The sequence below is a fragment of the Holdemania massiliensis AP2 genome (assembly GCF_000327285.1).
In the GTDB taxonomy this organism is placed as follows: Bacteria; Bacillota_I; Bacilli_A; order Erysipelotrichales; family Erysipelotrichaceae; genus Holdemania; species Holdemania massiliensis.
Genome location: NZ_HE998568.1, coordinates 57,672 through 115,342, shown reverse-complemented (window position 1 = coordinate 115,342; position 57,671 = coordinate 57,672). Strand labels below are relative to the sequence as shown.

General features: G+C 47.4%; 46 protein-coding genes (2 of these 46 cut by a window edge). 40 read left to right on the top strand and 6 right to left on the bottom strand.

Translation table 11 applies throughout. The features are described from left to right. The 18 genes from typA to BN162_RS08315 all read left to right on the top strand — a co-directional run. Positions 1 to 1,236, top strand: partial view of a translational GTPase TypA gene (gene typA / locus BN162_RS08400; protein ID WP_020224642.1) — the 3' portion only. 606 nt of this gene lie to the left of the window's left edge; the window shows 1,236 of its 1,842 coding nt (coding positions 607-1,842); the start codon falls outside the window, past its left edge; the stop codon is at positions 1,234 to 1,236. 171 nt (positions 1,237 to 1,407) lie between these two features. After that, a complete protein-coding gene (locus BN162_RS08395; protein WP_020224641.1) occupies positions 1,408 to 1,989 on the top strand; it encodes a YcxB family protein in 582 nt (193 codons plus the stop codon). 157 nt (positions 1,990 to 2,146) lie between these two features. Next, positions 2,147 to 4,084, top strand: a complete 1,938-nt coding sequence (locus tag BN162_RS08390) for a putative bifunctional diguanylate cyclase/phosphodiesterase (protein WP_020224640.1) — start codon at positions 2,147 to 2,149, stop codon at positions 4,082 to 4,084. A 39-nt stretch (positions 4,085 to 4,123) separates the two neighbouring features. Further along, on the top strand, positions 4,124 to 4,645 hold the full coding sequence (locus BN162_RS08385; protein WP_020224639.1) for a nitroreductase family protein: 522 nt from the start codon (positions 4,124 to 4,126) through the stop codon (positions 4,643 to 4,645). A 147-nt stretch (positions 4,646 to 4,792) separates the two neighbouring features. Further along, entirely contained in the window at positions 4,793 to 5,353 is a 561-nt protein-coding gene (locus BN162_RS08380; protein WP_020224638.1) for a TetR/AcrR family transcriptional regulator, read from the top strand. Between the two features lie 100 nt (positions 5,354 to 5,453). Then, a complete protein-coding gene (locus BN162_RS08375; protein ID WP_020224637.1) occupies positions 5,454 to 6,989 on the top strand; it encodes an FAD-dependent oxidoreductase in 1,536 nt (511 codons plus the stop codon). A 291-nt stretch (positions 6,990 to 7,280) separates the two neighbouring features. Continuing rightward, positions 7,281 to 10,202, top strand: a complete 2,922-nt coding sequence (locus tag BN162_RS08370; protein WP_020224636.1) for an EAL domain-containing protein — start codon at positions 7,281 to 7,283, stop codon at positions 10,200 to 10,202. 113 nt (positions 10,203 to 10,315) lie between these two features. Beyond that, positions 10,316 to 11,113 (top strand): Cof-type HAD-IIB family hydrolase, encoded by a 798-nt coding sequence (locus BN162_RS08365; RefSeq protein WP_020224635.1) that lies wholly within the window; start codon positions 10,316 to 10,318, stop codon positions 11,111 to 11,113. Between the two features lie 236 nt (positions 11,114 to 11,349). Further along, positions 11,350 to 12,342 (top strand): hypothetical protein, encoded by a 993-nt coding sequence (locus tag BN162_RS08360; protein WP_020224634.1) that lies wholly within the window; start codon positions 11,350 to 11,352, stop codon positions 12,340 to 12,342. Between the two features lie 965 nt (positions 12,343 to 13,307). After that, entirely contained in the window at positions 13,308 to 14,762 is a 1,455-nt protein-coding gene (locus BN162_RS08355; RefSeq protein ID WP_020224633.1) for a 4Fe-4S dicluster domain-containing protein, read from the top strand. 18 nt (positions 14,763 to 14,780) lie between these two features. Next, positions 14,781 to 15,029 carry a (2Fe-2S) ferredoxin domain-containing protein gene (locus BN162_RS08350; protein ID WP_020224632.1) on the top strand — a complete coding sequence of 83 codons (249 nt, stop codon included), beginning with the start codon at positions 14,781 to 14,783 and terminating at the stop codon, positions 15,027 to 15,029. After that, positions 15,026 to 16,708 (top strand): [Fe-Fe] hydrogenase large subunit C-terminal domain-containing protein, encoded by a 1,683-nt coding sequence (locus tag BN162_RS08345; protein WP_020224631.1) that lies wholly within the window; start codon positions 15,026 to 15,028, stop codon positions 16,706 to 16,708. The genes BN162_RS08350 and BN162_RS08345 overlap by 4 nt, the downstream gene beginning before the upstream one ends. Then, positions 16,701 to 17,888 (top strand): SpoIIE family protein phosphatase, encoded by a 1,188-nt coding sequence (locus BN162_RS08340; protein WP_040451866.1) that lies wholly within the window; start codon positions 16,701 to 16,703, stop codon positions 17,886 to 17,888. Before BN162_RS08345 ends, BN162_RS08340 begins: the two co-directional genes overlap by 8 nt. Positions 17,889 to 17,904: 16 nt before the next feature. After that, a complete protein-coding gene (locus BN162_RS08335; protein ID WP_020224629.1) occupies positions 17,905 to 18,447 on the top strand; it encodes an NUDIX hydrolase in 543 nt (180 codons plus the stop codon). A 529-nt stretch (positions 18,448 to 18,976) separates the two neighbouring features. After that, the gene (locus BN162_RS08330; RefSeq protein WP_020224627.1) at positions 18,977 to 19,804 is read left to right on the top strand and encodes a papain-like cysteine protease family protein; all 828 of its coding nucleotides are present in this window, start codon (positions 18,977 to 18,979) and stop codon (positions 19,802 to 19,804) included. A gap of 307 nt (positions 19,805 to 20,111) precedes the next feature. Further along, entirely contained in the window at positions 20,112 to 21,278 is a 1,167-nt protein-coding gene (locus BN162_RS17870; RefSeq protein WP_020224626.1) for a GGDEF domain-containing protein, read from the top strand. Positions 21,279 to 21,738: 460 nt separating this feature from the next. After that, positions 21,739 to 23,331 (top strand): ABC transporter substrate-binding protein, encoded by a 1,593-nt coding sequence (locus BN162_RS08320; protein WP_020224625.1) that lies wholly within the window; start codon positions 21,739 to 21,741, stop codon positions 23,329 to 23,331. 242 nt (positions 23,332 to 23,573) lie between these two features. After that, entirely contained in the window at positions 23,574 to 24,152 is a 579-nt protein-coding gene (locus BN162_RS08315) for an ECF transporter S component (protein ID WP_020224624.1), read from the top strand. Between the two features lie 482 nt (positions 24,153 to 24,634). Here BN162_RS08315 and BN162_RS08310 read toward each other — a convergent pair whose 3' ends face one another. Next, a complete protein-coding gene (locus tag BN162_RS08310) occupies positions 24,635 to 25,879 on the bottom strand; it encodes an MFS transporter (RefSeq protein ID WP_020224623.1) in 1,245 nt (414 codons plus the stop codon). Positions 25,880 to 26,209: 330 nt separating this feature from the next. After that, positions 26,210 to 27,445 carry a pyridoxal phosphate-dependent aminotransferase gene (locus tag BN162_RS08305; RefSeq protein WP_040451860.1) on the bottom strand — a complete coding sequence of 412 codons (1,236 nt, stop codon included), beginning with the start codon at positions 27,443 to 27,445 and terminating at the stop codon, positions 26,210 to 26,212. 96 nt (positions 27,446 to 27,541) lie between these two features. On the opposite strand from BN162_RS08305, the gene BN162_RS08300 reads away from it, so the two are divergent. After that, positions 27,542 to 28,672 carry a pyridoxal phosphate-dependent aminotransferase gene (locus BN162_RS08300; protein WP_020224621.1) on the top strand — a complete coding sequence of 377 codons (1,131 nt, stop codon included), beginning with the start codon at positions 27,542 to 27,544 and terminating at the stop codon, positions 28,670 to 28,672. On the opposite strand, the gene BN162_RS08295 is transcribed toward BN162_RS08300, so the two are convergent. Then, the gene (locus tag BN162_RS08295; RefSeq protein WP_020224620.1) at positions 28,656 to 29,237 is read right to left on the bottom strand and encodes a manganese efflux pump; all 582 of its coding nucleotides are present in this window, start codon (positions 29,235 to 29,237) and stop codon (positions 28,656 to 28,658) included. The two genes, BN162_RS08300 and BN162_RS08295, sit on opposite strands and share 17 nt — an antisense overlap. Positions 29,238 to 29,368: 131 nt before the next feature. Between BN162_RS08295 and BN162_RS08290 the strand changes: the two genes are divergently transcribed. Beyond that, positions 29,369 to 29,719, top strand: a complete 351-nt coding sequence (locus tag BN162_RS08290) for a hypothetical protein (RefSeq protein ID WP_020224619.1) — start codon at positions 29,369 to 29,371, stop codon at positions 29,717 to 29,719. Here BN162_RS08290 and BN162_RS08285 read toward each other — a convergent pair. Further along, positions 29,716 to 30,369 (bottom strand): YggS family pyridoxal phosphate-dependent enzyme, encoded by a 654-nt coding sequence (locus BN162_RS08285; RefSeq protein ID WP_020224618.1) that lies wholly within the window; start codon positions 30,367 to 30,369, stop codon positions 29,716 to 29,718. The two genes, BN162_RS08290 and BN162_RS08285, sit on opposite strands and share 4 nt — an antisense overlap. A gap of 52 nt (positions 30,370 to 30,421) precedes the next feature. On the opposite strand from BN162_RS08285, the gene BN162_RS08280 reads away from it, so the two are divergent. From BN162_RS08280 to BN162_RS08210, 15 genes are all read left to right on the top strand, one after another. Next, positions 30,422 to 31,303, top strand: a complete 882-nt coding sequence (locus tag BN162_RS08280) for a PHP domain-containing protein (protein ID WP_020224617.1) — start codon at positions 30,422 to 30,424, stop codon at positions 31,301 to 31,303. 308 nt (positions 31,304 to 31,611) lie between these two features. Continuing rightward, complete coding sequence (locus BN162_RS08275; RefSeq protein ID WP_020224615.1) at positions 31,612 to 32,577, top strand: ABC transporter permease; 966 nt, start codon at positions 31,612 to 31,614, stop codon at positions 32,575 to 32,577. 13 nt (positions 32,578 to 32,590) lie between these two features. Further along, complete coding sequence (locus tag BN162_RS08270; protein ID WP_020224614.1) at positions 32,591 to 33,442, top strand: ABC transporter permease; 852 nt, start codon at positions 32,591 to 32,593, stop codon at positions 33,440 to 33,442. Between the two features lie 14 nt (positions 33,443 to 33,456). After that, complete coding sequence (locus BN162_RS08265; RefSeq protein ID WP_020224613.1) at positions 33,457 to 34,425, top strand: ABC transporter ATP-binding protein; 969 nt, start codon at positions 33,457 to 33,459, stop codon at positions 34,423 to 34,425. Between the two features lie 3 nt (positions 34,426 to 34,428). Beyond that, a complete protein-coding gene (locus BN162_RS08260; protein ID WP_020224612.1) occupies positions 34,429 to 35,433 on the top strand; it encodes an oligopeptide/dipeptide ABC transporter ATP-binding protein in 1,005 nt (334 codons plus the stop codon). 154 nt (positions 35,434 to 35,587) lie between these two features. Beyond that, a complete protein-coding gene (locus tag BN162_RS08255; RefSeq protein ID WP_020224611.1) occupies positions 35,588 to 37,180 on the top strand; it encodes an ABC transporter substrate-binding protein in 1,593 nt (530 codons plus the stop codon). A 168-nt stretch (positions 37,181 to 37,348) separates the two neighbouring features. Then, on the top strand, positions 37,349 to 38,953 hold the full coding sequence (locus BN162_RS08250; protein WP_020224610.1) for an ABC transporter substrate-binding protein: 1,605 nt from the start codon (positions 37,349 to 37,351) through the stop codon (positions 38,951 to 38,953). 92 nt (positions 38,954 to 39,045) lie between these two features. Then, positions 39,046 to 40,428: a M14 family zinc carboxypeptidase gene (locus BN162_RS08245; RefSeq protein WP_020224609.1), complete on the top strand. Its 1,383-nt coding sequence runs from the start codon at positions 39,046 to 39,048 to the stop codon at positions 40,426 to 40,428. Positions 40,429 to 40,736: 308 nt separating this feature from the next. Continuing rightward, positions 40,737 to 41,015: a PqqD family protein gene (locus tag BN162_RS08240; protein ID WP_020224608.1), complete on the top strand. Its 279-nt coding sequence runs from the start codon at positions 40,737 to 40,739 to the stop codon at positions 41,013 to 41,015. Positions 41,016 to 41,106: 91 nt separating this feature from the next. Further along, on the top strand, positions 41,107 to 42,012 hold the full coding sequence (locus BN162_RS17865; protein ID WP_020224607.1) for a radical SAM protein: 906 nt from the start codon (positions 41,107 to 41,109) through the stop codon (positions 42,010 to 42,012). A 158-nt stretch (positions 42,013 to 42,170) separates the two neighbouring features. Further along, positions 42,171 to 43,766 carry an ABC transporter substrate-binding protein gene (locus BN162_RS08230; RefSeq protein ID WP_020224606.1) on the top strand — a complete coding sequence of 532 codons (1,596 nt, stop codon included), beginning with the start codon at positions 42,171 to 42,173 and terminating at the stop codon, positions 43,764 to 43,766. Between the two features lie 241 nt (positions 43,767 to 44,007). After that, positions 44,008 to 45,600 carry an ABC transporter substrate-binding protein gene (locus BN162_RS08225; RefSeq protein WP_020224605.1) on the top strand — a complete coding sequence of 531 codons (1,593 nt, stop codon included), beginning with the start codon at positions 44,008 to 44,010 and terminating at the stop codon, positions 45,598 to 45,600. A gap of 102 nt (positions 45,601 to 45,702) precedes the next feature. After that, positions 45,703 to 47,271 (top strand): ABC transporter substrate-binding protein, encoded by a 1,569-nt coding sequence (locus BN162_RS17860; protein WP_020224604.1) that lies wholly within the window; start codon positions 45,703 to 45,705, stop codon positions 47,269 to 47,271. 215 nt (positions 47,272 to 47,486) lie between these two features. Continuing rightward, a complete protein-coding gene (locus BN162_RS08215) occupies positions 47,487 to 49,079 on the top strand; it encodes an ABC transporter substrate-binding protein (RefSeq protein WP_020224603.1) in 1,593 nt (530 codons plus the stop codon). 56 nt (positions 49,080 to 49,135) lie between these two features. Continuing rightward, positions 49,136 to 49,687 (top strand): GNAT family N-acetyltransferase, encoded by a 552-nt coding sequence (locus BN162_RS08210; RefSeq protein ID WP_040451731.1) that lies wholly within the window; start codon positions 49,136 to 49,138, stop codon positions 49,685 to 49,687. A gap of 13 nt (positions 49,688 to 49,700) precedes the next feature. On the opposite strand, the gene BN162_RS08205 is transcribed toward BN162_RS08210, so the two are convergent. Together BN162_RS08205 and BN162_RS08200 are read right to left on the bottom strand one after the other, a co-directional pair. Then, entirely contained in the window at positions 49,701 to 49,883 is a 183-nt protein-coding gene (locus BN162_RS08205; protein WP_020224601.1) for a hypothetical protein, read from the bottom strand. 108 nt (positions 49,884 to 49,991) lie between these two features. Then, positions 49,992 to 51,977 carry an alpha/beta hydrolase family protein gene (locus BN162_RS08200; RefSeq protein ID WP_020224600.1) on the bottom strand — a complete coding sequence of 662 codons (1,986 nt, stop codon included), beginning with the start codon at positions 51,975 to 51,977 and terminating at the stop codon, positions 49,992 to 49,994. A 195-nt stretch (positions 51,978 to 52,172) separates the two neighbouring features. Between BN162_RS08200 and BN162_RS08195 the strand changes: the two genes are divergently transcribed. The 5 genes from BN162_RS08195 to BN162_RS08175 all read left to right on the top strand — a co-directional run. Continuing rightward, complete coding sequence (locus tag BN162_RS08195) at positions 52,173 to 52,931, top strand: MurR/RpiR family transcriptional regulator (protein WP_020224599.1); 759 nt, start codon at positions 52,173 to 52,175, stop codon at positions 52,929 to 52,931. Positions 52,932 to 53,137: 206 nt separating this feature from the next. Then, positions 53,138 to 54,697 carry a PTS transporter subunit EIIC gene (locus tag BN162_RS08190; protein ID WP_020224598.1) on the top strand — a complete coding sequence of 520 codons (1,560 nt, stop codon included), beginning with the start codon at positions 53,138 to 53,140 and terminating at the stop codon, positions 54,695 to 54,697. Continuing rightward, positions 54,694 to 56,040: a family 4 glycosyl hydrolase gene (locus BN162_RS08185; protein ID WP_040451729.1), complete on the top strand. Its 1,347-nt coding sequence runs from the start codon at positions 54,694 to 54,696 to the stop codon at positions 56,038 to 56,040. Before BN162_RS08190 ends, BN162_RS08185 begins: the two co-directional genes overlap by 4 nt. Next, positions 56,031 to 57,233 carry an N-acetylglucosamine-6-phosphate deacetylase gene (gene nagA / locus BN162_RS08180; protein ID WP_020224596.1) on the top strand — a complete coding sequence of 401 codons (1,203 nt, stop codon included), beginning with the start codon at positions 56,031 to 56,033 and terminating at the stop codon, positions 57,231 to 57,233. The genes BN162_RS08185 and nagA overlap by 10 nt, the downstream gene beginning before the upstream one ends. A gap of 5 nt (positions 57,234 to 57,238) precedes the next feature. Beyond that, positions 57,239 to 57,671, top strand: partial view of a PTS sugar transporter subunit IIA gene (locus tag BN162_RS08175; RefSeq protein WP_020224595.1) — the 5' portion only. It continues 47 nt past the right edge of the window; 433 of the gene's 480 nt are visible here — the first part of the coding sequence; the start codon lies at positions 57,239 to 57,241; its stop codon lies beyond the right edge, outside the window.

The window sequence follows — 57,671 nt, the reverse complement described above, 5'->3', positions numbered from 1 at the left end:
GAGGAACCGGTACAGATGCAGGTTTCCGCACTGGCCTATGACGACTATATCGGCCGTTTAGGAATTGGCCGGGTTTACGAAGGCACTTTAAAAGAAGGCAGCACCGTTATTCTGTGTAACGATGAAGGCCGGCAGGAACGCCGCAAAATCAATCAGGTATTCGTCTATAAGGGCCTGAGCCGGATTGCGGTATCGGAAGCGCAGTGCGGAGAAATCGTCATGATTTCCGGTGTTGCGGATATTTCCATCGGGGATACGCTGTGTGATCCCGAAAATATCCGTCCTCTGCCGATGATCCGGATTGAAGAGCCGACATTGTCGATGAACTTCATGGTCAACACCTCGCCTTTTGCAGGACAGTCCGGCAAATATGTCACTTCCCGCAACATCCGTGAGCGGCTGGAAAAAGAACTGGAAGTCAATGTTGGGCTGAAGGTGGAAGAAACGGATACGACTGACTGCTTCAAAGTTTCCGGACGTGGCGAGCTGCATCTGTCAGTTCTGTTAGAAAATATGCGTCGGGAAGGGTATGAGGTTGCGGTCTCCAAGCCGGAAGTCATCATGCACAAAGTGGACGGTGCTCTGTATGAGCCGGTTGAAGAAGTGGTCTGCAGTGTTCCGAATGAATATTCAGGAACAGTCATTTCCAAGCTGAATCTGCGCAAAGGCATCATGGTCGATATTCAGGATGAGGGCAGCTACACCCGGATTCTGTATACTGTTCCAACGCGGGGCTTATTAGGCTATCGCTCTGAGTTCATCAACGATACCCGCGGTGAAGGCACGATGGTTCGCCGTCTGGCTGGGTATGAAGCTTACAAAGGCGATATCCCGCAGCGGGCAAACGGCGCGCTGATCTCTACGGAAACAGGCAAGGCAATGACCTATGCCTTATGGAATATCCAGGAACGCGGCCAGCTGTTTGTTTCTCCGCAGACCGAGGTCTACGAAGGGATGATCATCGGCATGGCTGCGCGGAACATGGATATGGACGTCAATCCGTTAAAAAACAAGAAGATGACGGCCGTGCGTTCCACTGGCAACGATGAAGCGATGAAGCTGGTTCCGCCGAAGATCATGTCACTGGAAGAAGCGTTGGAATTCATCAATGATGATGAACTGGTCGAATTGACGCCGACGGATATTCGAATCCGTAAAAAATATCTTACGGCATTGGAACGTCGTCAGCATATGCGTGAGCTGAACAAGGCCGCGGCTGAGCTGGAAGAAGAATAAAACCTTAAACATCCGTGAAACCGCGGATGTTTTTCTTTTTTGGATATCGAGGTTTGTTTTAGGGTCGATTGCTTTCCAGCGTCAAGCTCGGTATAATGAAATTACTTTGATGAGGGATCGCAGGATGGGCATAAGCGGAAGGCGATCCGGATGGAATAGGGGAAAATGAGAATGAGATCAACAGAAGTTCAGACGCATGTCGGGCCCTATGCTTACACAGTCTTTTACGACTTGGGAAACGCCGAGATGCTTGCTCAAATGAAACATACTAACATAACACTTTACACATGGACGGGTGTCTTTTGGATTGTTGGGGGATGTTTATTTTTGTTTGATTGGAATGGAATTTTAAAAACTTATATGAGCTGTTCCTATGTGATTATGGGTCTGCTTTATATACTGTGGGCTTTATCCATGCCAAGAGTATTTAAAAAGGGCAGACGCCTGCAGCTGAATACTGATATCGAAAGCAATCGGCGGTTAAAAGCCGGATATACGTTATCTTATACCTTTCATGATGAGGATTTTGAGGTTCGCTCAGAACAAGGGTGGGAACGCATAAATTATGAGGATTGTTATGGCTATCTTGAAAATGAGGAGTATCTGTTTATCTCGCCGAATAGATATATGGGGTATGCTTTAGAAAAAAAGAACTGCGATGAGGAAACGCTGACCTTTCTGAAAAACAAATTAAAACCTGTGCCGACAAAGAAAAAAACGAAATCAGGCTGGTTGAAGAAGCCGCAAAACTAGGACTTCATTTTGACAAAGGTATTTTGAGCATTGAACGGTTGGAGAATTTCCCGGAGACTTTGTGATTCAGGTGTTTTCTTGAATTGTAATTGGTTTTAAAAATGGTTATAATGAAAACGGTTTACTAACGAACAAAATCAGGGGAAAGAGGGAATGTATGGCCTGGAATATCGCTGCTGAGTGCATCTCGATTGTTTTTTTATCGATCATTCTGGTGTACTCGCATAAGGGCGCGCTGCTGCCGTCCTGGAAGAACCGGATGTTTCAGTGCTGTTTGGGGGCAACCTTTGCGGCGATGGTGTCCAATGTCCTTTCAACGCTGCTTTTAGCCAATCCCGATTGGGCGGATTCCTGGCTGTGCTGGGGCATAACGGAAATCTACTTTCTGGCGACGCCGTTAATGGGGCTGGCTTATTATTGTTATACGGCAGCGACGGTTTTTGAGGAACATGCCGGCGGCAGGCGGGCCTGTATCCTGGGCATTCTGCCGGGGATACTCTATGCCGTTTTGGTGCTGATCAATCCGCTCACCGGTGTGTTGTTTTCAATTCAGGCCGGGGTGTATCTGCGTGGTCCGCTGATCATCACAACGTATCTGATTTTTTATTTTTACTGTCTGATCTCGGTGGTGCTGGTGCGGGTGTACCGCAGCTGGCTGGAACCGCAGATCTATAAAATTTTGTTTGTTTTTCCTTTAATTGCAGCCAGCGTTATCGTTGTCCAGCAGCTGTTTCCCGCGGTTATTTTAAGCGGTTCCGCGGCAACGACGGCAATTTTATTGATCTATCTGTACCTGCAGAACAAGCAGAGCTTGCTGGATCCGCTGACCGGTCTAGACAATCGTGTTGAATTTCAGAAAATGATCAGCTTGTCCATCCAGCGTGGGCAGCCGCTGTTTTTAGTGATGGTGATTTCGCTGCGGGATTTCAAACAGATCAACGATCACTTTGGCCAACGCACCGGCGATCATTTTTTGAAGCTTATTGCTTCCACCTTAAAGACCTTGACAGCTCCTTATCCGGTATACCGTTTTTCCGGGGATGAATTTGCGCTGTTAATCCGCGGCCGCAGCCCAGAGCAGATGGAAGAGCTGCAAAAAAATATTCATAGCCGTTTCAATGAACCTTTTGAAATTGACAGCTACAGCTGCCGGCTGCACGCGGTGATCGGGATCGCGGCCTATCCTCACAGTGCTAGAAGTCTGGAGGGCTTGATCAACGGTCTGGAATATGCGGTAAATCAGGCAAAGCTGCATCATTGGAAACAATGCTATTGTGATCAGAAAATGCTGGAAGGCATGCGCCGGCGCAACGAAATAATCGAAATTCTGAAACAAAAGCTGCAGGATCAGGAATTCGTCATGGTGTATCAGCCGATCTACGAAGTGAAAACGGGAAGGATCAGTGCTGTGGAGTCCTTGATGCGGATCCCGGAAAGTCCTTTGGGTCCCCTGTCTCCAGCAGAATTTATACCGATTGCCGAGGAAACCGGCTTGATTGTGGCGATGACCTGGCAGATTCTGCGGCAGATCTGCGCTGTTATGGTTCGCTTGCAGGAAAACGGCGTGACACTGCCGGCGGTTCATATCAATTTTTCGGCAGTTCAGCTGGTTCAGCCCCAGCTGGCGGAAAAGGTCCTGCAAACGCTGCGGGAATGTCAGGTTGCCCCCGAACAGATCATCATTGAAATTACCGAAACAGCGCTGGCAGAAAATCCGGAGGAAACAACTCGTTTTGCCAGGACGATGATGGAACAGGGCGTACGCATCGAAATGGATGATTTCGGTACGGGCTATTCGAACATTGATTCGGTAATGCATATGCCGCTCAGTACCGTTAAATTGGACCGCAGCCTAGTTGTTTCAGCTGTGGAAAATCCGCGCAGCGCGACCATGATCCGTTATTTGATCCGTGTCTTTCACGAGTTGGGCTGCGAAGTGCTGGCAGAAGGGGTGGAAACGGAAAAACAGGATCAGTTTGTCCGGGCAGAGGGCGTCGATTTAATTCAAGGTTTCTATTACTCCAGACCGCTTCCAGAACCGGAACTGATTGAATTTCTAGCAGATTTTCATGCTTGGCCTCAGGCAAAAGCTTGACGGCTGCGGTATAATTGAAGAAAAAGGAGGGTCATTGAAATGTCAGAATCAACGATCAAAGATCTTCAAACACGCCGGGCAATCCGCCGTTTCCAAGCCAAAGCCCCAGCCGCTGCACTGCTGGATACCGTGCTGGAAACCGGGACTTATGCGCCAACTGGCCAAGGCAAGCAGGCGCCGGTCATCATTGCGGTGCAGGATCCGCAGCTGCGCGCTCAGCTGACGCGGATGAATGCAGAATATGCAACACCGGGTACCGATCCTTATTACGGCGCGCCGGTCATTGTACTGGTCTTAGCCGACAGTACAGTCAGTACCTGGGTGGAAGACGGCAGCTGCGTCTTATGTACGATGATGCAGGCCGCTCATGCCGTTGGTTTGGGCAGCGTCTGGATTCATCGGGAACGGCAGATGTTTGACAGCGAAGAAGGCAAAGCGTTGTTAAAGACCTGGGGTTTAAGCGAGAATCTGCGCGGCGTCGGCGCGCTGGCCTTAGGCATTCCGGAAGGCGAAGCTCCGCAGCCGAAGCCGCGCAAAGCAGGTTATATCCTGAAGCTGTAATCGTAAGAAACACCGGTGAAGCAAGCTGGTGTTTTCTTTTTGGGTAAATCCGCTGATGAAATCAGGAAAGGGATTGTCAAGCTTGATATCCTTGGTTATCATAAAAAGAGACTGCGGTGTAACTAAGTGATGAAGGAGAGGATCAGGATGACGATTGCGATCAATCAAAACGAAGAGGAACTGGAACAATGTCTGTTTGATGCCTTAATGGAGCTGATGCGGACGATGCCGCTGGATAAGCTGACCGTCAATGATATTCTGAAGCAGGCCCATGTCAGCCGTTCAAGTTTTTACCGGCGCTATCAAGATAAATATGATCTGGTCAATAAGAGTTATCAGAAGATTCTCGATAAGACACTGTTTACTTTTTTAGACGGATGCGGCTGGCATGATTCGGTGAAGGCTTTATATCAGATTTTTGAAGAAAACTTGTTTTTCTTTCAGAATGCCCTGCGTTCACATGATCCCAATTCCTTGCGTCATTATATCTTTGAGATCAGTCTGAATTTGTATACCGAAACGCTGAAGCGAAATGGAGAAGACGTTGCGGACTGGCATACGATGGCGATGCTGCGGGTACATATTTACGGCAATTTGGAATTGATGTGCGAATGGGTGGAAAAGGGGATGGATCGGTCGATCGACGAAATGATCCAGCTGTCCTGCGACACCCTGCCGCAGCGGTTTAAGGCTTATTTCAACGATTGATCGTGAAATGACGGACAAAGAGAAACAAAATGCGCGACCTGTTTCTTGATTCCTGACAAAGAGAATTGGATAATGAAATCACAAACAGGAGGAAAGAAATATGGCAAAGAAATCAATCAGCCGCCGCGATTTCCTGAAGGGAGCGGCCGCATCCACTTTAGGTTTAGCGGCTGTCGGGATGTTAGGCGGATGCAGCAGTGAAGAAACACCGAAGTCTTCGGCATCTTCAATCCAGTGGACAAAAGAAACCGATGTTCTGATCGTCGGCGCTGGCGGAACCGGGGTCTGTGCGGCGGCCGCCGCGGCTGAGGCCGGGGCAAAGGTTCTGGTTTTGGAAAAGGCCGGGATTGCCGGAGGAACCACCAATCTGTCCGGCGGCGTCATGCAGGCTGCCGGAACCACCTACCAGAAACAATTTACACAATATCAAGATGACACACCGGAAAAGCATTTTGAATGCTGGATGGCAGAAGGCGAAGGACAGCTGGATGAAGCGCTGGTCAAAGATCTGGCCTTGGGCGCTCCGGAAGACATTGAATGGCTGGCCAGCACCTGCGGCTTGAAGTGGACGAGTGTCTACGGTCATTGTCATGTGCCGTATTTAAAGGATGAAGTGCTGGCAGACCGAATTCACGTCTATGAGGGCGGCGGCGCTTCCGGCAGCGGCGGAATTTATGTTCAGGCCGTTTTAAAAGTTGCCGAAGGCTTAGGCGCCGTGGTTGAATATGAAACGGAAGTGACACGGCTGATCACAGAAAACGGCAAAGTCATCGGCGCGGAAGCGACACAGAACGGACAGACAATCACGATCAAGGCCAATCGCGGTGTTATTCTGGCTGCCGCAAGTGTCGATCAGAATGCCGATATGGCGAAGGAACTGAATCCGCAGCAATATTGGGATGATACGACACAGATCTGTCTGTGCGTGGCTACCGATACCGGCGATGGCATCCGCATGGGCATGGAATTGGGCGCAGCCTATGTGAGCGGCGGAACGATTGACTTCTGCGGCAAGACCGGAGCGGCGACGGACAACCGCAATCCGTTATTCCCATCGTTCATCGTCAACCAGGCTGGACGGCGGTTTGTCTGCGAAGATGCGACCTATGCTTATCATTACCGCGCGATCTATCAGCAGGAAATGCAGCTGCAGGGCCCGACTTATATGATTTTCGGCACCAGCAGCCTGGATGCGCCAACTTCACCTTGGACGGCGGAAACCGCGGCTAAGGATGTTGAGGATGGCGTGCTGATCATGGCAGAAACTTTGGAAGATCTGGCTGGAAAGCTGGGTATTGACGCGGCCGGCTTGGTCAGAACGATGCGGGACTGGAACGAAGACGTCGCGGCAGGAACGGATCCTTTCGGACGCAAAGACGGTCTGGAACCACTCAGCGGGCCATTCTATGCCTATAAGAACACTTCCTATAATCTGGGCGCCTTAGGCGGATTGAAGATCACGACAGACTGCGAAGTGGTCGATGTCAATGGCAAGGTCATTGAAGGCTTATATGCCGCAGGCTTAAATGCCGGCGGCTGGGTCGGTCCATATTATCCAGGCAGCGGTACAGCGGTCATCGGTACATGCCACTTTGGCCGCAAAGCCGGAGCGGCTGCCGCTAAACGTTCAGCATAACAGAAGTTTATCGGATAACGGTTCTCATTGACCGTTATCCTTTTTTCTTAAGCTTTTAGAGTGAGGGAAAAGGTATACTGAATTAAAGCAGCGATTTCCATGGCGTCTGGGAAGAAAAAGAAGCGGTTTCGGTGCAAACGGTTTGGCGCAAGAATCATTCACCTTTTGGATGGATCAATGTTATAATTAATATACGGAACTTATTGGAAAATCACTTATGGATGACTGCCTGAAAATCGGCAGCGGCCTGAATCTGATCGTTCATCGGAAAGGAAAGATTGAGAAAGCTGAATGAAAAAACGCAGTTTTATTCTTATGCTTATCCTCTGCCTGGGATGGAGTCTTATCAGTCCTTTCTTTCAGCCTGCCTCGGTTTGTGCGCAGTCACCGGTGATTCGGGTAGGCTATATTGATTATGCCGGGTTTATTGAACCGAGCGAAGAAGACGAATATACCGGCTACGGTGTGGAGCTGTTGGAGCGGATCGCGGCGATTACAGGCTGGCAGATTGAATATGTCTATGGCGACTGGCAGCAGATCCTTGAGCAAGTTCGCGAGGGGCAGCTGGATTTGACACTCTGTGCGCAATGGACTCCGGAGCGGGAAGCCCAGTTTTTGTTTTCCAAACAGCCGATTGGCAATGAATTGACGGTCGTTTATACCCGGGAGGAAATGCCGATTTATTATGATGACCCGGCGGCGATGGACGGGCTGCGCGTGGGACTGCTTGAGGGCAGTTACCAGAACCGCTGTTGGCAGGAATACGCTGAGAAACATCATCTGGAATGTCCTTTAGAGGAATTCAAAACTGAAAGTCAAATGATGGAGGCCTTGCTGAGTGAAAAGGTGGATCTGATTGTCAGCGGCGCACTGGCTTTGCATAAGGAAGCTAAGGTTGTACTTAAACTAAAGCCTTCGCCATTTTACATCATCACCAGCAAAACCAATACCCAACTGATGGAACAGGTCGACGAGGCGTTGGAGGAAATCTTGTTAGACGATCCGTATTTTGAAGCCCATTTGTATGATACCTATTACGGCGATAGTCAGTATTCAATTCAGTCGCTGTTCACCCGAGAAGAAGCGGCCTATATCCAAAACAGCGGTGAAATTCCTGTCGGTCTGGATGGCGGGCAGATTCCCTTTGCTTACGTCGAATCAGGAACACTGAAAGGGATCTGGCCGCAGCTGCTTGAACTGATTGAGAAGAAATCAGGTCTGCGGTTTTCATTGCAGCCGCAGTTCAGTCAGCCAGATTACACAGTGTTTTTAAACCAGAATCCGCAGCAGGGCTTATATGTTGGGATAACCCGGCAGAACTTGCGGCTGCGGGAAAATGAATCATTTCAGCTCAGCGATCCGCTGCTGGATCTGGACTTGATGGCAGTGGTCAGCCCGGATGAATCTTGGTCAGCAGGGGAACAATTCAGCTTGATCGTCACCGAAAACACGGCTCTGGGCAGCGAGTTTCTAAATCAAATCCCAGATGGAATCCTTTTGTATGCGGATACGCTGGAACAATGTCTGCAGGCGGTGGCGGATCATCAGGCAGCGGCCACGGTCTGCGATTCGTATACACTCAATTATTATAACTGGAAACCGGGAATTTCAGATTTGCGGGATGATTATCCGCTGGAATTTCCATCCCTGCAGCCCTGTTTTGCGGCCAGCTCCAAGCTGGATCCGATGTTGATGTCGATTCTGAATAAAACGATCGCTAGTTTGTCCCAAAAGGAAATCAATCAGATTATCTACGAAGCCACGGTGGGCCTGCATTATAAACAATCCTGGACGGACTGGCTGAAAGCCAATGCGGATTTGGCCGCCTCCTTGGCTCTGGCTCTGATCTTGGGGGTTACGCTGCTCATCTACCGCCGCCGCAAGCAAACGGAGGAACAAATTCAGAAGCGCAGAACAGAAATGTTCCAGCATAAGGCCGAAGTGGACCGCATCAGCGGTTTGTATAATGAGGAGGCATTTACCGAAAGAGCGAGAACCTTTCTGCTTCAGAATCCGCAACCTTATTATCTGATCTACATGAACATTCAGCGCTTTAAAATCGTCAATGAATTAATGGGAGTGGAAAAGGCCGACCAGCTGTTGGCTCATATCGGTACCCAGCTGAAAGCCTATTGCCAACGCTATCCTGGCTCTTTAGCCTGTCGGATTACCGCCGATCATTTTATGCTTTTGACTCCGCAGGCGGCTTATCAGAACAACGGTCCTGTGGATATTCTGAAAGACTATCATACCGAACTGAATCTATCCTTGGAGTTTGGAGTATATCCGATTACGGAGCGGACCCTGCCGATGAAGCTCATGCAGGATCGGGCAGCTTTGGCAGCAAAGAATCGAACCGATCCGCTGTTTTCTCAGGTCGGCTTCTATACGGATGAGCAGCGCCAGCGCTTCATTCGCGAACAACAGGTGCTCGATGAAATTGAAGGTGCGATGACCCGTGGGGAAATCATCATTTATATTCAGGCAAAATACGACATCGAAGCGCGTCAGGTCATCGGCGGTGAAGCCCTGGTCCGGTGGCAGCATCCGGCGCGGGGCTTGCTGGGGCCCGGTCAATTTGTCGGCATTCTTGAAGAAAAAGGTCTGATCATGCACCTGGATTTGTATGTTTGGGAAAAGACCTGTCAGTTTCTGCATCGACAGCGTGAACAGTACGGGCAGGTTCTGCCCATTTCTGTCAATGTTTCCAAATATAACTTCTATCGTCAGAACCTAGTCAACTTATTTACGGATCTGATCGCAAAGTATCAGCTGGAAACGAAGGATCTGCAGCTGGAAATCACAGAAACCGCCTGTGCGGAGGATACCGAACAGATCTATGCCGCCGTCAGGCAGCTGCAGAAGGCCGATTTCACAGTGCTGATGGATGATTTCGGGGCAGGCTATTCCTCGCTGAATATGTTCAAAGATGCACCGGTCGATATCATCAAGCTGGATATGGGCTTTATCAGCTCAGATGAAATCAATGCCCAGCGCAGCTTCGCGATTATTGAGGCGATCGTAAAACTGTCGCATTCGTTAAATGTTCCGGTCATTGTCGAAGGGGTTGAAACTCAAGCGCAGGTGGATTTTCTTAAATCGATCAATACCCGTTATATTCAAGGCTATTATTTCTCCCGTCCGGTCCCGGAGGAGGACTATGCGGCTTTGTGTCAAACAGCGGCTCTGCCGCAGAAAAAAGTCTCAGAATAAAAATATTCTTGACTTAGACCGCAGTGTCGGAGTCCAAGAATATTTTTTAATCCATGATTTGCGTCTTTGTAGCTTTGAATTTCTGGTACAATAAAACTTGGGAGTGAGTGAATATGTTAAAACTACTGGTCTTTGATGTGGATGGTACGTTATATGATCTAAAAAACCATGAAATTCCTTCTTCATGCCAAAAAGCGATCGCCCAGGCCAAGCAGAACGGATTGATTTTCGTCATTGCGACCGGGCGGACGCATTATGGCTTGGGCGCGGCGCTGAACGCCTTGAATCCGGATTACATTTTGGCGGTGAACGGCGCTGTGGTCGCCGATGGCCAGGGACGAGTTTTGGTTCATCATGACCTGACGCCAACGCAAGTCGAACGGATCAATGATTTCTGTCATCAAACGCAGGCCGGACTGGCTTGGAAGTTTCTGGATCATTGCTATATTTATCAATATCCGGAAAAAATCGACTGGCTGCAGCCCCAAAAGGAATCTGACATTGGTTCTGAACCTTTCATCGACTGTCCGGCCCAGGATCGGCATCAGCTCGATCTGCCGCAAAGCGCTAGTGTGCATGCTGATCCTAAAGCGGTGGAAGCGGTCTTTAACAAAGATCCCGAACTGGTTTTTCTGCGCTACAGCGAGGATGGCTATGATGTTGTGCAGCGGGGGATGAACAAAGCCGTGGGTTTACAGGAGCTGCTGGATCAGTTAGGCTTCACTTGCAACGAAGTCGCGGCTTTTGGGGATAATTATAATGATATCGAGATGCTGAAGCTGGCCGGAACGGCAGTGGCCATGGGCAACGCTGTGGATGAAGTGAAACAGCTGGCTGACTATGTTACTTCCTCTACAGATCAGGATGGGATTGCCCGAGCTTTGATCCATCTGGGCTGTGTGAAGGCCTGAAATCAATCTTTCTTTGCAAAGCCTGAGAAGGTGCAGATGGACTGTGAGGCGGAGCATCGGTATGTTTAAACACACATGAAGACAAATCCGCACGGATCTTGAGTTTTGAACTATCCAGGTCAATCTGTCTGCAGCTTGGCGCTGAGGATGTCGGGATAAAATTCGGATTTTTATTCAGGAAAAGGGGTTAAGCCTACCGAAACTTGGAAATACTGCAAGGGAAAGCAGGTGATTCCGTGCGGGCTGCACAAATACGCAAAGAAGAAATGGGACTGCATTCCCTGGGTGAAAAAAAGAATTATTTTGAAGGCTGGTACTTCCGCTTATGGGATGAGCGGTGTTCATTGGCAGTCATTGTCGGTTTCAGTCCCCAACGCCAGGAAGCTCCGTTTTTTATTCAGACAACGGATACTTTGATCGGCCGTTCCATCTGGGCGGAGTTTGCCTGGAATGAAGTGGTTCTGCGCCAGAAGCCTTTTCATTTGACCTTAGGCGAAAATGAATTTTCTTTAACGCAGGTCAGGCTGAACCTGCCGGATCTGCAGGTTCGGCTGCGGATGACCGATCTGACTCCACTGCCCTTTTCCCGTTATATGCCAACGATTATGGGTCCGTTTGCTTATCTGAACAACATGGAATGCATCCACGGCGTGATCAGTTTGCATCACCGTATGGAGGGGGTTGTCAGCAGTGCGGGCAAAACCGTCCCCATCGCAGGGACAGGTTATTTGGAAAAAGATCGCGGAACTTCTTTTCCACAGCGGTATATATGGTTTCAGTCAAATCAATGCGGCGTTCAGGATTCCTGTTTTTTCTTCTCCCTGGCCAGCATCCCCATCGGACCGCTGACGTTCAACGGCTGTCTGATCGTCGTGAAGCTGCAGGATCAGCTGCACCGTTTTGCGACCTATACCGGCTGCCGTCTGCAGTCGCTACAGTGCGATCAGCACCAGGATGGTTCCGGTTGGGCACAGCTGCGCTTTCATCAGGGAGCCTGGCAAATCTGGATTGATCTGGAATGCGGCCCGGCTTGCACCTTGGCATCGCCAAAGCAAGGTAAAATGCAGGGACGGATTCAGGAAAGTCTGAGCGGCAAGGCTCATGTAACCCTATTTCATCATGGAATGAAAAGGCATGAAAGCTTATGGGAGCAAGGCGGCATGGAGCTGCAATGGGAACTGGCAGCTGCTGAACAAGGACCGAAGAATAGAAAAAGAGGGTTGTCGTAAAAGACAGCCCTCAATAAATCTATTATAACATGAAAAAAAATTAAATGAAAGGGCTTACTTTTATGAGAAGTCTGACTATAATATAGGTGAAGATAAGGAAAGAGATCTTCAAATAGAGGAAGCAGGATCCTCATCCAGCCGATCAGAACGGTAGAGTCCGTTAAGGAAAGAACCTAGATTCTTAGATATTCAATAAGGCTGAAAAGAAATGAGGAATGAGGCTTTCAGAATAAACGTGATGTTTATTCTAAGGAGGTTAAAGTGAATGGAACCTGGACAGAGAGGAAACCGCCGCTAGTAAGCTGGCGTTGTGCGATGAATCGCAGATCCGTGTGATGCTTCTTACAACTTCCCATTTTGCTGAAAATTTGCAAAACAGCCATCGAATAGATAAACAGCCATTTTGTGAGTGTGAAGGGTAAACGCGAGGAAGAAATGAGAAAAGGTTTGGTTTCAGCAGTGGAATCGAATTGATGTCATAGTGATAGTTGCGGAAATGTTGGAAAACAGCCGCTGCGGTTCATCGGTATAAATTAGATTAACGATATAGATGAAGAACCTGCAAAAAATGCGGGTTCTTTTTTCGTTGGGGATCGTGGTCTCTGCCACTGAGATATGCAGGTAACGCATGGCTCAGCAGTCCCTGACTGCCTCATATTTTAAGGAGGATTGAAAAAAGCTTATTTTATCTTTTTGCTGCTGAAAATAAATCAGAAGAGGAAGATGGTAGCGCCAGCTAGGTTTAACATACCATAGTAAAGATTTCATATCAGCAATGGAAGGATTCGCAAACAGGATAAGCGTGTACGATTTCCCAGGAAATAGTAAACTTAACTGTGTTTTGATCACGCTGATAATTATTTTGAAAGCCTATACAGAATATGCGATAATAAAATAGAGTTAGAGAATTGAAAATGTTCGCTATCTATGGTAATGTGAATTTGTTAGCAACGGAGGAGAAAACGATGTCCATGTTCAATCACGAAGCACGGCAGTTTAAGTTTGACGTGCTCAAAGAAATTTCACAGCTGGCTTATGAGGGAAACTTAACGGAGGACAGCGCGGCGGCGATCAGCCGCAAACTGATTCCCGGGCGCAAAGCGGAATTCCGCTGCTGCGTGTATAAGGAAAGAGAAATTCTGCGGCAGCGTACACGGCTGGCCTGCGGGAAGATGGCGGATGAGGGAGCCGCGTACAATCCACGTCAGATTGTTCAGGTTATTGATGCGGCGTGCGACGGCTGTACCATCCGCAAAATTCAAATTACGGATAACTGTCGGAAGTGCATGGCGAAAGCCTGTCTGGCTTCCTGTAAATTTGATGCCATCAGCATGGGTCTGCACCGTGCCCAGATTGATTATACGAAATGTAAAGAATGCGGGGCCTGTGCCCGCGGCTGTCCTTACAATGCGATTGTGGTCACAGAACGTCCTTGTTCGCAGCATTGTCCGGTGGATGCGATTCGCTGGGATGAAAATGGGATTGCTCAGATCGACGAATCCAAATGCATTAACTGCGGAGCCTGCCAAGCGGCTTGCCCGTTCGGCGCAATCGAGGATATGTCGTGGATCGTTCCGGTAGTCAGTTTGTTAAAAATGGGAACGCCGATGTATGCGATCATCGCTCCGGCCATTCAGGGGCAGTTTGACAGTGCCACTCTGCCGCAGATCAAAAAAAGCATTGAGCTGTTAGGCTTTGAAAAAGTCTACGAAGTCGCTTTGGGCGCGGATGCCGTAGCCTGGGAGGAACAAGCCGAGCTGGCAGAAAAAATGGAAGTCGGCGTACCGCTGACGACCTCGTGCTGTCCAGCGTTTGTCAATCTAGCTAAGATGCACTTCCCGCAAATCTATGAAAACAACATGTCCACGGTGGTTTCACCGATGATGGCGCTGGCCCGCAAGCTGAAAAAAGATCATCCCGATCACGGCGTGATCTTCATCGGCCCATGCCTAGCGAAAAAACAGGAAGCCATGGAATCCTTTACCGCGGTGGATTATGTTCTGACCTTTGAAGAAGTAGCTGCGATGATGATCGCCAAACATATTGATCCTTCTGAAGTTCAGGCCAATGAAGAAGACTATCCGTCTGTCTTTGGACGCAACTTTGCCCAGGGCGGCGGTGTCAGCAAAGCGGTCGTGCAGGCAGCAAAAGAAAAAGCCATGAAGGCGCCGGTCAGCGTGTACGCCGATGGCTGTCAGGAATGCAAGAAGCAGCTGACGCTGATGAAGTTCGGCAAGTTTACCGGCGATATTTTGGAAGGCATGGCCTGTCCGGGCGGCTGCATCGCCGGGCCGGCGGTCATCGAACCGCCGATGATTACCAAGGGACGGATGGCAAAAGAGAATATCGGCAATCAGAAGACGATTGAGGAATCCGTGGAAAGCTTTGATTTTACCGATGTGCCGATGCATCGCAAATAAACGAAAAGGAGAGTCGACATGGTCACTGTTGAAGTTTGTATTGGAAGTGCCTGCTACGTCAAGGGCAGCAATGAAGTCGTAACGATTCTGCAGGAATTAATCAAAGAAAAGGGCTGGGAAGACCAGGTGAATGTCAAAGGAGCCTTCTGCATGCAGGTCTGCACACAGGGCCTGGGACTACGCGTGAACGGCAAGCAGCTGCTGGGCGTCGGTCTGCATAATGTCAAAGAGGTGCTCCTGCAGGAAATTACGGCGGCTTTGGCATGAGCTATATTCAGCTTTCTGAAGCGAACTGCCGCAACTGCCTGCGATGTGTGCGCGTCTGTCCGACCAAGGCGATGACCTATCAGAATCATCAGCCTACCATTATTGAAGAGGAATGTATCCTGTGCGGCAAATGCTATGCGATTTGTCCACACAGCGCGAAAAAGGTTCACAGTGATATTGAGGCTGTTCGGCAGTGGATTTGTGAAGGACAGCCGCTGGCACTCAGCATTGCTCCTTCGTTTGCTTCGGTCTGGCCGGATTATCCGCAGCTGAAGCGGCAGCTGCAGGCCCTAGGATTTGCGGTAGTGGAGGAAACGGCGGTCGGCGCACGATTGGTTTCGGAAGCCTATATGCAGCTGATTGAACAACGGCAGATGAAAAACATTCTGTCGACGTGCTGTCCGGCGGTCGTCACCTATGTGGAAAAGAATTTTCCGGAGCTGATCGATCAGCTGGCACCGGTCGTTTCTCCGATGATTGCTCATGGCTTTGATTTAAAAGTCCGTTATCCGGGGTATAAGACTGTTTTCCTCTCTCCGTGCATCGCCAAGCAGAAGGAAGCGGCGGATCCGCGGTTTGCCGGAGCGATTGATGCGGTCTTAACGATGCCGGATCTCTCCGCCTGGCTCAAGGATATTCCGGTTCAGGAAATGGTTGAAGCGGTACCGTGGGAAAATCTTCAAGCCAGTACAGTTCGGATGTATCCGACTCCGGGTGGGGTCATCCGTACCTTAAGCAGCTCGGATGAAGTTTACGAACGGGTCAGCGCCGAAGGCATGGAACGCGTAAAGGATGCGTTGAATTCGATTGCCCAGGGACACATGGAAGGCTATTTCTTTGAGCTTTCCGCCTGTGAACAATCCTGTTTGGGCGGCCCGTTGTTATGTCATGTCGACCACAGTGAATGGAAAGCCCGCAGCGCGATCCGGCGCAACATGGATCCGCAGGATCAGGTGCGTCAGGCTCAGCTTCCGCCAAGACTGCGCGCCGACTGGCAGGCCGATCCAATTCAGCGGTCGGTCCATACGGAAGAAGAAATTAAAGACATGTTGTTTCTGATGGGCAAAACGACCAAGGAAAAAGAACTGGACTGCGGCGCCTGCGGTTATGAAAGCTGCCGTGCCAAAGCGATCGCTGTATTGGAAGGCAAGGCGGATCCGAAGCTATGTCTGCCATATGCGCTGGAACATGCCCAGTCGATATCCAACCTGATCATTGAAAATACGCCCAACGGCATTCTTGTCTTAGATGAGAATAACTGCGTGCGTGAGATCAATCCCGCTGCGCTGAACATGATGAACCTGCAGGAATTTGATCCGGTCGGCATGCCGGTGGAATCGATTCTGCCGGATCAGGGGCTGCATGAACTGCTTCAGGATTTTGTCGGCGTGCAGTATTACCGCTGCGAATATCCGCAGTATCATAAAATCTTAAACCATGCGATGATCTCGATTGAGGATCACCGGTATGTCATTCTAATCTTAATGGATTTAACAGTGGAAGAAACCAAGGAAAAGGTCATTCGTCAGATGCAGATGAAAACGGTGGAAGTCGCTCAGACCGTCATTGATGATCAGATGCGGGTCGTTCAGGAAATTGCCAGTCTGTTAGGCGAAACTACAGCCAAGTCGAAGGTGGCATTGACGCGGTTAATGAAAGCGATGGATGAAGATGACTGAGGAAAAAATCCATGTGGAAACCTCGTTTTCCTCATTAATCAAAAAGAATGAGGAACTGTGCGGCGACAAGGTGGCGATCCGCTACTGCGATCAGTTCTGCATTCTTGTTTTGGCGGACGGACTGGGCAGCGGGGTAAAAGCGAATATTCTTTCGACGCTGACCAGCACGATTATCTGTGAGATGATGGCGGAAGGGTCAACGCTGCAGGAGGCTGTCGATACGATTACGGCGACGCTGCCGCAATGCCAGGAGCGGGGAATCGCTTACTCCACCTTTACGATCGTTCAGATCTATTACGATGGAACTGCGTATTTGATCGAATTCGACAATCCTGCCGCAATCATCATGCGCAGGGGGCAGTGTCTGGAACTGCCGCGGACCACGCGGATGATCGGAGGACGGAAGATTCGTGAAAGCAGCTTTCAGGTAGAACCGAATGATTTCATCGTTGTCTTTTCCGACGGGATTATTCATGCCGGAGTCGGAACCTTTCTAAACTTTGGCTGGGACCATGCCGACGTCGAAAAACATCTGACGGAATATTGCCGGTCGACAGATCCCGCCCGCGAAGTGACGCGGATTTTACTGGCCTGCGTCAACGATTTGTATCAGGGCAAGCCCGGCGACGATTCGACAGTCGCTACCGCCAAAATAGTTCCGGCTGCCGAAGCCCGCGTAATGGTTGGACCTCCGGAACATCCGGAGGATGACCGCAAGGTGGTGGGCCGGCTGCTAAGCGCAACCGGAAAGAAAATCTGCTGCGGAGGAACGACGTCCAACATTGTTGCACGGATTACCGGAAAAGAAATTCAGATCGAAAATCTCTTGTCACTGACCTCGGATGTCCCGCCGATGGCGTATATCGAAGGACTGGATTTGGTGACGGAGGGCGTCCTGACGCTGCAGAAGGCCAATGAATATCTGCATGAATGCGCACAGTCTCCGCAGTTTTATGAACAGTTTCTGTTGACGAAGCAGGAAGACGGGGCAATTTTGTTAACCAAGATGTTTCTGCAGGATTGTACGAAGATCGTGTTTATGGTTGGCCGTTCGGATAATCCGGCGCACCGCCAGCTGGCGTATTCGACGATCTCCCTGCGGGCCAAAATCCGCATGATCGAGCGGATGGCAGAGAATTTAAAGAAGCTGGGCAAGATTGTTCAGATAGAATTGTATTGATGAAAGGGCGTCGCTGATGAAGCTTACTTGCCGAAAACGTCAGGTCAAAGTTAAAAATCCGTGGATTGAGGTTTATGAGGATGAAGCGGAATATGCGGACGGCCGGATTCTGCATGCCTATACCGTGCTGCATTATCCTCAGGCTTCCGCCGCGCTTGTTGCAGAAAATGCGCAGGGACAGGTGCTGCTGATCCGCAGCTGGCGTTATCCGATTCAGCAGGAAGGCTGGGAAATACCATCAGGTTTGGTGGAAACGGGTGAAGATCCTGCCGCAGCGGCTGTTCGTGAGGTAAAGGAAGAAACCGGGATTGATGTTAATTATGCGGTTCTGCTTTGTCAGTTTTATCCCTCTAACGGCATGGCGGATCAAAAGGTCTATGTCTATGAGGGAAAGGCTCTAGAATCGGAGTTGATCATCGATGAACGGGAAGTCGAAGAAGCGCGCTGGTTTACTCCGGAAAGCCTTTATCCAATGCTCAACAGCGGTCAGATTCAGTGCGGGATATCGCAGCTGGGTTTGAGAACCTGGCTTATGAAACGCACGGAAGCAGCAGAATAGAACAACACGAAGGGTTGATTTCAGCAAGAAGGATCAATCCTTTTTGTTTGCTTTTCAGGGGAAAATCAGCGCTGAAGAGGAAAAGGGAATAAAAATAATTTAAAAGTTTAGCTGCACTAAACAAATGATTTCACTTTATTAAATTTATGCTTGCGTTCATAAAAATTTTTGGTATAATTTTTCCGTGATTGAGTTTGAAGGAGGGATGGGGAAAAGACGATCACACCCGTTCATTTTGAATGATTAGAAGCACGTCATTGCCGGTGATAATCAACCGGCCGCATGACCTGATGTTCCACGAAGAACAGGCCTCGGACAGCCGGGTCAAATGCCGAAATTGAAACAGGGTCACCCTTGTTGATGCCAAAGCTAAGCTTTGAAAAAGTTCTGTGACACGCAATCACCAAGCGGCCAAAAGCCATCGTCTTGTCTTTCTGTCCCGGCGCATGGAGCGTACCGGAAGAAAATTGAAGAAACGAAAAGAACTGTTGTTTTTGTTTTTCTATTTTGAAAGGGGAATCATCATATTATGAAAAAATTAATTTCTGTGCTTTGCGCACTGCTTTTCATTGCGGGCTGTTCCGCTGCGCCTGCCGCTGCGCCTACGCCTTCAGCCACTCCGCAGCCCGCGGTTTCCAATGCCGCGCATGGCAACTTTACCGACCAGATGAAGCTGGCCTACCGCGATGATTTAGATCCGGAAGCCGGGGCGGATGCGGTTGAACGGGAAGGCGACCATGCAGATTCACCTTATTTCGCTCAGGTTGATTTCTACAACGCGAAGAATACGGATACCCTGACGATTCTGCCGCAGTTTCAGACGATGCAGCAGACCTCGGAATGGTCCTGCGGCGTCGTTTCCGCTTTACTGGTCCTGAACTATTATCATCAGCTGGGGGATCAGACGGAACGCACGCTGGCGGAGTATCGAAGCAATGGTTTGACGCCGGCCGCTACGGATATGGAATCCATGATCACAATCTTTGACCAGATCGGCGGCTTTGAGCTGGAAAGCAGTCTGGATTATTCCGCGGATGAGCTTTGGGATGTCTTTCCGTTAGAACGTTTTGAAGCCTTGTTGAAAGAAGGAACGCCGGTGATGGTGGCCTGGAACGATTGGGGCGGACATTGGCAGGTCGTGATCGGCTATGATAATATGGGAACGGAAACGACGCAGGACGATGTGCTGATCGTTGCCGATCCTTACGATACGACCGATCACAATCAGGACGGATATACTGTGTATGGCGCGGAGCGGTTTTATTACAACTGGACGATGTATGATTTCTTTGAAGGTCAGGGCATCGAGAATCAACGCGATCTGATGTTTTTGATCGCCCAGCCGATCACTGAATAAATCCAACAGCAATTCAACGAAATAAGCGAAAATTCCCCCGCCTCTTGTCGGCGGCGGGCAACTATCCCCCGCTGGCATGAAGGCAAGCCGATCTGGAAACGAGATCCAAGGCCAGCAACGCTGCCGCGTCATGTTGAAGGTATAGGACTCATCATGGGGATCGAAATAACATTCAGATATCTAAAAGGATGCAGTGTCTTTCTTTTCTTTCAACGGAAGAGGCACTGCTTTTGTATTTGTTGGCGAAAGCCTGAGTTTCTTATGTTATACTAAATAAGAAATAAAAACAGAAAGCGAGGTCAGCGGAATGATTGCCATGATAGAAGACGTCATGATCCTGTTTTTTAATCTTTTGATCTTTGCCCAAATGATTACGCTGAAGGATCAAACACGGCAGAAAATGTTCAAATTGGCAGCCGGCTGCACTGTCTTTTTCACGGCTTACGGCATTGCAGTCTACGTTTTCCAGTTTCCGATGGTTCTGTCTTCGCTTTTAACGATGAGTCTGCCGAGCCTGGTGCTGTTCTGGCTGTTTTCGGCTTTCCGCGACGCCCGGTTTTTCCTGTCGTTTGCCCTGGCGGATACCCTGTCGCTAATCACGGCGTCCTTCAGTAAATATCTCAGCTTGTTCTTTCCTCAGGGTGAGATTTTCTTTCTGGGTCTGACGCTGTTGTTGTTTATTGCGCTGCTCGTATTTGCCAATCCTTATTTTCAGCTGTTAAAAACTTTGATGCGGCAAGTCGAGGGGGGCTGGACATCGATGGCGGTGACCGCGATGCTGATCTATTTCGTCTTGGGCTTTATCGCCGCGTATCCGACGCCGATTGCTCAGCGGCGTGAATATGTCCCGGTCTTTATGGCCGTCTGCTTGCTGACGTTTGCTTTTTATCTGGTCGTGCTGCATTCGCTGCAGAAAACGCAGAAAATTGTAGAACAGAACATTCAGCTGCAGCAGGAACAGAAAATATATCACATTGCCTATACCGATGCGCTGACAGGACTGGGCAACCGCGCCGCGTATTTGGAACGGATCAATCAGCTGGAACGGCTGCGGAAAAACGGAATTTCGATTTGCTGCATCGAGCTGGACATGAACGGTTTGAAACAGGTCAATGATACATTAGGACATGCGGCGGGAGATAGAGCGTTGCGAGAAATCGCCTTGGCTTTGAAGACGGTGTTTCTTTGCCGGCAGCCGGACAGCGTATTTCGGGTCGGCGGCGATGAATTCTGCGTCTTGCTCAGCGATGTGGATAAAGCCGAAGCTACGGCGTGTCTGAATCAACTGAAAAATCAGCTGAAGCAAAGCAGCCAGACGCTTGGGTTTTCCTTAGCGGCCGCGGCTGGCGTGGCCTGGGTGCAAGCGGAAGAGTCGATTGAAGCCACGATGATCCGCGCGGATGATCAGATGTATAAGAATAAGCGCGGAGAACAGCATGTTTCTGAAACCGAGATTGAAACAATCACTTCCTGATGATTAATTTTCAGAAAAAATGAAAAAAGAATTGACAAGTTTTCCGACCTGCGGTAAACTGAATTCATCAACACAAATGCATAGATCAGGAAATGAGAAACTGGAACGTCTGATTCAAGAGAGCTGCCGTCAGGTGCAAGGCAGCACAGACACCGGGGACAACTGCCCTGTTAGCAGCGAACTGAAAGGTTATCCGAGTAGGGGAAGCCGGGAATTCCCGTTATAGAAGAAGGCATTCTTGCAGCTGCAACGATGCCCGCAGAGTGATCCTGTTTTTATGGCAGGATAATAGGAGTGGTACCACGGATTGATCAATCCGTCTTCTAAACAGAAGGCGGATTTTTTGTGTTTGATTAAAGGGGGCATGAGAGTGTGAAACAGGTGAAATGTACCGGTGTTTCCGGAGCACTGCTTTTCTAAAACGGATGAACTAAGGTTTTAGAAAAAGGAGAAAACGAAAATGAAAAACTGGATAAAGAAAATGATCATCGGCGTTTGTGCCGTCATGATGACAGCCTGCGCAGTTCAGGGAGAAAATACTGCCGCACCGACCGCATCTGCTTCCAACGAACCGATTCAAGGCGGAACGTATATCGTCCGCGGCGCGGGGGACCCTTACAGCTTTAATCCCGATCTGAAAGTCGATGACTGGGGTGTCGTTGCTTATCAGAATATTTTTAACCGGCTGGTCAAACAGACGGTTTCCAATGAAGTCGTCGGCGATCTGGCGGAGAGCTGGGAGTTTTCCGAGGATGGGCTGACGCTGACCTTCCATTTGCATGAAGGCGTGAAATGGCATGACGGCGAGCCGTTCAGCTCGGAAGACGTCAAATGGACGTTTGACAAGATCCGGACGGAAGGTTATCAATCCAACAGCTTCAAACAGCTGAGCGAGATTACCTGTCCGGATGAGAATACCGCGGTATTCCATCTTTCCGAGCCGAATTCCGGGATCGTTGCGACGATCGGCTGGCTGGGGACGTTTATCATGCCGAAGCATATTTACGATACGCCGGATTATGACTGGTCCACCAATCCTGCCAACTTCCAGCCTGTCGGCACCGGACCGTTCAAATTTGTTTCTTATGAAAAGAGCGTCGCCATCCGGATGGAACGCAACGCAGATTATTTCAAAGGCGCGCCTTATATTGACGAGCTGATCATCTCGATTATTCCGGATGAATCGACAGCGTTCCAAGCTTGGCAGAACGGCGAAGTTGACGATATCCTCGGTAAGGCACCGTCCTCTGAAATCGCTTCGCTGAAACAGGATCCGAATTACAACGTTTATCAGTATGTTGCGACCGGCCGCGTCTATCTCTCGTTTAATCTGAAAGAGGGTCCGTTTGCGGATGTCCGCGTTCGTCAGGCTGTCGATATGGCGTTAAATCGTCAGGAAATTCTTGACAAGGCCGCCAAAGGAATCGGCAGCGTACCCGAAACCTATATGTCGCCGGTTTTTGACTGGGCGATGAGTGAAACGGCCCGGATTCCAGAGATGGACCGTGAAGCGGCGATGAAGCTGATTGAGGAAGCCGGCTATACGAAGGATGAAAATGGAATCTATTTCACCTGTTCGCTGGATACCTTTGAAAGCGGAAACTTTAAAGATACGGCCACAGTGATTCAGGCGCAGCTGAAAGAAATCGGCATTGAAGTGAAGCTGAATATCTCTGAGATTGCCAACTTCCAGACTAAAGTCCTGGATAACTACAACTTTGATATGGCGATGAACTCCGGAGCTCAGGGACCCGATGCCAATGCGATTGAAAATCGCATCAGTTCCAACGGATCGCTGAATATTTCCAAATATGCCAATCCAGAAGTCGATGAATTGCTGAAGCAGGGAATTGCTGTTTCAGACAAGGCGCAGCGCGGAGAAGTGTATAAGCAGATTCAGGAAATCATGAAGCGGGATCTGCCGATGGTGATTGTTACGGATGAAATTTACAGTTATCCGATCAAAGCCACAATTCACAATCATCCGCTGTCAGAAGAAAAATCAACAACTTTGGGAACCAATGAGTTCTCCGAAGTCTGGATTGAACAGTAAACAGAGAAATGAGGCTGTACTTATCCCCGGGATACTCTCCCGGGGATTTCTATGATGCTTCAAGGATAAAGAAAGAATTTGAATCAATGATTCACAGGAAAATGCATGTCCAAAGTTATTCCCTGCATTAAAAAGTTCCCTGCCGCAAGGTTTTGTATTACAATAGAAAAAGGTTGTCAAGTTTCCCAGCCAGGGAAAACCGGCATAAAAATGCGGCAGCGTAAAGGAAGAGGGGAATCAAGATGAAAAAGAATACAAGGACAATGGCTTTTATCGCGATCTTTGCGGCGATCAATTACGTGGTTTTCAGTTATCTGAAGATTGATATTCCGCTGGCGGCCGGATCTTCGGTAGCGATTCATGTCGCCAATGCCGTCGTTGTGGTTTCGGCGTTTTTATTGGGACCTGTGGAGGGCGGAATCGCAGGAGCGATTGGCCTATCCATTGCGGATCTGTTGGACCCGCGCTATGTTGCTTCAGCACCGAAAACATTTTTTCTGAAATTCTGTATCGGTTATATTTCTGGAAAAGCTGGACAGAAGTTAGGTTTGGCCAAGGCGGAGAATTCTCGGCAAGCCGTTAAAATTGCGGCTATCAGCGCGATTGCCGGGTTAGGCTTCAATGTGATCTTTGATCCGATCATCGGTTACTTATTCAAACGATTTATCCTGCAGATCAATGCGGAAGCCGCGGCGATTATTCTGACCTGGACCGGCGGGGTGACAGCTTTCAATGCGGTGATCTGCGTCTTTGTTTCCGTCGTGCTGTATATGGCGCTGAGAAAGCCGTTCGCCAATCTTTATGGCAGGAATCGACGCTGATCAGCGTCAAGGTGTTTGATCAAAATAAGAAGCTTAAACAAGACGTAATCGGCAATCCGGAAATTTTCCGGATTTTTTTGTTTAATGGGAAAGTTCTAGTAGAAAAAGAAAATAATGAAACAAACTCAATTGCGGATTGAATCATGAACAGTAAAACATCGCAGTTCTTCAATCGGATTCGGATGGGTATCACAGGATAGAGGATAGTTTTTGGGAGCGGAGGGAAACTGAAGAATTGTGAGCCGTAAACAGACTGAAAGGAAGAAACCTTTGAGAAAGACCTGTGCTTTGAAAGCAGAGTAAGAGTAGAAAGGAATCGGAGATCTGGTTTACTCCCTTGACAAGAAACAGAGTGGAGTTCTGAAAGGTCTTGATTTTCAGAATGAAGCGAAGCATCACTTTCTTGCGTGCAGAAAAAAAGAACGCATTCATGAAAATGCGTTCAGCGATCCTTGATTTATCCTGAGCAAAATGAAGGATGCTTATAATTCAGGACTTAATTCTGCCTGCAAAAAGCGTTTCTGTACTTCTGGATAGATGAACATCAGGGCAAACGGTAGAATGGAGATCAGGCTGGAAACGGTACCCAAGAAACTCAGATCCACAAATTCGGCAACCAAACCAAATACCAGTGAGGACAAAGCCTGACCGCCGCTGGAGGCCATCATGATGAAGCCGGAAATCATCGCCCGTTTCTCACGCGGGATGACAAGCATGAAGGCGGCGTTGAGGATTGCGTTGGCGACAGCGCTGACAAAGAACGTGATCAAAAAGGACAGCGCCAGGGTGTTGAATGTCTGCATCGAATAGCACACGGCAAACAACAGGGAACTGAGCGGGAATCCGAACAACATCATCTTGATCCGCAATTCAGATTTGATGTTGAGCGTGCCTATGACAATCGTCCCGATTAAGGCAGAAATCGACTGCAGCGACATCAGATAGCCATACTGAACAACGTCCAGTCCCTTGCCTAAACAAAACGGCAGAAATACGGCATTCATGCCGGAACCGAAGAAATTGGCTGTCACGGCGATCACGACGATGATGCGGAAGCAGCGGTCGTTCAGAACATAACGGGCGCCTTCTTTTAAATCAGCCAATAAGATCTTTAAGCTGATGGGCAGACCGGTTTTCGGCGCTCGCGGCACATCAATAAAGCATTCGGTCAAGGCGGATATCAGCAGTGAAATTCCGTTGAGCAAAATGACAAAGGGAACGCCTAGAAAGGCAATGATCGCTCCGCTTAGTCCCTTGCCGATCATGGCGACCAAGGAACGCATCCCGCCAGCCAGCGACTGAGCCCGGACTAAATCTTTAGGCATGACCAGATCGGTCATGACGGTCATCGAAGCCGGGGTGAAGAAAGCGTTGCATAAGGCGGCGATCAAGGCCGTAACCAAAACCATCCAGACTTCCAAGTGCTGACTCATAGCGATAAGCCCCAAGCCGATCATGGTTGAACCGCGGATCAGATCCGTGCCGACGATCATCCATTTGCGGTGGCTGCGGTCGATGATCGCGCCGCAGAAGGGCCCCAGAAACATCGCGACGAACATGGATATACTGCTCAGTAAGCCCATCAGGGCAGTGGATCCGGTTTTTTCGTAGACCCAATAACCGATGCAGATGCTGTAAAGAACATCCCCGAAAGTGGAGAACAGTGTTCCCTGCCACAGCAGGATAAAGTTTTTATTCCAGAGCTTCAGTGTTTTCGTTTCATTCATGGCATTTACCTCTTCTTATTTCTATGATATGTCTTGTATGTTTGTTTGTCAATTAAAAATATCAATATTTATTTAATTTATTTTGATTTTTAGATTGATAATTTTAATTTGTATTTAAAATATTTGCGATGACAACATAGAACAATGAAACGCTGAGAAAGATTGGAGCAGAAACGGATGCGTTGTTTCCGTTGGGTTTTATCTGACATTTTGCCGTGTATTCGTGATGAAAAAAACAGATGAGCCGATTGAAAGCAGCTCATCTGTTACAGATTGGATTTAAAAGTTTTTTAATACAGCGGATTCAGCAAAGCGTACCGTGGGTACTGATTACTGCAGCGTGCTGAGGATCTGTTTCATCCGTTCAGCCAGTCCTTTGACTTTTGCGACGCTTAACGAACAAACGGCGACCCGGATGCCTTTGTTGACTTTCACCGTATAGATATGATTGGCGATCAGTTTTTCGTGGTATTGATCGCGCAGGTTGTTGTCCGGTGTTTTCAGGGTGACGAAGAAGCCTTCCTTATAAGGATAATACGCCAACCCGCAGGCGTCGGCTTCCTGAATGAATAAGGCACTGCGCTGTTTCAGCAGATCGACATAGATCTGTTTTTCCGATTCAAAGGCAGCGCGGTTTTCCGTGGTGATCCAGGTGAAGTTTTCCATCGCCGCATTGGGAATGTTACTCCAGGTCGCGCGAGCCGTTTTTTCAAAAACGATTTCCGCTTCGCGCACACGTTGTTCATCCTGCCCTAAGATTAGGGCAGCACCGCAGCGCAGACCGTAAGACGTCAGGGTTTTGGAACAGCTGAAGGCGATCACCGTCAGAACGTTTTCATTCATGGCGTTAAGGCAATTCAGGTAATCGCGGCTATGCTGTCCCTGGTAGCTGTAATCAATATAAGCGATATCATTCAGGATGACGCAGGGGCCCTGTTCACTCAGTTCGTTGAGGAAGCGAACGACCTGCCGCCATTCATCGAGGGTCATGGAATAGCCGGTTGGGTTATGGCAAGGATCGTTGATCACTGCCAGTAAGCGTCCCTGATCGGCCATGACGCGTCGGCACGTTTCCTTGAAGGAAGGGAGATTGAAGTGATCGCCGTCAAACATCGAGTAAGCAGCTGTCTGCAGTCCGGCTTGGGCGGCCATCAGGTTATACGAACCCCAGCAGATTTCCGGCAGGACAACAGTCTGTCCTGGTTCCAGGACATTGATCATCGTCATGTTGACAGCGCCGGTACCGCCGGGCGTGGCGATGACGGAAGCGTTCAGATGGATTGGCTGATCCTGCAGGACCCAGTTTTTGACCTGAGCACGATAGCCGGGATTGCCGGTAAAGCTGGCAGCGTAAGCAGCCTTCACTTCCTTAGCGATGGCGTTATAGTGGTCGAAAACATTCTGGTAAGCGACAAGCTTGCCGCATTCATCGTAAAGTGAACCAATTGTGGCATCGACGACGGCGTCTGCGCCATGCTCGGCGATATCCTGCTTCGCCATGGAAACAACGGCGAAAACCGTATCTTCAATCGGCTGCAGATTGGCGGATTGTTTCATAAAAGACATCGGGATCATCTTCTTTCCTTTTTAATGACTTGATTATAACTGAATTGCACAGAATTGAAAAGAATCTTTCATACAATGAAAGGGAAGGAGGCAACTATGCGAATTCATGAAGAAGTACGAAAAATGCCGGTCAGTCCGATCCGTACCTGGACAAGCCGCCTGCATGATTTAAGTCCGCGCGCAGAATTAACCCTGGGCGAACCCCCGCAAATCACTGACAGCCGAATCATTGAAGCGGCCAAGACGGCGCTGGATCAGGGATTGACGCACTATCCTCCGGCAGCCGGCCTGCAGTCTTTGCGTCAGGAACTGGCGAAACGGGAGCGTCAGCTGCGCGGCTGGACGATTCATCCCCATCAAGTGCTGGTCACAGACGGAGCGCAGGAAGCACTGGCCGTTTGCTGCCTGGCATTGCTGAACCCTGGGGACGAGGTTTTAATCAGTGATCCCGGTTATCCGGGGACACGCAGCGTGATCAGCCTGGCTTCGGCCGTGCCGGTGGCCTGCGCGGCGGATGAGCATCTGCAGCTGGATATCACTCGGATGGAGCGTCTGATCAGTGTTCGTACGCGGGCGATTATCGTCGCCAGTCCGAACAATCCAACCGGTCAGGTTTTATCCGCGGAAGCCTTAAATCAATTGGGGATGCTGGCGGAGAACTACGATTTAGCTTTGATTGTCGACGCTGCCTATGAACAGTTAAGCTGGCAGCCGCTCAATTTTAAAGTGCTGCGCCCCTATCGCCACCGCGTTATTTTTATCGGCAGCTTTTCCAAAACCTATGCGATGACCGGATGGCGGCTGGGCTGGATCAGCGCGCCGCGGCGGTGGGAAGCCGCTTTGTTAAAAACCCATCAGGCGCTGGTGTCGGGCGTCGCGGGGTTTGTGCAGCAGGCAGCCTGCACGGCGCTGACGCTGCCGGCGGAGTCCTGGCGTCAGGAAGTCAAAGAACAATGCGAGGCTGCTTGGCAGCGCTTAAACGCGATCGGATTATCCTGTCCCTGCCCCGGCGGCGGGTTTTACTGCTTTCCCGCCATTCCTGCCAATGCTGAAAGCAGTGAACACTTTGCGCTGCAGCTGGCGGAGCGGGCCGGGGTCGCCGTATTGCCGGGAACCCTGTTTGGACAAAGGGGGGAAAAGCATGTGCGGTTATCCGTCGGCGTGCGGCGCGAAACACTTCAATGGGCGCTGGATCAGCTTGAAATGTTCGTCAAAGCAGGCGGCTGAAAGCTAAAATCAGAAACAACAGCGAAGGCAGATATTCACTGCCTTTTTCCATGCGCCGCACAAACGGCAGCGTCTGACAGAGATTTCCGGCTTTGACTAACAGAAAATTAACAACCGCAAAGCACAGCGCCGTAGACCAGACCGGCGCTTTATCCAGGGCGAAGCTGAATCCCAAAACGGCGTTGTCCAGACTCAGCGCCAGACCTAAAAGCAGGGCTTCACGGCTGCTTAAGTGCTGATTTTGATCAAGATCCGAACGGGCGGGATTGTTAATCACGGCGATTAACGACGGCGAACTGGAACTGCGTTTTTTCAACGCATCCGCAAAGGACAGATAGGCCAGACAGAAAAACAGGACGAAGCCTAACCCCTTGGAGGCCTGCGCTGGAATACCGGCAGTTAATAACTGTGAGGATAACATCACCGCGGCAACGATAACCAGCGGACAAAGCGAAATCAAAAGCAGCTGCGGAAGCCGGATGCGGATTTTCTTCAGGCTGAAGCTGAAGCCGCTGAAAAAACCATCCAGGCTGACCAGCAGGCTTAAAAAGATCAGATGGGCCATAACACTCCTCCTCTATCGTCAAGGTATGAGCGAGCAGAAAGGAATGGACAGGCGAAAGACCCGGGAATTTTTCTTTGTCAGATTCTGTCGAAGTCATGTATAATAGAAACCGTTAAGTTAGGAGTGAGTTTATGAGCTTTGCCAGAAGATACGGCATTCCCTTTCTGATCATGATCGTCAGCGGTCTGATCGTTCGGCTGTTTCAGCTTTATCTGCCGGCTTCGATTCGATCGGTGCTGGTTACGATTGCGATTGCCGTGAGTTTGTTTGCCTTCGGCCTGAGTCTGCATATCCATAAAAAAAGAAGAGATGAATCGTGGTTTAAAAAACTCGTCATCTCGTTCTTTCTGATGTTTTTCCTGTTGTGGGATCTGGGCTATATCGTTTTCCCGCAGCTGAAATCCATTTTCAATTTTCTGGGAATTCAGGGCTTTGTGATCTATATGGTTTATGTGTACTGCGGCTGGGCCTTTTTCGATTAAATGGAGGACGGATCCTCAAACAAAATCGTTCCCAAGCGCAGCTGGGTCGATCCTTCGCGTAAGGCGATCGGGTAATCGTGGCTCATCCCCATCGAACATACGGTAAAGTGTTCACCACCCCATTGCGCTTTGAGTTCTTCAAACAGTGCGCGGGCTTCATGGAAGACAGCGGCAATCGCCGCTTCGTCATCGACGTGCGGTCCCATCACCATGATGCCTTCCGGGATCAGGTGTTCATATTGCTGCAGAGCCTGGAAAAAAGCCGCGGCTTCCTGTTTTGCCAGACCGGTTTTGCTGGATTCTTCCGCTAGATTAAATTCGACCAGAACACCCAGCGTCCGGTTCAAGCGGGCGGCTTCCTTTTCTGCGACTGCGGCTAAGGCCAGTGAATCCAGAGAGCAGAGCCGGCTGATATAAGGCATGAGGGCGCGGACTTTGTTGCGCTGCAGATGTCCGATAAAATTCCAGCGGATATCCTGGGGCAGCTGCGGTGCTTTCTGAAGCAGCTCCTGGACGCGGTTCTCGCCGAAATTTCGGGCCCCCTGATCGTAATAGGCTTGAATTTGTTCGACTGAGCGATGTTTGGAGACGATCAGAAGTTCACATTGTTGTGAACATTGTTGTAAAATTGTTTTATAAAGATTCGGCATAGGATCCCTCTTTTCATGGGATATTATACCACCTTTCAAGGAGGAATGAAGGATGAAAGCAGATCTGCATATCCACTGCTCGGCCAGTTTTGACGCAACGGAGTCAATTGATACAATTCTGGAACTGGCGCGTGAAAACCAGCTGGATCTGATCGCTGTGAGTGATCACAATGAAATTGACGGCGCTTTGGAATTGGAACGCAAGGGCGAGGCGGCCGGTGTTGAAACACTCTCGGCGATTGAGATCGACTGTTTTTTCGGAAGCAATATCGTGCATTTGTTAGGCTATGGCTGCAATCTGCGGGATCCCGGATTCACCCGGTTAAAAAATCATTATATCGAGGAACTGCGGCGGACAGGCCGGCAGCGGCTGCAGCTGATTGAAGAGCACTATGGCTTAAAGCTGAATGAACAGGCGATTCTTGAACGGGCCAAGGGGCGGCCTTATACCAATGTTGAAATCACTCAGGAACTGCTGGCCACGCAGACGCATCCTTTATTAGTCCCTTATCAAAGCGGAGAGCGCAGTGCCAATCCAATCGCCAATTTCTATTGGGATCAGCTGGCGGTCGGCTGCTGGGGTTATGCTGAGCTGCGGCTGCCGGAGTGGAAGCAGGTCACAGATTATGTGCATCAATGCGGCGGCGCGCTGATCGTAGCGCATCCGATGCAGAATCTGAAGCTGGATGAGACCGCGGCGGATCAGCTGCGTCAGGGCGGTGTTGACGGGTTTGAGGTTTACAGCTCCTATCACGATGAACGCGGCCGGCAGTTTTACCATGAGGTTTGCCAACGCTGGGGTCTGGCCGAAACCTTCGGCAGTGATTTCCACGGCACGACCAAACCGAATATCGTTCTGGGACAGACAGGATATGACGGCGACTGTGACGCTGCGGTTCAGGTCTTAAAAGAACGCATTGCGCACTGGCGCTAAACATCATGTGATTATTGTCAGGCTTATTCTAAAGGGAAAAATGAGAACTTCCAGCGGCAAAATTGCACAAGTTCAGGTTTACAAGCGCTTTCTGAAAAAGAATGTAAAAAATAAGAAAAACGGCGCAAAATGGTAAAAAAATCAGGAAAATTCTTTTCAGGTTATTCCATTTGACGGATTTTCGTGTATAATAGAAAGCAATGAAATTATGTTTCATTGAATGTAAAATTATGAAAATTTTACATTTTTATTTTCCCGTTTGAGAGGACAGAGGAAAAAGATTTTAGGTAAAAGGAGGAAATCTTGAAATGAAACGTTATATTGGAAAACGTGCATTGAGTGGTCTTCTCGTTGTCCTGTTGTCGGTCTGCTTCAACTTTACGTTGATCCGATTGGCCCCAGGCGATCCGATCCGCATTATGGCGGGTACGGATAATCCAAACGAAGAGATGATCGAAGCACTGCAGCAAAAATATGGCCTGGACAAATCCATTCCGGAGCAGTTCGTCATGTTTCTTGGCAATGTAGCGAAGGGGGACTTAGGCTATTCTTACATCAGTGACGAATCCGTCATTAAACTGATCGGCGAGAAGATCGGCCCGACACTGGCGCTGTCGTTAACCGCAGTGCTGCTGTCAGTCACTTTTGGTACATTGATAGGAATCTACGCCGCACGCAAAAATGGATCGCGGTTTGATCGCTTTGTGTGCAGCATTTCGTATGTGTTCGATGCGACGCCGGGATTCTGGCTCGGATTGATGATGATTCTGATCTTTGCTTCATCGCTGAAATGGTTCCCGACTTCGGGGATGGTGAACCTGCGAGCCAATTATAAAGGGTTTGCGTACTTCGCGGATGTCTGCCGCCATTTGGTGCTGCCGATTTCAACGATGGTGCTGACGCAGACGCCGTATTATTTCCGCATCGCACGTTCTTCCGTTCTGCAGGTCATGTCGGAAGATTTCATTACAACCTTCAAAGCTACGGGCATGAAGGAAAGCCGGATTTTCAACAAGTATGTTCTGCGCAATGCGATTCTGCCGACCGTTACAGTTCTTGGCATGTCGCTGGCCTTTCTGCTTTCCGGTTCCGTCTTAATCGAAACCGTTTTCGCATGGCCGGGGATGGGCCGACTGATGTTCAGCTCGATTTCCAAGCGTGACTATCCGGTGCTGACAGGAATTTACCTTGTCACATCCGTCGTTATCTGTATCGCGATGATTCTGGTCGATATCCTCTACGGCTTTATCGATCCGCGGATTCGCTACGACTAGGAGGAACTGAACAATGAAAAAAGACAATATTTTTCAGGCGGTAATGCGGGTATTGAAGAAGAACTCGCAGCTGCGCATGGGTGTGATTCTTCTGATCGTCCTGCTTTGTGTAGCGCTGTTTGCACCGATTATCGCTCCATGTGATCCGTATAAATTATATGATGCGCTGGTTGCTGGACCGGGCACCCCGGGACATATCCTGGGCACAGACGGTTTAGGCCGCGACGTCTTAAGCGAAATTATCTATGGAACACGGACTTCATTAATGATCGGTGTTGTAGCCGCGAGCATTTCCGGTATCTTAGGAACCTGCATCGGCGGAATCGCCGGTTTCTTCGGCGGCAAGATCGACCGCTTCATCTCAGAGTTCATGAACTTCTTCCTGATGACGCCGTCGTTCTTCTTGATCCTGATCATCGTTGCGCTGTTTGGCAGCAATATCATGTATATCATGATCGTTATCGGTTTGACTTCCTGGACTGGCAACGCCCGTCTGATGCGGGCTCAGGCGATCTCCTTGAAGGAGAGAACGTTTGTTAAGAGTGCTCAGGCGATGGGAGAAAGCCGCTTCAGCATCATGTTCAGACATATTATTCCAAATGGAATTTTCCCGATTATCGCGCAGACGACGATGAACGTATCGAGCGCGATCCTGTCCGAAGCCGGCCTGTCGTTCTTGGGCTTAGGTGATCCAAACGTCGTCAGCTGGGGTCAGATTATCTACCATGGCAAGCAGTATATGCCGAAGGGCTGGTGGATTTCCACCTTTGCCGGCGTTGCCGTTGTCTTCACCGTTCTGACATTCTTCCTCATCGGTGACGGCCTCAACCGCGTGCTCTCGCCTAAGATGGACGCCAATAACTAGGGAGGAAGGAAAAAATGGCATTATTAGAACTGAAAAACGTCAATGTACGTTATATTATGAAAGACAAAAAGGTCCATGCCTGTCAGCATGTTAGTCTGGAAATTGAGGAACAGGATTCAATCGGTATTGTTGGTGAATCCGGCTCCGGCAAATCCACGCTGGCCAGTGCCGTACTGCGCTTACTGCCGCAGCGGATTACGCAGGTCGACGGCGAAATTCTTTACAACGGCAAGGATCTGTTAAAGTTAACCAAGGATGAAATGGATGCGCTGCGCTGGACCGATCTGTCGATCGTTTTCCAGAAGTCAATGAGCGCGCTGAGTCCGGTGCATAAAGTCGGAGCTCAGATGGAAGACGTTTACCGTGTGCATTTCCCAAATGCACAAAAAGAAGAGATCAAACAGCGGGTTTATGATTTGTTTAAAGTTGTTAACCTGTCCGACCGTGTTTATGAGTTATATCCGCATGAATTATCCGGCGGTATGATGCAGCGTGTTTCCATTGCGCTGAGCTTGCTTCATAATCCGCGTCTGTTGGTTCTGGATGAAGCGACAACGGCTTTGGACGTTGTGACACAGAGCCAGATTCTGCGTGAAATCATGAGCTTGGAACAGAATTTGAATGTTACCCGCATCATGATTACCCATGACGTATCCGTCGTTGCTTCCACCTGCAAGAAGATTGCCGTCATGTATGCCGGCCGGTTGATGGAAAGCGGCGAAACGAAAGACGTTTTAGTCAATCCGCAGCATCCATATACACAGGGTCTGCTCAAATCGTTCCCTTCCTTTAAGGGAGCGAAGAACGACCTGCGCGGTATTCCGGGTTCGCTGCCGGATTTAAGTCAGGAAATTCCAGGCTGTGTTTTCGCTCCGCGCTGTCCGTTTGCGACTGAAAAGTGCCGCACGGTAGAGCCGGAATTGAAGACTGTCAATGGAAAGGGCAACTGGAAGGTTGCCTGCCACAAGGTAGGAGGTGAATAAGCGATGTCGGATACAGTTATTCAGGTAAAAGACCTGACCCGCTGGTATATCCAGAAAAAGGTGACCAAGCAGGATGGCAAAGTCAGCAAAAAGCAGACGATCAAAGCTGTCGACGGCGTTAGCTTTGAACTGAAAAGAGGAGAAACTCTGGGCGTTATCGGTGAATCCGGATGCGGTAAATCGACATTGGGCCGCGTCTTGATTCATCTGGAAGACCCGACGGCTGGTGAAATTTTATATAACGGCGTGTCCAGCACACAGCTGAAAAAGAAAGACCGCCTGGCATTCTGCCGGACCTGCCAGATGATTTTCCAGAATCCGTTTGATACCTTTGACCCGCGTTATACAATCGAAAAAATCTTTATGAGCGTCCTAAAGCTGCACAAAATCGGCGCGAATGAGGAAGAACGCCATAACATTATGATTAAGACGTTGGAAGACGCCGGAATGGCACCGGCTGAAGATTATATCTATCGTCATCCGCATGAATTGTCCGGAGGCCAGCTGCAGCGTATTTCGATTTTGCGAAGCATGCTGCTGCGTCCGACGTTCTTAGTTGCTGACGAACCGGTCAGCATGCTGGACGTTTCAATCCGTGCCGATATCATCAACATGCTGCAGACATTAAGCAAGGAAGAAAACACGGCGATGGTTTTCATCAGTCATGATATTGCGACTACCCGTTATATTTCCGACCGGGTGGCGGTCATGTATTTGGGCCGGATCGTGGAAACAGGCATTACCGATGAGGTTCTGCACAATCCGCAGCATCCGTATACCAAAGTTCTGATTTCCAACTGCGCATCTTTGGATCCGCTGGAAAAACGTGAAATCATTGAAATTGAAGGTGAACCGCCGACCCCGATCAACACCGGCCCGGGCTGCTATTTTGCTCCGCGGTGTTATCAAGCCTGTGAAAAGTGCTTTAAGGAATATCCGGAAGCCAAGGATCTGGGCAATGGTCATATCGTGTCCTGTCATTTTGTCGGCAACGACGCTGAAAAGTAAATGGCGTTCCAGGCTCATCTGATATTTCAGATGGGCCTTTTTTCAGAACTTTACTTCCTTCATTCACCAATAAGTCTGTGTGGAAAGCGGACTAAGGGTGGGGAGTTTACCGCTCCGGCAAGGAAGGAAAAATAGAAATCGAGGAGAAAGAAAGATGAAATTTGCAAGAAAAGCACTGACAGCTCTGTTAGCGCTGGCCATGCTGGCGGGTTGTTCATCCGCGCCGAAAGAAAACGGCGATGCGCAGACACCCTCCGGCGATACCGGCGAGCCCGTTCAGGGAGGCACCTACATCGTTCGTCAGCCGAGCGATCCGGCCAGCTTTAATCCGGATGTCAAGGGCGACGACATGGCGACTTATACCGCAATGAACGTATTTAATCGCTTAGTTAAAACGACAGCTTCGACGGAATTGGTCGGAGATCTGGCGGAAAGCTGGGAATTCAGCGAAGATGGAAAAACGCTGACATTCCATCTGCACGACAATGTAAAATGGCATGACGGCGAGCCGTTCAGCTCGGAAGATGTCAAGTGGACGCTGGATATGATCCGTACCGAAGGATTCCAGTCCAACAGCTTCAAGATGATTGAGGAGATTACTTGTCCGGATGCGAATACCGTTGTAATTCAGATGAGCGCGCCGAGCGCTGCCATTTTAAGCTCATTGGGCTGGTTAGGCACTTTCATTTTACCGAAGCATATTTATGAAAATACAGATTGGGCTACCAATGAAGCCAATATGCATCCAATTGGCACCGGTCCGTTCAAGTTTGAGAGCTACGAGAAATCGCAGACCATTACTTTAGTTCGCAACGAAGATTATTTTAAAGGCGCTCCGTATCTGGATAAACTGATCTTTACGATCATTCCGGATGCGAATACAGCTTATCAGGCCTATATGAACGGCGAAGTGGACGATTTGATGCTGAATATCCCAAGCAATGAGATCGCCGGTCTGAAAGCCAATCCGGATTATACGGTTTATGAAAGAGCTTCTAATAACCGCACTTATTTGACATTTAACTTTGATGCAGAACCGTTTAATGATGTTCGTGTGCGTGAAGCGGTCAATCTGGGTATAGATCGCCAGGAAGTTCTCGATAAGGCCGCTAAGGGAATCGGCGCTGTCCCGCAGTATTACATGAGTCCGGTTTTCGCCTGGGCCATGAATGATGAAGTTACCATTCCAGCCCGGGATGTAGAAGCCGCCCGCAAGCTGATTGAAGAGGCTGGTTATACGGCAGATGCCAATGGAATCTATTTCTCTGTAACTCTGGATCTGTTTGACAGCGGTGATTTCAAGGATACCGCGACGGTTCTGCAGCAGAATTTAAAAGAAATCGGCATTGATGTGAAGCTGAATGTTACAGAAATGGGAACATGGCAGCAAAAAGTTCAGGTTGACAGCGATTATCAGATGGCGATGTTATCCGGATCGCAGGGTCCTGATGCGTCCGCTATCTCGATGCGTGTCCACTCTGCCGGTGCCTTCAACTTGGCCCATTGCAAGAATGCTGAACTGGACGCTTTGCTGGATGAAGGCGCAGTGACAACCGATGAAGCCGCACGCGCTGAAATTTATAAAAAGGCGCAGGTGATCCTGGCGGAAGAACTGCCGATTGTTCCAGTGAAGGAAGCGACGTTCACCGTAGCGGTTCGCAATACGATCCATGGTCATCCGTATTCTGAGGAGGGCATTCACTCTGTGGCTTCCAATGAATTCTCGCTGGTCTGGATTGAAGAATAGGAACGAAGCTGAGGAAATGAGTTTGATCTTAAGATCGGACTCATTTTCATTTTGTGAAAGAGTTTTCTGAAAAAATATAAAAACAAATAGAAAGAGATTGACTTGATTTACAGAAAGCAGTAAACTGAGATTAATCTCTAGGGGAGAAAAGAAAGGATTCAAAACAATATGAAGAAACTGTTTCAAAGCATGCTGGTGATGCTGTGCTTAGCGCTGACTTTGACCGGATGCGCAGGCGGCGGCCAAACGGCAGCACCTAAGTCTGAGAATGAAGAGCAACAGACCGGCGAGCCGGTTCAGGGGGGAACGTATGTCATGCGCAGCCATGGCGAACCGAATTCATTCAACCCCAATATGAAGACCGACGATCTGCAGCTCCCGGCGACATACAATATTTTTAACCGCCTGGTTAAGATGACTGTCGACAACCATGTGGTGCCGGATCTGGCTACGGATTGGGAATTCAGCGAAGATGGTATGGATTTAACGTTTAATTTGCGTGAAAATGTGAAATGGCATGACGGCGAACCGTTTACCTCCAAAGACGTCGTCTGGACTTTTACAAAGGTATTGGAAGAGGGTTATCAGTCCAACACGCTAAGCATGATTGATTCTGTCACGGCCGACGGGGATTATAAAGCGGTTTTCCATCTCAAGCAGCCGGATGCTTCCGTCGTCAGCGTATTGAGCTGGCTGGGCACTTGGATTATGCCGGCGCATTTATATGAGGGGACAGACTGGACGCAGAACGAACACAACATGCATCCCATCGGCACTGGTCCGTTTAAATTTGTCAAGTACACCCCGGGGGTTTCGATCGAAATGGAACGGAATGAGGATTATTGGGACGGCGCACCGTATCTGGATAAATTGATTATCTCGATTATCCCGGATGCTTCGACAGCATACCAATCCTATCTCAACGGTGAAGTTGACGATATGCAGAGCGGTGTGCCGACCTCGAATTTGCAGGAATTGATTGATAATCCTGAGAATTACAACGTTTATCAGTATGTTTCCAGCTCAAGAACCTATCTGTCGTTTAATATTGGCGAAGGAAATCCGTTTGCGGATGTCCGCGTTCGCCAGGCTGTTGATATGGCCGTCAACCGCCAGGCCGTTCTGGATAAAGCTGCGAAGGGCTTCGGCGCTGTATCCGAATACTACATTTCGCCGATGTACCCATGGGCGCTCAATGATGACGCCAAGATCCCGGCTTATGATGTTGAGGGAGCCCGGAAGCTCATCGAAGAAGCAGGCTATACGGCGGACGCGAACGGAATCTATTTCAGCTGTGAATTAACAACCTTTGATTCCGGCGACTTCAAGGATTCCGCCATTGTTGTGCAGGACAGCTTGAAGCAGATCGGCATCGACGTCAAGCTGAATGTCCTGGAAATGGGCGCGTGGATGACCAAAGTTATTGACGATTACAATTTCGATATCGCGTTGTGTTCCGGCGGACAGGGACCGGACGTTTCCGCGATCCGCAACCGCGTGCATTCCGAAGGCTCATTGAATCTGACGAAGTACAACAACCCAGCGTTGGATGAAGCGCTGAACAAAGGAGTTCAGGTGTTCTCTGAAGAAGAACGCGCACCTTATTACAAAGAAGTCCAGCAGATCATGCATGATGATGTTCCGATCGTTATTTTGAAGGATTTTACAGCCGTGTATCCGGTGAAGAGCTATATTCACAACAGTCCGTTTGAACCAGAAATGGCCAGCTTGTATGGAACCTATGAAATGGCGAAAGTCTGGATGGATCAATAATTCAAAGCAGGAAGAAAAAGACAGGCAAATCCAACCGATTTGCCTGTTTTCTGATATAATGATAACCATGAAAGAGAAAAGGAGAATGAAACATGGCTGATTTTATTCAAAAACTGATCGACAACATTCCTGATTATCAACAATTTCTGACGGTTGATGAAATGGATGAAAATTCAAAAAAACTGGCTGCCGAATTTCCGGATATCGTAGAAATCTTTGAAGCTGGAAAATCCCGCAAAGGGCATCCGATCTACTGTCTGAAGATCGGCAAGGGAAGCCGCAATGCCCTGATGTTTGGCTGTCCGCATCCCAATGAACCGATGGGAGCCATGCTGCTGGAGTATTTCTCCCGCGCTTTAGCGGAGGACGAAGGGCTGCGCAGCGAACTGGATTATACGTGGTATCTGATCAAAAGCATTGATCTGGATGGCACGCAGCTGAATGAAGGTTGGTTTAAAGGGCCGATTACTCTGACAAACTTTACCCGTCATTACTTCCGTCCGGCAGGCTATGAACAGGTAGAATGGAATTTCCCTTTCCACTACAAAAATTATACTTATGATACGCCGATTCCGGAAACCGTTTGCCTCATGAATTTGATTGATAAGATTCAGCCGCAGTTTATGTATTCGCTGCATAATGCGGGCTTCGGCGGAACGTATTGGTATTTGACAAGAGAAATTCCGGAGCTGTGGGATAAGTTCTACGCGGCGACGGCCAAGCAGGATATTCCGCTTCACTTAGGCGAGCCGGAGGTTAACTACATCACGCCGTTCTCTCAGGCGATCTATCCGATGATCAGTTCCAAAGATACTTATGATTACAATGAGAAATATGGCACTGTCGCTCCGGAAAAGCTGATGTCGACCGGCACCAGCAGTGCGGATTATGCCTTGCAGCAGGGCTATGATACGACGACCTTGGTCACGGAGCTGCCTTATTTCTATGAACCGCGGATTCAAAGTGACAAGCTGATGGATTTTTCACGCCGGGAAGCTGCTTTAAAAGGCCGTGAGATCCTGCATGAAAACCGCAAGGCTGTCAAGCTCCGTTATGATCAGATCGCCGATCTGATCAGCGATGACAATGGATTTGCAAAGATGGTCAGCAACGGTTATGAACATTTTGAGGAAGATTACCGTCAGGAATGCGATTTTATCCGTCAGGATTCCAATTATGATGATCTGTGCAAGGAATCCGAAGCGTTTGACAACTTGGAAATCCCGAAGTACCGTGTATTACTGCAGTGGACGCTCTTAATCCGCGCCTGCGAGCATGAGTTAGCAAAGAATCCGAGCTTAGAAGCCGCGCAGCGTCTGCAGCGTATTCATGATGAGGGAGAAAAGGAATTTGCCAAGCGTGCGGAAATCGCTGAAAAAGAACTGCATTACGAGGTCATTCCGATTCGCAAGCTGATTGCCGTTCAGCTTGAAAGCGGGATGCTGGTTGCGGATTATCTGCAGAAAAATCGGTAAAAATATTACATGATTAATTAAATAAGGGTTTTTTATCATTTTGTTATTTAATAATAAAAAAGAATTCTTACCTCATTGTTATAAAATTATAAAATGCTATAATCAAAGTAGAAATACAGTTCATTTAAAGAAAGGGGATAAATATGGAAAAATACGTAAAGCCATCCATTGTTTCTGTTGATTTAGTTAATGAAGAAATTGTAGAACATGAAAATGACCAGTACCAGATTTTTAGAGATTGTAGAGACTAATTATAAAACGGGAAGATAATGTTCTTCCCGTTTTATATAATGAGGAGAGATTAAAAGATGCGTAATTATAATGTTAAACCCCATTTAAAACGAATAATAGGACACAAATATTTTATCATTCCTGTTTTTGATGAAATGCCAGATATGAGCCATGCATTATTTATGAACATTACTGCCAGAGAGATACTGGAGTTTTTAGAACAAGATTACAGTATAGCTGATATTTTGAATATACTATCTAACAAATATAGTGTGGAGAAAGAAACACTGATAAATGACGTTAATAATGTTTTGGAAAATTTGATAAAATCCGGCATCATTGAGGTAGCTGAATGAATACAGTGATAACAGAAATGTTCCTTGAAGCTTCGAAACATAGGGTCCCTTTAGCTTGTGAAATAGAACTAACACAGCAATGTAACTTCAGATGTTTACATTGCTATGTGTCCAAAAAGGACAGATTTTTAAAAAAGAGAAAGCTATTAACTTTATTGATACTGTTGTTGAAAGAGGCTGTTTATTTTTAAATTTTACAGGTGGAGAAATTTTTTTAAATCCTGATTTCCCGGAGATATATACTCATGCAATAAAAAAGGGATGTGTAATTACTTTATTTACTAACGGGGCACTTTTAGATGATGCAACAATTGATTTATTGAGTAAGTATAAGCCTTATCTAGTAGAAATAACTTTATATGGATTTAGCGAAGAAACGTATTTAAATGTTACAGGTACAAAGAATTTTCGTAAAGTAATCAGGAATGTCTATAAGTTAAAAGAAAACAATATTAAGCTATACTTAAAAACTTTTGTTTTGAATGAAAATTATGATGATTTTTTTAATATTCGAGAATTCGCAATAAAAGAAGGTATCAAGTTTGGATTTGATTCATTAATTGTAGATAGCATGAATTCGCCAACTTTGAAATATCAACTACCAATTGAAAAAATGTTATCGCTGGAAAAATATCACAAGGACGATAGTATGGAGAAAGAAGGCTGGGTCAATATTCATCAATTTTTGCCTGAAAATCGTCTTATTCATTGCGGCTCTGGCAGGTATAATGCATTTTTGTCTGTTAATAATGACTTACTAATGTGTAATATGCTACATGAATGGAAATATAGCTTAGATGAGTATACTTTTGATGAAGCTTGGAAGAATTTTGAACAGTATTTGAATTTAGAAGATTCTAGTGATTGTAGAAAATGTGAATTGAGGAAAAAATGTCGAATTTGTCCGGGGCGTAGTTTGTTGATGACAGGAAGTATTCAACCCAGGCCATGCTTTCCAATTTGTGATTTTTGTTATAGTAAGTACCGCAAAAAATGAAAATCTTTGCATTGTTCAATGAATAATTTCATGAATTTTACCGAAAACTCATGATTTTTATTTTTTCATTTATCACAAATCCTTCACATTTCCTGTGAAATCGTTTATCATTATTCTAACGATTGCATCATAACAATCGATAGAGGAGGAAAGAATACATGAAAAAACTACTTAAAGTTTTAGTCGTGTGTCTGGCTCTGGCCTTAACGCTGGCTGGTTGTGGATCGAATAACAACGGCGGCGGAACCAACGAAGGCGGACAGACAGGCGGCGAAAATGGCGGAATTCCTACTGATCAGACTTTGATCATGGTCACACAGCAGGATCCGCAGAGCTTCAACCCGGACTTCAAGTCCGATGACGGCGCATGGCCGATCAACCAGAACATCTTTAACCGTCTGGTTAAATTAGGTTCTAAAACTTCGATTAACTTAGACTTGGCTGAGTCGTATGAATTCAGTGAAGATGGTATGACCCTGACATTCCACCTGCATGATGGCGTAAAATGGCATGATGGCGAACCGTTTACTTCCGCTGACGTTAAGTGGACTTATGATACGGCAATCGCTGAAAAATGGGCGAAAGCGGACAATCTGTCCAACATTGACAGCATTGAATGTCCGGACGACAACACCGTTGTCATGAACTTAAAGACTCCGGATGTTTCGATTATTGCGAAGTTAGCTTGGTATGGCACCTTCATTATGCCGAAGCATATCTATGAAGGTACAGATACTGCGACGAACCCGGCAAACCAGAATCCAATCGGCACCGGACCGTTCAAGTTTGTTGAATACAAGGCCGGTCAGTATGTAACCTTAGAGCGCAACGATGACTTCTGGGGAGATAAGCCATATGCTAAAACGCTGAAGTTTGCGATCATCAATGATGATAATACATTGTGGGAAGCTTTCATGAATGGTGAAGTCGACGATCTGTGCAGTATGATCCCGGCAGCTCATGATGGTGAACTGGAAGGTAATCCGGACTATGTTTTCTATGAAGAAATGGGCATCAACCGTACTTATGTCACATTTAATTTAGCTGACGAACGTTTCCAGGATCCACGTGTCCGTGAAGCATTCGCGTTAGCGATTGATAACCAGGGGTGCTGGGATAGAACCATGGCTGCTGGCGAACCATCTAAGTACATGATTTCTCATGCTTTCACGGAATATTTGGATGAAGATTCCAAATTACCAGAACGCAACGTTGAACAAGCGATGAAGCTGCTGGAAGAAGCAGGTTATACAAAAGATGCAGATGGCTACTATATGCATATCACATTAGACGCTTTTGAAAGCGGCAACTGGAAAGATCTGGCTGCGGTTATTCAGCAGAACGTCAAAGAAGCCGGTATTGATCTGAAGATCAACATGATGGAAATGGCGGCTTGGCAGGATAAAGTTCAGGTTAACAAGAACTTTGAAATGACGATGCTGGCCGGCTATCAGGGACCAGATATCGCTGGTGTATCCGGACGTGTTGAAACTGGCGCTTCGATGAATATCGGCGGCTATTCCAATCCTGAATTGGATGCTTTGTTAGCAAAGGGTGTAACTCTGTCTAATAAAGAAGAAAGAATCGAATGTTATAAAGAAATACAGAAGATCATGCGGGCTGACCTGCCGATCATCCCTATTATCGACAACGGTTACAAATATGCGATTAAAAAGGAAATGAAGGGTATGCCGATTGAATTGTTTGATAAGACAGCTTCTTCGGAGTACACTTACACATACCGCGCTGAATAATTTCATACAACCTTTTAAAGACATGCTCAAATTGGGCGTGTCTTTTTCTTATGATCAGTTTTGAAAATGTGTCTTTGCTATGAAAAACAATTTTCAAAATATATGAAATATTTACAGAAAAAAGCTTGAATTCTTTTTCTTCCACTTGTATCATAAACTTATGTGAATGGGAGGGATTCTATTGGACAGTGATCAAGCTCCATAATTTTTTTGTTTTTAAAGAAAGGGAAGGAAATAGAGTATGAAAAAAAGCGTTAAGATTCTATCAGCCCTGCTTTGTGTCGCTTTGCTGCTAAGCGGGTGTTCAGGCGGCGGGGATAAACCAACACAGACAACGGATTCTGATAAAGAGAATACAGAAACGATCGGTACGTTTATCACCCGTGTTGAAGGTGATCCATCCAGTTTTAATCCGGATATGAAGTCGGACGACTACTTGTGGCCGATGGCTCAGAACCTGTTCAATCGGTTGTATAAACTGGCTCCAGGGGATGTGCCGATTCCTGACTTGGCTACTTCGTATGAATGGAGCGACGATAATATGACGCTCACCTTCCATCTGCGCGACGGCGTGAAGTGGCATGACGGTGAACCATTAACTTCAAAGGATGTTAAATGGACATATGATACGATAATTGAAAACAAATGGTCGAAATCAGACACCTTTGTCAATGTCGATACGATTGAAGCACCGGATGATCTGACCGTAGTCTTCAATATGAAGAATCCGGATGCCGGACTTGTTCCATTATTAGCTTGGTATGCAACTTTCATTCTGCCGGAACATATCTGGAATGATCCAGCTTATCCGGACTTTGCAAGAAATCCGGCAATGCAGAAGCCAATTGGTTCGGGGCCGTTTAAGTTTGTCGAATACAAGAGCGGACAGAGTGTAACTTTAGAACGGAATGAGGATTACTTCGGCGGTGCGCCGGAAATCGAACGCTTGGTTTTCCAGATTATTCCGGATGCCAATACGGCTGTGGAAGCATTTAAGAATGGTGAAATTGATTATCTGACAAGCTTGCCGACTGCCAATTTGCACGACTTCGATAATGATCCGAATTACGAAGTCTTCTCCTTCTTAAGCATTAACAGAACTTATCTGACGTTTAATATGGAGAAAGAACCGTTTAACAATCCGAAGCTGCGTCAGGCGGTGGCTTACGCGATTGATCGGCAGGCCATTGTTGACCGTATGGGAAATGGTGTGAGCGCTTTGCCGGAATATTTTGTTTCGCCACTGTTTAAAGACTATCTGAATGATAATTACAAACTGCCTGAACGCGATATTGAGAAGGCTCAGGCCCTGATGGAAGAATGCGGATTGAAGAAAAACGCTGACGGCTATTATCTTACGGTAACATTGGACGCGTTTGAAAGCGGAAACTTCAAAGATGTAGCGGCAATTGTTCAGTCCAGTCTGAAAGAAGCGGGTATTAAAGTGGATCTGAATATGATGGAATACGCAGCTTGGGGTGATCAGGTTAAGGAAGGCCGTAATTTCAATATGACAATGTTGGCAGGCTATCAGGGACCCGATATTTCGGGTATCTATATGCGTGTTGGAAAAACCGGATCGAACAACTTTACGGGTTATTCCAGCGATGCAATGGAAGCAGCACTCGAAAAAGGCGCTCAGAATTCGGATCCTGCAATTCGTAAGGAAGCCTACGATGAGGTTCAGCGTCTGATGAGCGAAGATATGCCAATAGTTCTGTTACTGGACAATGGTCAGGTTATTCCTGTCAAGGCGAAATTTGACGGTACACCATATCAGGTTCCAGACAAAGCGGCAACGAACGAATTTACGTATGTTACGCTGAAAAAATAAAAAAATTCAGAAAACGGAGGATTTTTACATAAATTCTCCGTTTTTCATTGTTTTATAACACATGACATCTGATATAATAAATAAAGAAAGAAGAGGAAACTTATGAAAAAAATAATCAAATTGTTTGCAGTAGGGTTAATTGCAGCCTTGACGCTCACAGCGTGCGGCGGCAAGAATAACGCTCCTGCTGAACAAACTCCAGAAACAACGAATGACACGCTGGTCGCAGTTGTTGCCAATGACCCATCCAGCTTTCACCCGGATTTTAAATCAGATGACAACGCTTGGGGACCAAACCAGAACATTTTTAACCGTTTGGTTAAATTAAATGCCTATGATCAAGTTCTTCCTGATCTGGCAGAAACTTGGGAATGGAACGAAGACAGCACACAGGTTACATTCCACCTCCATGAAGGCGTGAAGTGGCATGATGGGGAGCCATTTACTTCCGCGGATGTTAAATGGACATATGACACGTTAATTGCAGAAAAATGGAATAAGAGCGACAGCTTTGCATCTGTTGAATCGATTGAATGTCCGGATGATAATACCGTCGTCATGAATCTGAAATACCCGGATGTTTCCTTGATTGCGAAATTGTCTTGGTATGGAACGTTTATTATGCCGAAGCATTTGTATGAAGGTACGGATACGGCAACAAACGAATACAACATGAAACCAGTTGGAACAGGCCCGTTTAAGTTTGTTGAATTTCAAAAAGGCGTTCAAATTGTGCTAGAACGGAATGAAGATTACTGGGGTGATAAAGCAAAAGTCGCTAAAGTCATTTACTCTATTATTCCAGATGCAACGACTGCGCTGCAGGCATTTATTTCCGGTGAGGTAGATTACTATACGTCAATCCCAACGCAGAATGCCAATGATTTTGACAATGATCCGAACTATGAAGTGTATCCAGTTGTTGGCATGAATCGTTCTTATGTCACGATGAACGTTACGAATGAAAAATTTAAGGACGCTCGTGTTCGTCAGGCGATTGCCTATGGTATTGATCGTCAGATGATTTATGATCGCTGTGCTGGCGGTACAGGTGCTGTGGCTTCGACATTTATCGCTCCGAACACAGGCTTTGCGGATGAACAGTACAAGATGCCGGAACGCGACATTGCCAAAGCTCAGCAATTATTAGAAGAAGCCGGTTATACAAAGGATGCCAACGGGATTTATTTCTCAACAGAGATGAAATTTTTTGACAGTAGCTATTTCAAAGATGCGGCAACGATTATTCAGACAAATCTAAAAGAAGTCGGCATTGACGTTAAACTGACGATGATGGAATATGCAGCCTGGGGCGATACGGTTAAATTGAATCATGATTTTGAAATGACAATGTCTGCAGGATATCAAGGACCTGATGTTTCTGGTGTTTCCGGTCGTGTAGGTACAGGAACTTCGATGAACTTTATGGGCTATTCTAATCCTGAATTGGACGCATTACTTGAAAAAGGTGTTCAGGTATCCGATGAAACAGAAAGAAAAGCTGTTTACAGCGAAGTTCAGCGGATTATGAGTGAAGAAATGCCGATTATCCTGTTTATGGATAATGGTGCTAAAGTACCAGTTAAGAAAATTTTGAAGGGGACGCCATATCAGGAGCCGACAAAGGCAGCTTCTAATGAGTTCACATATATCGAATTTGTAAAAGAATAAGAAATTAAAGTTTCGGTGAAAGAAGCGAGTGATTCGCTCAGAAGCCGAGACTTTTTTTATCTATTGCGTCTCAATGAAAGTTATTTCATAATCAACAATGAAAATTATACATTAAATGAAAGAAAATGCGTGAAATGTCTTGACGATATTCTTTCAAACATGTAAACTCAAATTATATTTTTCTTATGAAGCAAAAATGAGGAGGGAAGGAAAATATGAAGAAATGGACAAAGTTGTTGGCAGCCTTTTTGATGGCTTGTTTGGCATTGGCGGGATGCGGTACAGACACGCCGAAAGGGGACGGTACTCCAGGAACAGAAGGCAATATACCAGCGCAGGATGTTTTGATTTATGCAGTTCAAGGGGATCCGCAAAGTTTCAATCCGGATATGAAGTCGGATGATTATGCTTATAGTGCAAATCAGAATATCTACAGCCGATTGGTAAAGCTAAATGCTAATGATCAGATTCTGCCGGATCTGGCTGAAAGCTGGGAATTCTCGGAAGATGGGCTGACATTAACCTTTCATTTACATGAAGGAGTGAAATGGCATGACGGTGAACCGTTTACTTCGGCTGATGTCAAGTGGACATTGGACACGATGAAGGAACAGAAATGGACTAAGTCAGATTCAGTGGCTTCAGTGACTTCGATTGAATGTCCGGATGATAATACCGTTGTCTTAAATTTGAGTCAGCGTGATGTAGCGATTGTGGCGAAATTAGGCTGGTATGCAACGTTTATCATGCCGGAACATATCTGGAATGATCCGCAGTACAGTGATTTTGTATCCAATCCAGCAGCCTGGAATCCAATTGGAACCGGTCCGTATAAATTTGAAAAATATGAAGCTGGCGTTGGAACAACATTAGTAAAAAATGAAGAATATTTTGGTGGCCAGCCGATTATTGAAAAGCTGATCTTCCAGGTCATTCCGGATTCGACTACAGCTTATCAATCGTTACTGAATGGTGAAGTTGATTATTTAGGAATGGTGGTTCCGACAGCGAATAAGCATGAACTGGATAATGATCCGAATTATAAGCATTTCCACTATCTGTCAATCAACAGAACGTATATTACCTTCAATATGGAAACGAGTATCTTTAAAGATGTTCGGCTGCGTCAGGCTGTCGCCATGGGTGTTGACCGTCAGGGTATTTATGATCGCGTTGCTAATGGCACAGGAGCTTTGGCGGAATACTTCATTTCTCCATTATGGGAAGGCAAGTATCTGGACAAGCAGTACACAATGCCAGCACGTGATGTGGCTGCCGCCAAAGCTTTGATTGAAGATGCTGGGTATACATTACGGGATGATGGATTCTATTTTGATATGACGATGGATATCTTCGAAAGCGGAAACTTTAAGGATATTGCTCAGATTGTTAAAGAAAATCTGAAAGAGATCGGCATCAACGTGACCTTGAATATCATGGAAATGGCCGCTTGGCAGGATAAAGTTATTACCAATTCCAACTTTGATATGACGATGCTTGCCGGCTATCAGGGACCAGACGTTTCTGGTGTTGCCGGACGTGTGGCATCGACTGGTGGTACCAATGTTGGCCTGTATAACAACCCAGAGATGGATGCCGCGCTGCAGGCTGGCGTAGAAACTGCGGATGATGCTGAGCGGGCAAAGGCCTACAGTGAAGTTCAGCGGATAATGAGCGAAGATATGCCTATGGTCTTCCTGTTTGAAAACGGTGACTGTCTGCCGGTCGCTGCGAATTTAGACGGTACGCCGCGAGATGTTCCTGATCTTGCAGCAGCGAATGAATTTGCTTACGCGAATTACAAATAAGTTATTGTTAAGTTAAGCCGTCGATTTGACGGCTTTCTTTTGAAAGAAGGGATCGTATGCTCCTAGAAACACCAAGATTAATTCTTCGTCCCTGGCAAATGACCGATTTGGAGGATATGTACACGCTGGCAAAGAACCCGCATGTCGGACCGAGGGCAGGTTGGCGGCCGCATCAAAGCCGTGAGGAAAGCCGATTGATTTTGAGCCGGATGATCACGGCGCCTGATGTGTTTGCTGTCGTTTTAAGGCAAAATGACAAAGTCATTGGAATGATCAGCGCCGGTGTGGATTCATCACGAAGAAATTTAGCTGCAAAATCCATCGGCTGCGCGCTGAATGAGGAATATTGGAATCATGGTTATATGAGTGAAGCTGTAAACAGGATGATTCAATATCTCTTTGCGGATCCCGGAACGGAACTGATTGCCATGGATCATTTTACGGATAATCCTGGCTCCCGACGCGTCATTGAAAAGAATGGTTTTCAGTATGAAGGGACAATGCGGCAAAAAATTCGGCTGTTTAACGGTGAAGTGAAGGACTGTTTGTGTTATTCGTTAACGCGGGCTGAATTTGAAGCGCAGACTGTTTCTCAAGATAAAGACTAAAAAATGAATCCGATCATTCGGATTCATTTTCAGTCTGGATGGACAACTTGATTTTCTTTTGAGCACTTTCTTTGCGGTACTTATGAAACTGAACCAGAAAAATAGTTGGAAAAACGACAGCTGAAGCCGCGACCACAGACATCAGACCGATCATCATCGATTGATAGACCGTTTCCATCGGGGATTGTTTCATCATGTTCACTCTCCTTATAGATGTATTATAACGTGAATGGAAGTGAAAAAGAAACCGACAATTGCGGTGAAATGATAAAAGGGGCTTTTTTCGAACAGCCCCTTTCCCAATTTATTTACAATGTTTGTCGAACCATTCCACCATCGCTGTTAAACGCTGAATGCGATGGGTTGGCTTGCCAAAGATCGGCAGTCCATGATGTTCGCCATGGAACAACATGAAGCGGGTTTCCACACCATGCAGTTTCAGGGCATAGAACATTTGAATCGGTTCGGCGATCCAGCAGCGGTAATCCTGATCGGAATGAATGAACATTGTCGGTGTCTTCACTCGATCCGCATATTTCAGTGGGGATTGTTCCCAAACTAAGCTGACATCTGACCATGGCGTTGCAGCCTGGTTGTCCATGTTGTAAGTGAAGCCGATATCCGTACATAAGAATTTGGTGACATAGTTGGAGATTGAAGCTTCCGGGATTGCGGCCTTAAACCGGTCGGTTTGGGTAATGATCCAGTTGCTCATGTAACCGCCGTAGCTGCTTCCGGTAACCCCTAAGCGTTCTCCATCCAGCTGCGGATATTTTGCCAATACCGCATCCGTAAAGGTCATCAGATCACTGTAATCCTCTTTGCCGAAACGGCCGCGGATATCCGCAAAGGCATTGCCGCGGGAATCGGAGCCGCGGGGGTTGCAGTAGAAGACAAAGTAACCGTTAGCCGCAAAGACCTGCATTTCATGATTAATTACAGGACCGAAGGTACCTTTCGGCCCACCGTGAATTTCCAGAATCCCCGGATATTTCTTATTCACATCGAAGTCTGCCGGTTTAATCACAAAGCCCTCATGCCGGATGCCGTCATTGTAGAATTCAATTTTTTCAATCGGGGAGACGGCAGTGTTGGCATGATAATCACTATTGAAATGGGTCAGCTGCGTCTCTGATTCATCTTTAAGGAAATAGATTTCCTGCAGCTTCTGATCACGCAGACCAATGAAAATGATGCCTTCATCGGTGACTTCAAAGTCTTCAATCCCACCGTGATAGCCGGACAACCGCTGCAGCTGACCGTTTTCATCAAAGCATTTCATGCAGCCGTCGTTTTCATCCGTACAGCTGAAATAGATTTTATCATGATAGGCTTTTACCGCGGTGCCAAACTGCTGGATACAGTCAGAGCCCAGTGAAGCTCCGTAGGAATTGTCATAATGAACCAGCCGGGTGCGCTGCTGATCTTCTTCCACAACAAACAAAGTGGCATGCTGATGATAGCCGTATTCCTTAAAATCGGAGATTGCGGCAATGATCTTATGCTTGATATAGAAGGCCCAGCTGACATTGACCTCATGGTCCGGAATCAGTGTCAGATCTTGTTTTGTCGTGCAGTCAAACTGGTGCAGCGAGCTTGGAATCTCACGGACTGAATTCATCGGATTGCTGATATAAAGTAGCTTGTTGTCCTGAATGTGCGAAATGGAGGCGTTGGCTGACGGCTCGGAGATCGGGGTGGTCTTCTGACTGTCCAGATCCAACAAATACAGGCGCGACCGCTTCATATTGGTGATGCCCTGTCCATTTGCCCAGAATGGGATTTCATCAAACCATTCATAGTCTTTGTGAGAATCGCGTTCTTCCTTCCATTTCTTTTTTTCATCATCGTTCTTGCATTCAAAATCATTCATTCCGTCCGCCCGGTAAGCAACAGACAGAATCAGCTGATTGTCATTGACCTTCTGGAAACTGCCGACCGGCATGGCCAACCGGAACCATTCTGTAGCTTCGCCGCCATGAATGTTCAGCTTGTAAAAAACCGTCATGCTTTCGCCTTCCGCGGTTTTCTCCTTTAATTTCGGATCACGGCAGCCGGTGAAAACAAGCGTATCGTTGTTCCACCAAATCGCTTTTTTTTCTTCGTTGCCGGACGTCAGCTGACGGGTCCGTTTTGTTTGCAGATCCAGAAGCCACAAGTTGCCGGGATATTTATCCTCTTCCCGATCTGCGGTGATAACGGTAAATACTGCGTGCTGCTGATCCGGGCTGACCTGCAGGCTGCCCAGATAGCGATAATCCATAAAATCTTGAATCTGTACTTTTTTCATGCTTTCTCTCCCATCTATCGTCTATTTTATCACACGCTGCGCAGGAATGATTGAAAAAAGACGGAAGGAGAAAAAATCAACAGTTTAGTTTGTGAGAAAACCTAATATAAATTGGAGTTGTAATCATTTCCGACTATTTATCGAAGATTATCTCATGGTATAATGATTCCATTCCAATGTTAAGGGGGAATCTGCATGGATTTTTGGCTTAATAATTATGATCTGTTAACAGGGAGCGAACGAAGCTTGCTACATTACATTTTGGATCATCAGGAAACGATTCAAAAAATGACTTGTCAGAAGCTGGCAGATCAATGTGGAGTGTCCAAGACCGTCGTGATCAATATGTCGCAGAAGCTTGGTTTTGAGGGATACAATGATCTGCGCTTTTTCTTGAAAAATCGAGCGAAAGTAGCACCAATGCCGGCTTCAGCGGAAACCGTGGAAGCGGAGATTACGGGTAACGTAAGTAAAACCATTCAGCTGAACCGACCGGAAATCCTTCAGAAAGCTGCCAGATCGATCGTTAATTCACAATGTGTCTATATCATATCCCGCGGCACAAGCAAACCGGTAGGGTATTATCTGGAACATCTGCTTTTAACGCTGAATGTTAAATGTATTAACATCCCGGATTATAATTTGCTGAATATCATTGCCCGACAGATGACGCATGAGGAAGTCCTGATTGCGATTTCTTTGTCAGGAAAAACGCCGATCATCGTAGAAACAGCTAAGATTGTTAAAGCGTATGGGAATTCACTGATTACATTAACGGCCTTTTCCAACAGTCCGTTAGTTCAATACAGCGATTTAGCTTTGTATTGTTCTGCCAGTTCCATGGATACCAAAGTGGATGATATTATCACACGGATCGGTATGTTCGCTGTGACAGATTTGTTAGTGCATTATGTTCAGGTCGAATTGCTGAAACAGAATAAGCCGGGATTTTAGATTTCTAACTGAACGAGTTATGAACAAAGCACGGAGATTTTCCGTGTTTTAATTTAGCTGTTTTAGTCAGAATTCTAAGCTTTTTGCTTGATTCGTGACGCTGGTCACTTTTGATGACCAGAGTAAAAAAGACTGTCGGAAATAACCGGAAGATTGATTGAAATCGCTTTCAGATTTCTGTAATTTATTAGGCAGGAGGAACTGCTATGAAAAAGTATAGTGAGCAGATTCAACGCTTCGGTCGATCATTGCTGCTGCCAATTGGTGTTATGGCGCCTGTCGGATTGCTGCTGGGCCTGTCCGGCGCTTTTACCCAGTCGTACATGATTGATCTGCTGCCCTTTTTGGGCAATCCAACCGTCAAGCTGATCTTTACCAGCATCCGTCAGATTTCCGATTTGATCTTTGGCAATATCCCAATCATGTTTGCAATGGGAGTTGCCTACGGCATGGCCAGGCGCGATAAGGGAATCGCGGTCTTCTCTTCGGTCATGGCCTATCTGATTCTGCTGATCACGATGAAGATTTGGTTATCGGCAACCGGTCAGCTGATCACGGAGGGCAACATTGCCGTAGGCGGTCAGGCCATGGTTCTGGGTATGCAGACGCTGAATGTCAACGTACTGGGGGGCATTATTGCCGGTCTGGTTGCAGCTTGGGCTTCTGATAAGTTCTATAATTTGGAACTGCCGATTGCCTTCGCTTTCTTCTCAGGCAAGAAATCAGTACCGTTGATCTCGATGGGCGTCACGGTGGTGATCGGTTTGATTCTGCCGTTTTTCTGGCAGTACTTCATCGCTTTCTGCAGCAGCTTGTCGGGCTTGTTATTGCATAAGATTCTCGGTCCGGTCTTATCTGGTTTTGTCAACCGCATGATGATTCCATTCGGATTGCATCATGTCTGGAATGCGATGCTGCGCTTTACGGAGGCGGGTGGAACGTATGTGATTAACGGTCAGACGTACATCGGTTATCTGGATGCCATGAATGAGATCTTGTTTAATCTCGGTCCTGACAGCGAGTACTGGGCACTGATGCCGGAATTGACCCGTTTCGGAGCTCAGAATCAGATGGTTCGTACAATGTTTGTTTTCCCGGCTATCGGATTGGCGATGTATAAAACCGCTTATCCGGAAAACAAAGCGATTGCCAAATCGCTGATCCTGACTTCCGTGCTCACAGCGGCGTTAGGCAATGTGACCGAGCCGTTGGAATTTACCTTCCTGTTCATCGCCCCTGCGCTCTATGTGCTGTACGCATTAATCGGAACTCTGGGTTCGCTGGCTTTGTACTTCATGGGGACGGCGGTTGGTTATATCCGAGGGACAGTCTTTGACTTCATTATTTTTGGGGTGATGTATAAGAATTCACACTGGATCAACATTGTCATTGTCGGCGTGATCAGCTTCGTAATCTACTATTTCCTGTTTAAATGGTGGATTGTCAAGTTTGACGTAAAAACACCGGGACGTGAAGATGAACCGTCGGCAGACAATGTCCTGATTCGAGAAAAGCGCTATGATGAAATTGCTAAAATTGTGGTTGAGGCTTTAGGAGGTCCTTCCAACATCGGTACAGTGGACAACTGCATTACCCGTTTACGCATTGATATCACTGATAACAAAAAGATCGATAAAGATCTGTTGAAAAAATCAGGCTGCGCCGGAATCTTCTTCCCGACAACCAAACATATCCACATTGTTTTTGGACCGTTAGTCGAATTTGTCCGCAATGCTGTGGATGATGAATTGGGGCGGCATTCATGATGAGAGCGCCGCAGACGATCACGATCTCCGGTGCCGGCAGCTGCCGGACACCGGCACTGATCGGTACGTTAATGCAGATGAAAGAACGATTCCCGGTCAAAAAAGTGATATTCTTTGATAAGGATATGAAGCGTTTTGCCAAGATTGAAGATTATTGCCGGCTGCTGCTGCACACCTTCAGTCCGGAAACCGAGGTGGTAGTCACGGATGATATGGATGAAGCCTACTGTGCCTGCGATTTCGTTTTTTGTCAGATGCGGGTAGGGCAGAACAAAATGCGCTCCTATGATGAAAAAATTCCGCTGAAGCATGGACTTGTCGGTCAGGAAACCTGCGGTCCGGGCGGATTTGCATATGGAATGCGATCGATCGGCGGGATGAAAGAAATGGTAGATTGTGTCCGTAAATACTCCAAAGATACCTGGATTCTCAATTATACCAATCCGGCGGCGATTGTGGGTCTGGCTCTGGATCGTCTTTATCCCGACGATCATCGTCTGATCAATATGTGTGATCAGCCCTATTCAATGATGGTCAGTTTCGCAAAAATCCTGAACGTCAATGTCAAGAAGCTGCGCGCCCGATATTTTGGCTTGAATCATTTCGGATGGTTCACGGAACTCTATGATACAGATGGACATGATTATTTTGGCGCTCTTCGGGATTATCTGAAAAATCATGATTTTAAACCATACAACGCTGAGCAGCGGACACAATCCTGGCTGGATACCTATTTGCGCGTCAATAAAATGATGAACTGTATATCAGAATACATTCCGACGACTTATCTGCAGTATTACTTTTATGCCGATGAGATCGTGAAGGAAAGTGATCCTCATTTCACCCGCGCCGACGAAACTGTTCTGACGCGTGAAAAAGAAGTGTGGGATGTCTGTGTCCAGGCAAAAGGGAAAACTGAATTGGGAAATATCCAGGTGTTAAGTTCGCCGGTCTTTGGTTCAATGATGGTGGAAGTCGCAGAATCCATCGCTTATGATCTGAATGCAGAATTTATCGTGATGACTCGCAATACAGGTTTGATTGATAATTTCCCGGCAGAAGCTGTGGTGGAAGTTGCGGGGACGCTGGGGAAAGAAGGTGTTCGAGGCATTCCATATGGAAAGATAAAGCCGTTTTATAAGGGGTTGATGGAAAATCAATATGCCTATGAAGAGTTGACCTGCGAGGCTTGGATGGAAAAAGATTACACCAAAGCGCTTCAGGCGCTGGCGCTGAATCGAACAGTCAACGATTTTGACAAGGCGAAGGCGGTTTTGGATGATTTGATGGCGGTTAATCAAGCTTACTGGACACTGGAAAAGAGGGATGAACCATGTATTTAAAATCAACAAAAATCTATTTTCCGAATCAGATCTGCCGCAGCGGGTATTTGGAAATTCAGGGTGAGAAAATCAAAGGTTTCTGCAGTGAAGTTCCTGAGGGTGCACCTGTTGAGGATTGGGGTGAAAATCTGATTCTGCCCGGTTTTATTGATCAGCACATTCATGGCTGGGGAACCGGAAGCTTCAATAACGATAAGTCGGTCCATTCCATTCAAGAAATGAAGAAGAATCTGCCTTACGAAGGGGTGACCAGCTTCTTGGCCACCTCAGGGGCCGAGCCGATTGCCGATCTGATTGACGGCGTTAAGAATGCCAGTTGGGTAGTTGAGCATCAAAAAGAAGATGGGGCTACGTTGCTGGGTGTCCATCTGGAAGGACCGTTTATCAATAAGGAATTCAAAGGAATGCAGCGTGAGGATTGCTGCATCGATCCGGATATGGCGATCATGCATCAGTTTTTGGCTGCTCAGTCCCATCCGCATGTCATCCGGCTGATGACATTGGCGCCGGAGTTGCCGGGGGCAAAAGCGTTAATCCAGTTCTGTCATGAAAATCAGATTCAGATGAATATCGGTCACAGCGCCGCTACCTTTGACTGTATCCGCGATTTAAAAGAATACGGTTTAGGCGGCGTTACGCACATGTTCAGCGGAATGCGCGGCCTGCATCATCGGGAACCGGGAGTTGCCGGGGCGGCCTTGTATTTCGATGATCTGAACTGCGAGTTTGCCAAACAAACAGGCATGACGGTACGTCCTGAGGTCTTTGCGCTGACATGGCGGTTAAAAAGCAAAGATAAAATCATTATGACTACCGACTGCGGAGGGATTGCGCTAACGAAAAAAGAAAAGTATCATTATATCCGAAAGCAGACATTTATTCCCAATGGCGATGAATTGATTTTGCGCAATGACGACGGAAGTGAAGAACATATTGACTTGCATGATTACAAAGCTGTGCGCAGTTTGGAACTCAGCTATATCAAATCGATTCGGAACCTAATTGCCAATGTTCATCCGTCAGTGCATGAAATTATGAAGATCACAGCGGAGAATCCGGCACGCTATATCGGCGTTGATGACCGCAAGGGCAGTCTGGAGGCTGGCAAAGATGCGGATATTCTGGTCGTGAATCCGAACTTTGAAATTCAAGCCACTTACTGCATGGGCAAAAAATATATATTAGAGGAGTGATGTTGATGTTTAAGCATCTGTTCAGACCCAAACCGGTGGATTTTGCAGCGCCTTTTGAAGGCAAGCTGATGAATCTGGAGGCCGTACCTGATCCAGTTTTCGCAAGCAAATCGATGGGGGATGGCTTTGCGATTGAAATGCAGAATGGAAAAGTGCTGTCGCCGGTATCCGGAACGATCGTGGCCGTCTTTCCGACGGGTCATGCCATCGGGATCAAGGCCGATGACCGCAATGAATATCTGATTCATCTGGGATTGGATACCGTAAACTATAAAGGCGAGGGATTTACGGTTCATGCCGAGCAGAATCAGCGGGTGGCTCAGGGTGATCTGCTAGTGGACGTGGATCTGGAATTTTTCCTAAGAAATAACGTTTCTATGGTCTGTCCGATTCTGGTCGTCAACGCCAATAGCCGGAAGATTCGTCTTTTGAAAGAAG

Excerpts from the sequence above, each read along its gene's own strand:
- BN162_RS08385 (WP_020224639.1), top strand. The coding sequence starts at position 4,124 with ATGTCAGAATCAACGATCAAAGATCTTCAAACACGCCGGGCAATCCGC.
- BN162_RS08285 (WP_020224618.1), bottom strand. The coding sequence starts at position 30,369 with ATGCCGAATCTTTATAAAACAATTTTACAACAATGTTCACAACAATGT.
- BN162_RS08345 (WP_020224631.1), top strand. The coding sequence starts at position 15,026 with ATGAGCTATATTCAGCTTTCTGAAGCGAACTGCCGCAACTGCCTGCGA.
- BN162_RS08290 (WP_020224619.1), top strand. The coding sequence starts at position 29,369 with ATGAGCTTTGCCAGAAGATACGGCATTCCCTTTCTGATCATGATCGTC.
- BN162_RS17870 (WP_020224626.1), top strand. The coding sequence starts at position 20,112 with ATGATTGCCATGATAGAAGACGTCATGATCCTGTTTTTTAATCTTTTG.
- BN162_RS08330 (WP_020224627.1), top strand. The coding sequence starts at position 18,977 with ATGAAAAAATTAATTTCTGTGCTTTGCGCACTGCTTTTCATTGCGGGC.
- BN162_RS08375 (WP_020224637.1), top strand. The coding sequence starts at position 5,454 with ATGGCAAAGAAATCAATCAGCCGCCGCGATTTCCTGAAGGGAGCGGCC.
- BN162_RS08295 (WP_020224620.1), bottom strand. The coding sequence starts at position 29,237 with ATGGCCCATCTGATCTTTTTAAGCCTGCTGGTCAGCCTGGATGGTTTT.
- BN162_RS08245 (WP_020224609.1), top strand. The coding sequence starts at position 39,046 with ATGGCTGATTTTATTCAAAAACTGATCGACAACATTCCTGATTATCAA.
- BN162_RS08190 (WP_020224598.1), top strand. The coding sequence starts at position 53,138 with ATGAAAAAGTATAGTGAGCAGATTCAACGCTTCGGTCGATCATTGCTG.
- BN162_RS08280 (WP_020224617.1), top strand. The coding sequence starts at position 30,422 with ATGAAAGCAGATCTGCATATCCACTGCTCGGCCAGTTTTGACGCAACG.
- BN162_RS08225 (WP_020224605.1), top strand. The coding sequence starts at position 44,008 with ATGAAAAAAAGCGTTAAGATTCTATCAGCCCTGCTTTGTGTCGCTTTG.
- BN162_RS08275 (WP_020224615.1), top strand. The coding sequence starts at position 31,612 with ATGAAACGTTATATTGGAAAACGTGCATTGAGTGGTCTTCTCGTTGTC.
- BN162_RS08370 (WP_020224636.1), top strand. The coding sequence starts at position 7,281 with ATGAAAAAACGCAGTTTTATTCTTATGCTTATCCTCTGCCTGGGATGG.
- BN162_RS08215 (WP_020224603.1), top strand. The coding sequence starts at position 47,487 with ATGAAGAAATGGACAAAGTTGTTGGCAGCCTTTTTGATGGCTTGTTTG.
- BN162_RS08250 (WP_020224610.1), top strand. The coding sequence starts at position 37,349 with ATGAAGAAACTGTTTCAAAGCATGCTGGTGATGCTGTGCTTAGCGCTG.
- BN162_RS08195 (WP_020224599.1), top strand. The coding sequence starts at position 52,173 with ATGGATTTTTGGCTTAATAATTATGATCTGTTAACAGGGAGCGAACGA.
- BN162_RS08240 (WP_020224608.1), top strand. The coding sequence starts at position 40,737 with ATGCGTAATTATAATGTTAAACCCCATTTAAAACGAATAATAGGACAC.
- BN162_RS08305 (WP_040451860.1), bottom strand. The coding sequence starts at position 27,445 with ATGTCTTTTATGAAACAATCCGCCAATCTGCAGCCGATTGAAGATACG.
- BN162_RS17860 (WP_020224604.1), top strand. The coding sequence starts at position 45,703 with ATGAAAAAAATAATCAAATTGTTTGCAGTAGGGTTAATTGCAGCCTTG.
- BN162_RS08260 (WP_020224612.1), top strand. The coding sequence starts at position 34,429 with ATGTCGGATACAGTTATTCAGGTAAAAGACCTGACCCGCTGGTATATC.
- BN162_RS08340 (WP_040451866.1), top strand. The coding sequence starts at position 16,701 with ATGACTGAGGAAAAAATCCATGTGGAAACCTCGTTTTCCTCATTAATC.
- BN162_RS08310 (WP_020224623.1), bottom strand. The coding sequence starts at position 25,879 with ATGAATGAAACGAAAACACTGAAGCTCTGGAATAAAAACTTTATCCTG.
- nagA (WP_020224596.1), top strand. The coding sequence starts at position 56,031 with ATGTATTTAAAATCAACAAAAATCTATTTTCCGAATCAGATCTGCCGC.
- BN162_RS08270 (WP_020224614.1), top strand. The coding sequence starts at position 32,591 with ATGAAAAAAGACAATATTTTTCAGGCGGTAATGCGGGTATTGAAGAAG.
- BN162_RS08350 (WP_020224632.1), top strand. The coding sequence starts at position 14,781 with ATGGTCACTGTTGAAGTTTGTATTGGAAGTGCCTGCTACGTCAAGGGC.
- BN162_RS08390 (WP_020224640.1), top strand. The coding sequence starts at position 2,147 with ATGGCCTGGAATATCGCTGCTGAGTGCATCTCGATTGTTTTTTTATCG.
- BN162_RS08335 (WP_020224629.1), top strand. The coding sequence starts at position 17,905 with ATGAAGCTTACTTGCCGAAAACGTCAGGTCAAAGTTAAAAATCCGTGG.
- BN162_RS08320 (WP_020224625.1), top strand. The coding sequence starts at position 21,739 with ATGAAAAACTGGATAAAGAAAATGATCATCGGCGTTTGTGCCGTCATG.
- BN162_RS08210 (WP_040451731.1), top strand. The coding sequence starts at position 49,136 with ATGCTCCTAGAAACACCAAGATTAATTCTTCGTCCCTGGCAAATGACC.
- BN162_RS08230 (WP_020224606.1), top strand. The coding sequence starts at position 42,171 with ATGAAAAAACTACTTAAAGTTTTAGTCGTGTGTCTGGCTCTGGCCTTA.
- BN162_RS08200 (WP_020224600.1), bottom strand. The coding sequence starts at position 51,977 with ATGAAAAAAGTACAGATTCAAGATTTTATGGATTATCGCTATCTGGGC.
- BN162_RS08355 (WP_020224633.1), top strand. The coding sequence starts at position 13,308 with ATGTCCATGTTCAATCACGAAGCACGGCAGTTTAAGTTTGACGTGCTC.
- BN162_RS08255 (WP_020224611.1), top strand. The coding sequence starts at position 35,588 with ATGAAATTTGCAAGAAAAGCACTGACAGCTCTGTTAGCGCTGGCCATG.
- BN162_RS08185 (WP_040451729.1), top strand. The coding sequence starts at position 54,694 with ATGATGAGAGCGCCGCAGACGATCACGATCTCCGGTGCCGGCAGCTGC.
- BN162_RS08380 (WP_020224638.1), top strand. The coding sequence starts at position 4,793 with ATGACGATTGCGATCAATCAAAACGAAGAGGAACTGGAACAATGTCTG.
- BN162_RS08315 (WP_020224624.1), top strand. The coding sequence starts at position 23,574 with ATGAAAAAGAATACAAGGACAATGGCTTTTATCGCGATCTTTGCGGCG.
- BN162_RS08205 (WP_020224601.1), bottom strand. The coding sequence starts at position 49,883 with ATGATGAAACAATCCCCGATGGAAACGGTCTATCAATCGATGATGATC.
- BN162_RS08265 (WP_020224613.1), top strand. The coding sequence starts at position 33,457 with ATGGCATTATTAGAACTGAAAAACGTCAATGTACGTTATATTATGAAA.
- BN162_RS08395 (WP_020224641.1), top strand. The coding sequence starts at position 1,408 with ATGAGATCAACAGAAGTTCAGACGCATGTCGGGCCCTATGCTTACACA.
- BN162_RS08300 (WP_020224621.1), top strand. The coding sequence starts at position 27,542 with ATGCGAATTCATGAAGAAGTACGAAAAATGCCGGTCAGTCCGATCCGT.
- BN162_RS17865 (WP_020224607.1), top strand. The coding sequence starts at position 41,107 with ATGTTTACATTGCTATGTGTCCAAAAAGGACAGATTTTTAAAAAAGAG.
- BN162_RS08365 (WP_020224635.1), top strand. The coding sequence starts at position 10,316 with ATGTTAAAACTACTGGTCTTTGATGTGGATGGTACGTTATATGATCTA.